Below are 43,939 nucleotides of genomic sequence, written 5' to 3' on the forward strand. Positions count from 1 at the left end.
CGTCGCTCCTCGTCGAATATGCTTTGGCATGTCCTTCCTCGTCGCTCCTAACCGCGGGCCAAATCCGCTCGGACCACAACGGCGAAATGGATGTCAACAGGCCCTAGATCAGGCTCTCGCGGCCGATGAAGCGGTGGCGGATGCGCTCGCAGATCAGGTCGATCGACGCCACGGTCACCAGGATGATGAGAAAGAGCGCGGAGATGTCGGTGTAGTACTGGAAGGAGATGGCGGTGCGGATCTCCTGTCCCAGGCCGCCGGCGCCGACGAAGCCGATGATGGAGGAGGAGCGCACGTTGATCTCGAAGCGCAGCAGGGTGTAGCTCACGTGGTTGGGCAGCACCTGCGGCACCACCGCAAAGCGGACCATCTGCACCCAGGAGCCGCCGGCCGCGCGCAGGCCCTCCAGGGGCTTCATGTCGATGTTCTCGTTGACCTCGGAATAGAGCTTACCCAGCGCGCCCATGGTGTGGACGGCGATGGCCAGCACCCCGGCCATGGGCCCGATGCCGAAACAGAAGACGAAGATCAGTGCGTAGACCAGCTCCGGCACCGTGCGCGCGATCTCCAGGAGGCGCCGGCAGACGAAGAGGACGGGCCGGTTGTTCATCAGGTTGCGCGAGGCCGGAAAGCTCAGCAGGAAGGCGCCGATGACGCCGAAGACCGTCGCCAGAAAGGCGATCAGCATGGTCTCGACCAGAAGCTTCAGCCACAGCTTGTAGGGCAGGAACCATTCGGCGAAGTCGGCGCCCAGGGTCTCCCACCGCAACACCGGCAGGATCTTTACGATGAACTCATGCAGCCGCGGCAGGCCGTTCCAGATCTTCACCGGATCGACCTCGCCGATGACCATGGCCACCGCCAGGCAGGCGGTGAAGATCAGCAGGAAGAGGGCATCGAGGCGCCGCTTGCGCCGCCGTGCCGCCGCATAGGCGTCGTGGAAGCGGGCCACCGCATCGCTGGTGGCGGCGCCGGCGCCCGGAGAGAGGACGAGATCGGCCAAGGTCTTACCGTCCGCGTGTTGCTGGGGCTGGAAGCAAAGAGGGACCGCCGGCACCCCGAAGAGCGCCGGCGGCCAGGCCGCAAATCATTCAGCTACCGCGGTTGCGGCGGATCTTGCGGATCTCCTCACGCATCTCGACGATCCACTGGTAGCGGTCGTGGTTGACGCGGATCCAGCCGATCTGCTTCGGGTTGGCGGTCATCGCGGCGAAGGCTTCCGGGTCCTTCTCGGGAATCTCCATCAGCAGGGTGGCGATGTCTTCCTTCATGGTCTCCGGCAGGTTCTTGCGCGCGGTGAAGGGGCCGGAGGTGATTTCCGGCGACTTCCAGATCGGGCAGATGACGCCGGCTTCGAGCATGCCCTTCTTGACCATGCGCTGGGGAATCCCGGATTCCTCGTTGGTCATGTAGGTGGCGGCGGCGTCGAACTGGCCATTGCTGACGCCCAGCACCCCGGTTTCGTGGGCGCCGGAGAAGGGCGTGGCGCCGAAGTAGGTCTCCGGATCGTAGCCCTGCTTCAGCAGGTTGTAGTAGGGCACGGCATAGCCGGAGGTGGAGTCCGGATCGGCGAAGGCCAGGGTCTTGCCCTTCAGGTCTTCGATCTTCTCATAGCCGCTGTCGCAGCGCACGGTGACGATGGAGTAGTAACCGGTGCTGCCGTCGGCCTGTTTGCGGGAAACCAGAGGGTCGACCCCGCCGTTGGTCTCCGTGTAGGCGGCGGCATAGGAGGAGGAGCCGAAGAAGGCGAACTCGATCTGGTCGGCGGCGATGGCCTGGATCACACCGTCATAGGAGGAGGCGGTGTAGATCTTGACCGGCAGACCGGTCTCTTCTTCCAGATACTTCTTGAACTTTGTGTAGCGCTGGATGCGGTCTTTCTCGTTTTCGCCGGAGAGGATGCCGAAGCGCAGCTCCTTGAAGTCCGACTTCCAATCGCCGGCCAGGGCGGTTTGGCCGGACAGGCCGGCGGCCAGGGTCACGGCAAGGGCGGCGGTGCCCAGAAAGGTCCTACGAAGCATGGATCAGTTCTCCTTCGACTGGTGAATGGGATGCCAGACACTGCGGCGTTCCGGCCGGCAGCGATTGGATGGGACGGGATGCATGGGGTGCTGCCGCGGGCGGTGGCGGCGGCGTCAGGCCGAGAGCACGACCCGGTCGGGTCGGGGCTCCTGTCCAGCCCGCGGCCCGATCTCTGTGCCGTTAAGCTGTCCGCTGACCGGTCTGTCCTCCGCCGCGAAGCCGGGAAGGGCTGTCGAGGTGACGCTCTCGGAGATCGCGTCCTCTTCGCCGGCGGCGCCATAGATGGCGTGGACGGCGGCCTGGGTCAGGGCCTGCGGCGCGCCGTCGAAGACCACGGCGCCCTGGGACATGCCGACGATGCGGTCACAGTAGCTGCGCGCCTTGTCCAGGGTGTGGAGATTGCAGATGACGGTGATGCCGTCTTCGCGGTTGATGGTCCTGAGCGCCTCCATCACGCGGGTGGCGTTGCGCGGATCGAGGGAGGCGATGGGCTCGTCGGCCAGGATCAGCTTGGGCTCCTGCAGCATGGCGCGGGCGATGGCGACCCGCTGCTGCTGGCCGCCGGAGAGCGTATCGGCGCGCTGCAGCGCTTGGTCTGCCAAGTCGAGCCGGTCCAGCGCGGCGATGGCCAGCGCCCGTTCGGCCGCGGTGAAGTGCTTGGCGAGGGACGAGAAGGTGCCGTGGCGGTTGATGCGTCCGATCAGCACGTTGGTCAGCACGTCCAGCCGGTTCACGAGATTGAACTGCTGAAAGATCATGGCGCAGTCGGCCCGCCAGGCGAGCAGTTCGCGGCCCTTCAAGGTGGTGACCTCCGCGCCGGCGAAACGCACGGCCCCGGCGGTCGGTTCGAGAAGCCTGTTGAGCAACCGCAGGAGCGTCGACTTGCCGGCCCCGGAGCGGCCGATGATGCCGATCATCTGACCTTCGGGAATCTGCAAGGAGACGTCGTCGACCGCGGTGGTCCGGCCGAAGCTCTTCGAAAGTTGACGGATTTCCAGCATCTGCTTCCCCTTCATCGTGGGCCTGGTCCCGCTGGCCGCCCGCCGCCCAGGCAATGGGGTCCGGCGCCCGCTTGAGCCTTCGGGTTTACGACAGCTCCGCCCTAACATCCGGTTGTCTAGACAAATTCTCCCGGTTCCAGGTTGTCCAACAAACGGCCCTTGTTTTGAAAGATCTCAGCGGCGCTTTCGGCGCCCTGCCACAGCTCCTTGTGCAGGCGGTGCGGTTTTCTCCGCCGGCCGCCTTATCGCGCAAAGAGGTTCTCTTTGTTCAACGCGCAGGACTCTATCAATTGGGCGATGACACAAATGTGACGCTGCGATCATGCTTCTGGGTCATTCCTGTAGCGCCCCACGCGGGTCTTTCTGTCCCTTGGGCGTGGCGCAGCCTTCGAGCACCAGTGTTTCCCCAAGCCAGACGAAGCGTACCAAGGCGTTGGTCGCGACCTCGTAGGTCGGCATGATCCGCACTTCGACGTGTAGCATCAGCGACATGAAGATCAGCTTGCTGAGGCCGGTCCAGATCCGCTCCGGCGAGAAGTCGTAGACCGTTGGATCGAGGCTTCGATGGACCCAGAATGCGCACAGCGCCTCTGTGAGCCTGACCACTGGTGAGTGGCCATGCTCGTGACATGGAAATTACGGCTTGGATCGAAGGCCGCAAGGATCAAGACCCTACAAAAACCAGAGTTCTCGCACTGGCTCAGCTACGGAAAAGACAGGCACTCCGGTGTACGCAGGGGTTGCTTCACGGGAGCACGGCTCGGAGAAGTCTGTGGCGCAAGTGCAAGCTGGTCCCTTAATTTGGTGAATGCGATAATCGAGCATTTCAGATGGCTGAAACGCGCATGGCGCGCATACTAGTGATCTGATATCATTTATTGATTGCTATTTGCGAGGGCTCTCAGAGGTATCGTGCGACCAGTGATCACCGCCGAACCAATCGGGATTCCAGTGAGATGGTTTAAGAGAGCTTTCGCCGTGCAAGAGCGTAAAGAACTTGAACCCGGCGCCCTGTTGGAGCGAGCAGTTACCTTAGCACGCCAGATCGACAACCCGTTTGAACGTGCTGTCGCCCTGGCCGATGTATCACGCTACCAGGCGGAAATGGGTGATAGGTCAGGCGCGATGAGCACGGTTCAAAATGCGCTTGCGGGTGTGGGTGGGATACGGTCAGACGCTTGGCGTGAGAGGGCGTTGGATTTTATTGCCCGTTCCCAGACTGAGATGGATGATCAAGGGGGAGCGTACGCCACCGCATGCAAAATTCAAAACGCATCGCTACGCGCCGCCGCGTTCGTCAACGTTGCCGAGGCTCAAGCAACAGCCGGTGACGTGGTCGGAGCGCTCGCAACAGCACACAATATTGACGATGCATCGTTGCGCGCCGCCGCGCTCGTTTTTATCGCCGAATCGCAAGCAAACGCCGGTGACGTGGCCAGCGCTCTCGCAACGGCGCATGGTATTGCCGACGCATTCTGGGGCGCTGCGGCGCTCGCTAAGATAGCTTCTGCTCAAGCTGGCTTGGGAGATTGGGAAGGTGCAATATCGACTGCGCGTAAAGCTCTTGCCACCGAGCGTCGAATAGCTCACGCATCCAGGCCAATCGCGGGTCCATCCTGGCGAATCTCTAGTGCGCCCTGGTGCCGAATTGCTGACTCGCCCTGGTCTTGGCAGGCTTACTTGATCACGGGAATCGTCGAGGCGCTGGCAAAAGCAGGTGACGTGGATGGAGCGCTCGCAACCGCACGCGACATCGACAATGCATGGTCGCGTGCCACTGGGCTCGCTACCGTGGCCGCAACCCAAGCCGAAGTGGGCGATCGGCAAGGTGTAGTGTCAACGATGCGCGAAGCGTTCATCGCGATAAACGAGGTCGAAGATGCGGCGATGTGCGCCGGAGTGGTCTGTGTACTGGCAGAGATCCAGTTGAAAGTGGGAGACCTAGCAAAGGCATCGGAAACCGCAGAAACGATTCAGAGCCAAGCCCTGAAGGCGACGGCGTTGGCCGAAATCGCCCGCGCCAGGGCGCAGGCGGGCGACCGGCAAGGCGCGGCCGACACATTCCGAGATGCGCTCGCCCACGCACCCGAGGATCAGCGAGGTGCAATCTTGGGCATCCAAGCAGAAACAGGCGACGTGGCAACGGCGCTGAAAAGTGTAGAGGCGATCAAGAGTCACGCCCTGCGGGCGATGGCCTTGGCCGAGATTGCCGCACGGCTTGCCGCAACACGTTGAGTCCCATCTTGCCTCTATCGGAGAGTAGCGCAAACCGTGGGCTCTCACTATCCATGAACGACTAACGGGCTAAGCCTTCGCGGTGGAGAAGAGATAGCCGGCGCCGCGCACTGTCTTGATCACCTGCGGCTTTGCCGGGTCGCTTTCGATCTTGCGGCGAATGCGCGCGATGCGAATATCGATGGATCGGTCGAAGGGCTCCCAGTCGCGGTTGTGGGCAAGGTTCAGAAGTTGATCGCGGGTCAGCACGCGGTTGGGATGGTCGGCAAAGGCCTTCAGGAGATCGAATTCCATGGAGGTCAGCGGCACCTCGGTGCCGGAGGCCTCGAAGAGTTTGTGAGATTCCAGGTTCAGGGTGTATTCGCCGAAGCGAACCGTGCGCACCGCCGTGCCGCCGTCGCCGGCGGTCTCCTCCTCCGCCTGGGAGGCGCGGCGCAGAACCGCCTTGATGCGCGCCAGAAGCTCACGCAGGTCGACCGGCTTGGCCAGGTAGTCGTCGGCGCCCATTTCCAGGCCGACGATGCGATCCACCACTTCGCCCGCGGCGGTCAGCATGATGATCCCGACATGGGTGTTTTCGCGCAGGAAGCGGGCAAGGGTTAGGCCGTCTTCGCCGGGCATGCGGATGTCCAGCAGAACGAGATCGACGTCCTTGTCGTCGATCACCTCGCGCAGACCGTCGCCACCATCGACGGTGGTGACCTCGAAGTCATGGAGTTCCAGGTATTCCCCGATGGTCTCGCGAATGCCCGGCTCGTCATCGACGACGACAATGTGCTTCTGCCCCTGCATCTCAAAGGCTCCTGAACTCGCTGTCAGCATAAGGTTCATTTGTGCAATCCCGCCGCTCCTCGTTTTTCATCGGTTTTCGGTTGCGGCGGTTTGGTCATCAAGGGGACGGTCGTCCTGCCGTCCGAGAATCTGGTCGACGAGCTCGCGCACCTCCTCCAGGCTGAAGGGCTTCTCCATGTAGGGGCGGTGCACCCTCTGCAGGAAGACCCGGGCCGAGGGGCTCAGCGTGTCGCCGGAAACGAAGGCGGTGCGACTCAGCAATTGCGGATCGCGCCGCTCCAGGGCGGCATAGAGGCTGGGGCCGTCGAGCCGCGGCATGCGGACGTCACTGAGGATCATGTCAAAGCTCTGGCGGTCGAGCAGGGCCAGTGCCTTCTCCCCGGAGTCGGCGGTTTCCACTTCATGGCCTTCCGCTTCCAGGATATCGGCCAGCATCTGGGCCACGTCGGGCTCGTCATCGATGATCAGCACCTTCGCGCTGGTGCCGGACCCGGCCGGCGTCGGCTTCGCGCTCGGGCCAGGCTTTCCTGCAGGTTCGCCGCTGGCCGGGAGGCTGACGGTGAAGACCGCGCCCTTGCCGGGCTCGCCCCCGACGCTGATGCGGCCATCGTGAGCCTCGACGATCCGGTGGGTCACCGCCAGGCCGACGCCGGTGCCCTCGCCGATGTCCTTGGTGGTGAAGAAGGGATCGAAAATGCGGCTGCGGGTCTCCTCGGGAATACCGGGGCCGGAGTCGGCGATTTCCAGGAGGATCTCCTCGCGGTGCGCATCGTAGCGGATGGCGATGGCCAGCCGGCGCTCGCCCTGAACCTCCATCATGGCCTGCTGGGCGTTGACGATGAGGTTGGTGACCACCTGGTTCAACTGGTCGGGGTCGGCATGAATCGACGGCACCGCCGGATCGAAGTCCACCGCCACCTCGATGTTGGCGGTGCGCAGTGAATAGCCGGTGACATCCAGGGTCGCCTGGACGATTTCCTTGAGGTCCACGGCCCGGCGTTCGGGCGGGCGCTGGCGGGCCATGGCAAGGAACGACTTTACGATCCGCGAGCAGCGGTCGGCGGCGTTGCCGATCTTGGTCGCCCGCTCGACAATCCGCGGATCGCCGGCCGTCTCCTTCATCAACTGCGCATGGCCGACCACGACGGAAAGCGGATTGTTGAGCTCGTGAGCGACGCCGGCCAGAAGGGAACCGAGCGCACTCAGTTTTTCGCTCTGGTAGAGCGCTTCGCGCTGGCGTGCCATCTCGGCTTCCACGGCGCGCCGCTCGGTGAGGTCGTAGGCGCTGGCGACGACCATCTCCTCACCCTGATACTCGATCAGGCTGGAGGTGATGGAGACCCAGATGTGGTTGCCGTCGGCCTTGCGAAACTGAACCTCGAAGCCCTCCAGAGTGCCCCGCTCGCGCAGCAGCTTCAGATAGCGCTGGCGGTCGCGCGGATCGACATAGACATCGCGCACGTAGGAGGGCTCGCCGGACTGCTGAAGCTGTCCGAAAAGCACCCGGGAGGCGGGGCTCTCATAGATGATCAGGCCGTCGCTGGCCCGGGTCATGGCAACCGGCACCGGCGAGGCCTCGAGGATGCTGCGGACCAGGTTCTCGCTTTCCCTGAGGGCGCGTTCCATCTCCTTGCGGGCGGTGATGTCGGTGCGGGTGACCACGATCCCGCCCTGGCGTGTGGGCTGGTTGGCGAACTGGAACCAGCGCCCATCGGACTGCTGGAACTCCATGTCGGTGCCGAACTGCATGCGCAGGCGCTTGCGTTCCTCCAGCCATTCGTCGACCCGACCCTCCGCGCCGACGTACTGGCCGCGCTCGGCGCCGGCGCGGATGAAGTCGATCCAACGCACGCCCGGCTTCAGGATATCGGTGCTCAGCTTGTTGAAGTCGCGGTAGCGCTGGTTGCAGGTCACCAGGAGGTCGTCGGCATCGTAGAGCGCGAAGCCCACCGGCAGCGACTCCACCGCGTCCTGAAGGGTTTCCTGGGCCTGGCGGATCTGGGCCTCCTTCTCGCGCTGCTCGGTCAGATCGACGACACCGCCGATGGCGATGGTCTTGCCGTCGATCTTGCCGAGACGCGAGAAGACGGCGCCCCAGAAGACCGAACCGTCGGCCCGCCGCAGCAGCGTTTCGCGACCGTCGAGACGGCCTCGTTCCATGAGCTCCGCGGTGCAGCGCACTCGGTCCTCGGGATCGGCGTAGGAGCGTTCCGACTTGTAGAGCTCGGTGACGGGCCAGTCGTAGCCCAGCAGCGCCGCCGCCTCCGGGCTGTGGTAGAGCACGATGCCGGTCTCGACGTCGGTGAGCCAGAGCGGGAAGGGATTGTTTTCAACCAGCTCGCGGAACTGCTGCTCGCTTTTGCGCAGCGAGATCTCCGCTTCTTTCAGCTTGGTGATGTCGGTGCGCACATAAACCCGTCCGCCGCCGAGGAGGGGGTGGGTCGTGGTTTGTTTCCAGCCGCCGCTCTTCAGCTCGAACTCGATGGGTTCGCTTTCGGACTCGTGGATCTGGCGGCGCCAGACTTCGGTAACTGTGGGCAACTGCCCCTCGGGGTGGCCGCCGAAAGATTTGAACAGGGGCATGGCACGGCAATAGGTCTCGTAGGCCGTGGTGCCGACCATGGTTTCCGGCGTTTCGTCATAGAGGTCTGAGTAGGCGGTGTTGCAGAGAACGAGTCTTTCTTCGGCATCGTAGATGGCAAAGCCGTTGGGCATGCTGTTGACGGCGTCCTGCATCAGCCGCCACAGACGCTCGACCTCCGCTTCCGCGGAGACGCGCTCGCTGACATCGCGCAGTTCCGCGACCAGCGCCGGCTCGTCGCCGAAGTCGATGATCGAGACCAAGGCTTCGACCGGGAGTTCCCGGCCGTCACAGCTCCGCGCCATGAGGTTCAGCGGCGCAGCAACCGCCTGCGCGTTTTCCCCTTGCAGGAGGTCGTCCACGGTCGTCTGAAAGGCGTCCTGGCTTTCCTGCGTAAGGATCGCGGATTTTAGCAGCGTGGTGTCGGTCTCTGCCGTCTCGCCGAGGAACAGGGTGCGGGCGGCGTGGTTGGACTCCAGAATCCGCCCTGCGCGGTCGCACAGAAAGATCGGATGGAGGGCCTGGTCGATGATCGTCTTGCATTGGGCGACGATTTCGTCCCGGGCCAGCGCCGCTTTGCGTTCCTCCGTGATATCGAGGATACAGCCGCTGACCAGCAGCGTGCCGTCGGGCGCGGCGGGTCCGGCCGGCGACACCGACATCTCGTCGCGGAACCAAGCGTAGCGTTTCGCGCCGAAGGCGATGCGGTATTCGGCGGTGGCCGAACCGGTCCTTGCGGCCAGGGCCAGGGCTTGCTGGTAGCCGTCGCGGTCATCGGGGTGCAGCAGGGCGGCGACGGGGTCGTCACGGCCGCAAAGGTCGTCGGGGCGCCGGCCGATGCGCTGTTCGGCAGCGGTGCTGACGAAGTCGAGAACGAGTCGGGAGCTCAAGATCCGGCCGTGGTAGAGCACGATCGGCAGACGCGCCGCCACGAGGTCGAGCAAGTGCTGCTCGGCCCGGTCAGGCAGCTCCACAGAGCGGGGGCTTTCGGGCCTCGCCCGCGCCATCGCCTTGCCTCCTGTTGCGCCTTTTTGTTGCCTGTCCAGGGTGACAGGAGAAGCCGGTCCATGACACTGCGTCAGACCGGCCGTGAGGCAGAGTAGCCGAGGGCTACACCATAGGAAAGAAGCGAAGGATCCGTGCGGACCCGGCGCAAAGGCCGCGCCATTGTCCGCTGTTGCCTGCCATGGTTGTTGTGAGGGACCTGCCACCGTCCTTGCCTACCCCGATGAATGTCTACCCCGTTGACTGGAGCCTTGCCGCGTTCGGCCCGGTCGTCAGGAAACCGGACCAATGCGCCACCCAACGCACCGGCCCGGCTCATCCCGATCTAGCGCCAAAGGCTGTGGGCTCGCCCGCGGTGGCCATGCAATTGCTCCTCGACTTCATATGCGGTGCTGATGATCGACGAGCGGTCCAAGCCGATATCCCGCAGCATGTGGTCCTCGAGGGCGGAGAGCTGCACCACGGTCCTGCGGACCCGCATGCGACGCGCGGTGGGACCGAAGACCTGTTGTGCGATCCCCGCGGCAGTGTTCACCACCTTCTGCACCAGGGAGGGTTTGACGGCTGCGCCGAAAGGACTTGCAGGCCGCACGCCCGGCAAGACCATTGGCGAGCCAAAGACATCAGAATTACTCATCGCTCTGCTCCTTGACTGAAAAGTGAATGCTTGGTTCGCCCATCCGGCCGACTGGACCTCCGCCTCCCGGAGACCGCCGACCGGCGTGGATGCCAGATATAGGAGCGCCCTGTTTCGCCAGGATTTCGCGACAAGCGGCTTTTGGTATCAATTGTTCGCTACCGGAGCGCGGCGCTTTCGCCGCGCGGTGCCGGGGGTTGAAGGCGGAGGAGCGAGAGACGGCCGGCAGGACCGGCGCAGCATCGGCGGACAAGGCCGCTTATTCATGATATTCAACGACTTATAGGAAGTCTTCGAGGCGAAAGGCATGCCGTCGTATTCAAGCATTTGCTGAACCGTCACCCTGAAACACTTGAAACAATTCCTGTCGCCCGTGCCTCAGAATCTCTGAAAAGCGATCGCAAGAGCCTCTGGCGCCGATTGTCTGCTCTACAGAACGCGTCGGCCGCTTGCCGGTCGCCTCGGCAGTTGTAATCCGTTAACCTTTCGTCAGAACCGGTGACCCTAGAGTTGGCACTGCCATTTGCGGCCGTTCGCTGCGACACTGGCGCCGGCGAGGTGACGGGAAGGAAGACGTCTTATGAGGCATGGTCGGCAAGAGAGCAGGACGGGTCTGGCTGGCCGTTTGAGCGGGTGCCTTCTGGGCGCGGGCCTGCTGCTGCTGTCCTTGGGTTCCCCGGCGGCCGCCCATCCCCATGTCTGGATCGATTCCAAGACAACGCTCCTCTTCGACGCAGAGCAGCGCGTGGCGGCCTTGGAGATCGTGTGGCGCTTCGATGAGTTCTACAGCATCTATGCGATCGAGGGGCTGGACAAGAACGACGACGGCGTCCTGGAGCCGGCCGAGCTGCAGCCCCTGGCGAAGCTGAACGTGACCTCTCTGAAGGACTACCGCTACTTCACCTATGTTCGGGCGAATGGCCGGGATACGGCTTATGGCGAGGTCGTCGACTACGGCTCGCGCTTCGAAGACGGCATTCTCAGCCTGCGTTTCGTGCTGCCCCTGAAAGAGCCCGTCGATCCCCGCCTCGCCCAGCTTTCCTTCACCAGCTTCGATCCCAGTTTCTACATCTCGATAGAGCCGCAGCCTGAGGCGCCGGTGGTCCTGTCGGGCGCTGTCCCGGAGGGCTGCAGGGTCCTGCTGGACAGGGGTGACGAGACCGAGTCCCTCAATCTTGCCGAATCCCTCTTCGTCGACGCGACGGCAGCCGACAGCATCGCCGCGGAGTTTGCCTCCCGCGCGGCGCTTGACTGCGCCACCTCCACGGGCATGCGATGACAGCCGCATTCCCGCGGCCCGGCCGGGCTCTGCGGCTTGGGCTTGTCGTTGCGTCGCTGCTGTTGGGGGTCTGCCTGATCGCCGGGCCGGAGGCGCTGGCCCAGACCTCTTTGGTTCCGCCGCCGGACGCGGCAGCCGAGGAGGCGGCGCCGAGCGGTCCCTGGCGCTCTCTGCAGCTCTATGCCGCCCAGGTTCAGGAGGACCTGCGCCGGCGGCTGCCCGGCGCCTTTCGCATGCTCGAGGTCGACGCGGTGGAGGGCGCGGCGCTGCTGGTCTTCCTGAGTTTTCTTTACGGTGTCTTTCATGCGGTCGGCCCCGGCCACGGGAAGATCGTGATCTCCACCTATCTGCTGGCCAACGAGAGCGCCGTGAAGCGCGGCATCCTGCTGGCCTTCCTGGCCGCACTGGTGCAGGGCCTGGTTGCGGTCGTTCTCGTCGGCGGCCTGAAGCTCGTCCTCGACGTGACCAATCGAACCGTCGATGCGGCCGCCGAGATCCTGGAAAGCGCCAGCTATGCCATGATCGCGCTGGTCGGCTGCTGGCTGCTCTGGTCGTTGCTGACCCGGACAGGGGCCCTGCTGGCCGGCAACTCGGCCGCAGCCGGTCCGGAGATCGGCCATGGCCACGCCGATTCGGAGAACCCGGCGTCCTGCGGCCACAACCACACGCTCGACCCCGCCCTGCTGTCCCGCGGCGGGCTCGGCGCGAAGGCTTGGGGCATTGTCGCCGCGGTCGGCCTGCGGCCCTGCCTGGGCGCCATCCTGGTTCTGGTCTACGCTACCTTTCACGGGCTCTTCCTGGTCGGCGTCGCGGCCACGGCGGCGATGTCCCTCGGCACTGCGGTCACGGTGTCGGCGCTGGCCGTGATGACGCTCTACTCGAAGCGCCTGGCGATTGCGGCTCTGGGCGGACGTAGCCGCTGGGTCGACCGCGCCTATCAGGTCCTCGGCTTTGCCGGCGCGCTCCTGCTGATCCTGCTCGGCGGCCTCCTGTTCTTCGGCTCACTGGGCGGCTCAAAACCCTTCTGAACCGACGACGGTTCATTATCCTGTTGTTTTTTCTATCAAAATCTGAAACTCGTCCTTCTGTGGTAATCCTCACAGACCCTTCCCACGACCCGGCGTAGTGTCCTTCTCGACGGACATTGGTCCAAACAGCCATGAAGGCGACCTGCTGGACCGGGGAGACTTTTGTCAAACCGAAGGGGTTGGTGGACAAAAGGGGAAGGGAGAGCACCGTTATGTCAGAAGTAAACACGCTATTGGTGGGACGTAACCGCCTGTTCCTGGAGGGGCTGAAGAGCCTCTTGAAGGGGAGCTCTTTCGAAGTCTGCGGCGAAGTGGACTGCGTGACGGCAATCGAAGACGAGGTTGCCGCTGCCGGGGAGCTCGATCTGATCCTCATCGAACTGCGCGGCGACATCTCGCTGCTGGTGGAGGATCTGCGCCGGTTGCAGGACGAGATGCCGGATACACCGGTTGTCGTGCTGACCGACGAACGGGACCCGCGCACCCTGGCCGCCTGCTTGAATGCCGGCGCCGATGCCTTTCTGCTGAAGGACATCTCGCTGGAGGCGCTGATCCACTCGCTGAAGCTGGCCATGATGGGCCAGAAGGTCATGCCGACCGATCTGGCAGCGGCCTTAATCAACGGCGCGGTGGGCGTTGCCGCCCTCGGCAACAAGCGCATCGAAGAGTACGGCCTGTCGGACCGCGAGCAGGAAATCCTGCGCTGCCTGGTCTATGGCGATGCCAACAAGGTGATCGCCAACCGCCTCGACATCACCGAGGCGACGGTGAAGGTCCACATGAAAAGCCTGTTGCGCAAGATCAAGGCGGGTAACAGGACGCAAGCCGCGATCTGGGCGCTGAACCACGGTTTGGCCCCGGGCTTGCCTCTGGGAGGTGGGGCCGATCCCATGTTTCCCGCTTCCAACGGGGCGCCGGTTCTCTCTCAGCTGACCGGATAAGCGTCAGCTCTTTGCAGGGCGTCAGCCGGCCTTCGGGCCTATGGCCGGCGCCACGACCGGCTCCCTTTCCTCACGCTTCGGCGGTCGGCTGCCTCGGTGGCCGACCGCCTCGCGCTTTCTCTTTTCCCAACAATCAGAGCGTTTCGTGTTTTGACGGCACCGGCCCGCTCCCCCTCCCGGCCACCCATAGGATACTGGCGCTGGGTGGTCGGGAGGGGGAGCGGGCTGGAACCGCTTCGACGCAAGTCGGATCTAACCGCCGACCTGTGCCGTCCAGGCATCGATGGACCCGCCGCTGCCGGGATAGACGATGATCGCCCCCCGGCCGGAACCGGCGGTCACCATGTTGGTCCAGGATGCGATGGTGGCCGCGGTGCGCTGGCTGGTGAGAAAGCTCGGGGTCGAGGATCCGCCACTGCGCGGCGCGAAGAAGGGATTGAAGATCCCCGCACCGTCGACCGGGCTGCGCCGGAAGCTGCTGCCGCGCCCGGCAAAGCCGGGAAGGAAGGGGTTGGCCTGTGCGGTGACGAAGGCGTTGGATCCCGGGCCCTCGAAGACGTCGACCAGGGCACCGCTGGGCCCGCGCAGCAGATTGTCCGGCGTCAGGCCGAAGATTTCCTTTTGCAGGATCGCCTGCCGGCCCGCGAGGCTCATGCCCGCGCCGCCGCTGCCGCTGAAGGAGAAGGGCCGGTTGTTCCACTGGGCCTTGGCCTCCGGCACGGCGGTGGCCATTGCAAAGGCCAGGAGCAGGCCCGCCAGGCCAAGCTGCGCAAAGCGACGGCCCTTCGGGCCGGATTGAGTCCAGGATTGAAAACGGAGCGCCATGTGATGACTCCCAAGGTGAGCGATGGAGCGCACCGTCGGGCGTCCGCGGCTCACCGGTCCAGGAGCGAGCCTGCGGACTTCCGGGATGCGTAATCTATCACTTTTGGGGAATGGCGCCGGGAATCAATGTGCCGGAAGAGGTAATACCCCCATATAGCCTCAGGACCAGCCGCCTGAGCCGTTTCTCGGGGTGCCGTTGGGGGTAGGCGCCGGCGGCTCGTCGTCGTCATCGGCGGCGTCTTGCCCGCGCAGGCTTTCGCGCAGCGGCAGCAGGGCCGTTGCCGCCAGCACGGCGGCCTCGGTGCGGTTGCGGCATTCCAGTTTGACCAGGATCGTGCGCACCAGCGATTTGACCCTTGTCTCGCTTTCGCCGAGCCGCTCGGCGATCCCGCGGTTGCTCTCGCCGACCGCGAGCAGCGGCAGGATTGCCTGTTCGCTCTCGCTCAGGCGGCAGAGCATGTCGAGATGGCAGTAGGCGCCGGAACCGCCCTCACGCGGCGCCGCCATCACCGAGTAGCCCTCGGCCGCGAGGCTGAGGCTTTCCTCGAGGAAATCGAGCCCGGCCTCCAGGAGGATCAATCCGTCGGCACGGGTGGCCAGGTCGCCGAGATAGGCGCATTTCGATTCGGGAACGGCCAGGAGGATGCGGGTGTTCTCTCCCGACCAGCGGTCGATCTGCTGGTCGAGACGGCCGAGCCGGCTGCCGTCCTCGGCCGCCAGGATCAGATAGTCGGCGTCGGGCTCGCCGCGCCCGTTGGCCGGAAAGATGCAGATGTCTCCGATTCGCGTGTTGGGGACGCGGCGCAGGGCCTCCAAAAGGGGCGCCGTATCGATCCCCGATGCCAACAACGCGCAGCGCCGGTCGCCGGGCTCTGCGCTGTGGTTCGGATCTTCAGCGGTGTGATCGAACATCTTGGGACAACCTCCAGTCAGACAAGCATCGGTGCGATCGGCGCCGTTCCCAGGGATTCTGCGGATATTCACGCCTTCATATCGGGAATCCTAGCACGGGAAATCCTCACAATCTTTTGCGCAGGCATAGTAATACTTTGGTATAGGGTATTAATACTCGAGTAGAAAAAGCCGAGATAGTTACCCAGTCTGATAAGTATTAGTGCGTTTTCATTTTTAAATACACGTTCGCTCACTTTATCATTCAAATAGATCCCGTACCATCCCCGAGCATTGATCCGGCATCGCGAAGCAAGCACGCCGGGTCGCCAGAGACAGATCCCAGAGACAGATCGATGCATAGGGGATGGATCATGCGTGCAAGGGCTTGCGCCTTTATGGTCGCGGCCGGGATGGCACTGACGGCTTGCGCCGGCCCGCCGTTTCCGGATTCCGGTGTGCCGCCGGTCTTCAGCTTTCCGGTCACAAGCAACCAGACACCGTACAGCCAGTGCCTGAGCAGCCTGTCGCAGGCGCCGGGCAACAACCTGCCGGTCTTTTCCGTGGGCGAGGTCGCCGACAAGACGGGCCAGGTGAACTACGACGACAACGGCCATGCCCTGACCCAGGGCGTTTCCGAGATGGTCATCTCCGCGCTCTGGAAGACGCGCAAGGCAAGGCTGATCGAACGCCTCGACCTGCGCATTCCCCTGGCGGAAATGAAGCTCTCGGAGCAGGGCCGCCTCGGCCGTGGGCTGACGGAGTATCAGCTTCCGGCCAGCGACTTCATCGTCGTCGGCGCGCTGACGGAGCTGAACTACAACATCACCTCCGGCGGTGCCCGCCTCTTCGTCAACGGCATCGGCGGCGGCGGACGCACGGTGGTGATCAACGTCGCGCTGGACCTTCGTGTGGTCAACGCGCGCAACTTCTCGGTCGCCTATGCGACCTCCCTGCAGAAGCAGATCTACGGCTTCGAGGTCGAGGCCAATGTGTTCCGCTTCTTCGGCAACACCCTCATCGAATTTGACGCCGGCATGATCCGCAACGAGCCGTTGCAGCTCGGCGTCAGATCCGTCGTGGAGATGGGTGTCTACCTCCTCATGACGGACTTCCTAGGTCTTCCCGCTATCCAAGGCTGCGATCTCGTGGAGACCGACCATTTCGCTGGATATCTGAAGGAGACAAACGATGAAAGCGAGTAAGTCCTTGTTGCTTTGCGGGGCCGCAGTCGCTGCGCTCGGCCTCGCGGTGTCGCCTGCTGCGGCCTTCGATGAGGTCGACTGGCACTGGGATCTGGAAATCCTCGAGCATGTCAACAAGACGGTGGATATCAACGTCGATATCGATCCGGAAGGTCTGATCCTGCTTGAGGACCTGCAGATCTTCATCGGCGACGTGACGGCCGAGTCCTACGTGAACGGCGTCTACAACAACCAGCCGATGGAAGACGGCGGCATGGCCAGCGGGACCATCGACTTCACGGTCACGCTCGACGGCATGACCGACGATGAGACCGATCCCAGCACCGTCACCGGTACCGCGGATCTCGGCGGCGACCTCATGGGCTCCACCAACGACGTGTCCGGCACCCTCGACGAGGGTGACGACCAGCTCGACGTAGTGATGGCCTTCGAGGACATCCCGGTGGAGAACATCGAGATCCAGCCCGGCGGGTCCTTCGACGCCGTTACCGAGCTGCCCGAGGTGGTCAGCGCGGCAACTGCGGTGGGCAACAACGTCAGCATCGACAGCGACGTGATGGTGGAGATCCACGAGGGTCAGTTCGTCTTCGGCGGCAGCAACTTCGGCGATGACGACGATCCCTTCCCGACGCCGGTTCCGATCGGTCCGGGCGGCGGGATTGCCCTTGCCTCGCTGGAAGACGGCGAGACCTTCGGCGCCAACAACAACGTCTACCCTGAGGCCGCCGCGCTGCTGACCCTGGCCGCGCTGTTCAACCTCCTCGACCCGGCGGAGATCTCTGCCGTGTCGCAGGTGGACGACATCCTCAACGCCTCGGTCGACTCTGCCGCCACCGCGGTTGCCAACAACAAGTCGCTCAAGGTGGAGGCCAAGGTGCGGGACGACGCCGTGGTGATGGGTGACGTCACCCAGTTCGCCGTCGCCAACGTCTCGGCCCTGTCGCAGGTCGGCACCAACTTCTGTGAGGACGAGTGCTTCGGCGCCCAGCCTTACGGCGTCCAGGTGAACAACTACACCAACCTCGGTCAGCTCGACCGTCCGCTGGTGTCGTCGGTCGCCACTGCCGTGGGCAACAACCTGTCCATCAGCGTCAGCACGCCGAATCCCGGCGGCGCGATCATCACGGACTGATCATCACTCAGCCCACCAACCCCGGGGAGGGAGCAGAACACCTCTGCTCCCTCTTCCCCGCCCCGGCGGGACCCGGTCCGGCCTCGAGGAGGTTGACATGAAACAGACAGTGATGCGCATTGCGGCGGGGGCTTCGAACCTCTTTGTCTATTCGCTCGTGACCATAGCCATGATCGGGCGCCTGGCCGGCGATGCCTCGGCGCAGATGTACGAGCGGCCCTGGGGCTTTGCCGCCCGCAGCGGCGGCAGCATGGCCATCTTCATGAAGCAGGTGGACGAGGGCATGCTCTCCTCCAGCAGCGGCAGCGGCCAGGCGGCAATTGCCGGCACCACGACCTATCTGGTCTGCGGCGGCGAAGGCTCCGCCGGTGCCCGCGGCAACTCTTCCTGCATCATCCTGAACAACTCCGACAGCGCGCTCAGCCTCGGCCAGGACGCCGTCGGCGACCAGACCGCGGAGAGCACGGTAACGCAGACCCAGAACAACGGCGCCGATGAGGTCAGCGAAATCCTCGAAGGCGACTCGACCAACTGAGACGACGGGATGGATCCCGCGATTTCTCGCGCGATACCAACCAAAGGCACAGAGCAGCGGCGGCCCCCGGCCGCCGTTTTGCTTTTTCCGGGAAGGCTTGCGGCGGAGAGGTTGACACCTCCGCTCCATTGAGGGGGCAATTATATACTTAACTGAACAGAATGTGGCACCATCTGAGCATGGACAGGCCCGCGTTTTAGAAGAAATGCCGCTGGGCAATTTTGGTGATCCGCTCCGCGAGCTTGACGAAGTTTTTGAGTGTTTCAACGACAGGCTCACCATCAACGACCTGTCCCTCGCCAAACGCTACCTCAAAAATGAACTGTGGCTCGGGTTTGGGTTGGCCTGGCTCGGGGGTGGGACAGGAAAACAGTACCGCGCCGTCTTGCATCGGGAACTGCCTATCGGCGGGGCGGAGGAAGATTGGGCGTTCCTTGAGAAAGCTACGCATGGCTTCCCAGAGCTTGGTGATCTCCTCGGCCTCCCCCTTCGTTGGGACGTTGGAAGCAAGGTCGGGATTCACGGATCGGTGTGCAGCCCCTACAGGTATGATCGATCGGTGTTTGTCCAGAAGGTCGAGGGAGTGGAGCATCCAGAGGGCTTCGTTCCCTCCTGGGTGTGGTTTGAGTCGCCTCGCGAACTTCATTGCTTTGGGGCTGGCGCCACGCATTCTTTCGTTGACCCTAGCCCCGATGTCCCCTGGGATTTTGGCGAAAGGGAAGTAAGCGGTTTTTGGATTTCCTCCGTTTGCGACAACCAATGCCGTGGCCAGCAAGTCAAGCGAGGAGCGTAAGTTGTGGATGATGTCGCCAATAATCGCGCTCCATCCAGCGGGAACGCATTCGATGATTTTGACCCGGAAGAGAATCTTGCCAGGCTCGCTACTGTTATCTGCGATGATGCGATAGGGTTTGCGCCCGTGAAAGGCTTCGACCTCTACCCTCAAGTTGTTGAGGTGTGTTTGGGCACGTTCGATCTTCATCCATACCCCTTGGAGGGGATCTTGAGTTGGTTGCGACACGATGAGCGCCTCTAACAAAAAGAAAAGGTCTGGTGACGAGAGATTTAAGGAAGTGGTGCGACACTTCCTGAACACCCCGCCGAAGCCGAATACGAAGAACAAATCAGTTGACAGGAAGAGCGGCCAGGACAAGCCTGACCGCTCAACCCGTGCAAATAAGTCGTGCTAGGACCTACTTGCACTTACGGGGCGCACGGCGGGGATGCGAACGCACCCTCACCCTCTTTGGCCCCTTGGGCGGGGTCTTACACCCGCCGCAATTGCGCTTTGCCATTGGAATCTCCTTCCGTTGGCAGGAGAGGTTGAGCCTCTCGCCCTGACGCACTCCATGCACGTCAACGGTAACCGCGATGGAAATGCCAGGCAGCGCAACTGCGTACACTGCCAAAAACGAGTCCGAGTCGGCTAGCCTTTCAACCGACGCTTGCTCCAATTGCGGGCGAGCGGGCGCAGGGTGATTTCCTTGAAGGTGAGCCGCTTGGTGACGTCCTTACCGAGCGTCAATCCGCCGATAGGTGAGGCGCTTACCCTCGATGCTCTGAATGGCTTTGGTGGTGCGCTCCATATCCTCAGTACCGAGGGCTGAGCGTTCGTTGTAGCGGAAGCCAAACTCCGCCAGGTGGCGCTTGAGGTGCTGTTCGCTGACGTGGTGATAGGTGCCGTTGATGCCGCGTTTGAGCAGCGAGAAGTAGCCTTCAATGGTGTTGGTGTGGGCATCGCCGCGAACGTACTCGTCAATGCGGTGGTTGACTGATTCGTGGCGGGCGAACTCAGGGCCAAGAAGGCGGTACTGGCCCGCGTCGTCGCTCATGAGCGTTGAGGCGCGGTCAACCTGAGCAAACAGGATGGGGCGCAGGTTCTTAGCGCTGACGCTCTTAACGTGGTAGGAGCGCACGCGGCCACCGCGCTCGACCAGGGTGAAGGCAGTCTCCTTGCCGGCGCTGCCGATGTTCTTCGGGTTGCGCTCGGGGACATGTTTAACTTCAATGAACTGCCGTCGTCGTCCCTCCCGACATCGTCACCCTCGCGCTTGACGCACGGCTGTCCGGTTTAGCGCGCCAGTGCGCAAGCTGGCGATCATCGCGCGTGTGGCTCACCCCCCTCCCAACCTCCCCCCGTCAAAGGGGGGGGAGATTTTCTAAGCCGCTTCAATAACTTCCCCCTCCCCCTTCGATGGGGGAGGGATGGGGTGGGGGTGACACCCCACCCGCCGCAAGCCGTCCGTTACGCAAGTCCGATCTCGCGTCCTGCGACCCTCTCTTGGCTCCGACGCCTCGCGAATCAACCCTCTCCGCCAAACAGAAAGACGCTAAACCGGACAGCCGTGGGACAAGTCCGAGGGTAACGATTTGGGAAGTGAAAGTGTTGGCGGGCTGTTGAAATCAGATCTTTCGGTGCGAGCCGGCTCCTCGGCACGCCGTGGAAGTCGCCGCTGCGCGGTGACCTCTAGTCCTGCCGGCAGACCATCATCTCGGTGGGCTGGGCGGCGCCGGGCAGGCAGATGCGCTGCAGGCTGCAGCGGCCATGCGGGCCCTTTGCCGGCGTGGACTCCGGGGGCGTATCTGCTGCGGTCTGCGGTGCCATGTCCGCCTTTGCCCGGCGGCACTGCGGCGAGACGCTGTCGTCGGTCTGCGACAGTGCCTGCTGCAGATCGTCGGGTGAATTGGCGCCGAAGGCGCCTGGCTGGTCCGTTGATCCCGAATCTGACGAGCCGCCGCCGGTGACTGCGCTCAGCACCATACCGGCCGCGCCCATGGCGCCGGTCACGCAGCCGCCCAGGCAGAGGGGCGACAGCAGAACGAACGCAGCCAGGGCTGCGCGCCGCAGGGACAAAGCCTCAGGTCCGGCTCCACGCTGGCGCATCCTCGGGGCTCTAGAAGGCGGGCTGCAGCAGGGCGTCGCTCTTGATCGAGGACAGGTAGCTGCGCAGCATGAAGATCTCCTCGGCCGAGAGCACGAAGCGCGGCATCGGCGGATGGTCCGCCGCCAGCCAGGCTTCCAGCCGGATGGTCGACCAGTCGGCGGCCTGGGCGATCTGGCTCAAGGTCGGCGCCGCGGTGGTGCTGTAGGGCGCCTCAGGGGCCGCGTGGCAGCGCTGGCAGTGCTCAGCAACCAGGGCCTGGCCGCCGGCGACGGCATCGCCGCGGGCCTGGCCGATGGTCGGCAGGTGGGCCCAGAACGCCGCCACGGCCAGGCAGAGCCAGGCGGCGATCAGGCCGTCCCTGACGGTCCAGCGGTCCCCCTCGCCCTTCCCGTCGCCCTTTCCGGTGGAGCGGTTGCTATTGGATCTGGCTGAGTGCATGGGTGAAGCCCTTCAGTGAGAAGCGGGCGACCACCGTGCCGTCGTTGACGCGGTAGGCCGCGACGCCCTCCAGGTCGTGGCGAAAGCGCTGCAGCACCTCGTCGGTTGCCTCCAGCTTCACGGCGGCCTGGCAGAACAGATGGTTGCAGGCGCTGGTCATGAGGCTGGTCTTCCAGCCGCTGTCCAACTGCACCGCGATGGGGGCATTGGCCCCGGCCTGGTGGCTGATGCGGAAAATTGCGCGCAGCCGGCGGGTGCCCCGTTCCGGGGCAATCAGGATCTGCAGGCCCGGCGCCTGATAGTCGGCGAGGCAGGCCGTCTCGCCGCAGACCACGGTCCAGCGTTCGGTTGCCGCCTGGGCGGACCCTGCGGGCAGACTGGCCGCTGCGAGCAGGCCCGCGGCCAGGCAAAAGCCCGCAAGGCCGAGGGATGCGGTCCGGCTGAAGCGGCTCTTTGCGTTGACTAAGTTGATCATGGCGCGATCTCCCAGCTCTGCGAAAGGCGCAGCGATAGAGCGGAGTCTGATCCTTCGACGGGAAACGCGCGAGTGAGCAGGGGGAGCAGAGGCTGGCACTTGTGGCTTAGACCCCCCGGGGGAGATCCGCCTAAGCCCTAGGAATGGGGCCTGGCGCGAAATGTGCGGCTTTTGTGCTCCCGGTGTGAGATTCCCCACACGGTCTTCGCCGCACCCTGCCTATATATGAATTGTCGTTGTGGAGGTCCTCCCTCAAGCCACGATGACGGACCTTAGGTGAGCCTCAAAAGCCCCGTCCGCTGCCCATCGGACGGGGCTTCCTCCTTTTGCGCCGGGTATTCCAGCGGCTGTACGGCTTGAGGGGATCTGCGAAGACGTCGAGAGGGCCGCTACGGCCCCGGGGGGATCAGTCCCCGGAGACCTCGTGCACCATCCGCTCCAGTTCGCTGATATCGGCGACGATGAGCGTACGGCCGTCGCGTTTGATCAGCCCGGACTTCATCAGTTCGTTGAGTTCCCGGGTGACGGCTTCGCGATGGGTGGAGATGCGGCTGGCGATATCGGCATGGGTCGGCGCGGGCGCGAGGCGGGCGGTGTTGTCCTCCTCCACGTGGTCGCGCGACAGCCTCAGCAGCTCCGAGTGGATGCGGTTTTTCACGGCAAGGGTGCTGAACTCGAAAATCCGCTCGCTGAGCGAGCGCACCAGCCGCGTCAGATAGGTCAGCATGGCCATGGAGACGGCCGGGTATTCCTGCAGGATCGTGCAGAAGGTCTCGGCCGGGACGGAACCGATCATCACGTCGGTGAGGGCGATCACATTGGCGGACCGCGGTGCCCCGTCGATGGCGGCGAACTCGCCGAAGCAGTCGCCCGCGGAGATATCGCGAAAGGCGACTTCCTTGCCGGCGCTGGAAAACAGGATCACCCGCACCGTCCCCGACACCATGAAATAGACGTCGGTGGAGATCTCCTGATGGCCGATGATCTGCTGGTGAGCCTTGTAGTTGCGCCAGTTCACGCGCTGCGACAGGCGCTCGATCTCGCGCGACTGGAGACCTTTGAAGATCTCGATCCGCTCAAGCGCGTATCCCGTACCTCCAGAAAGCCGCTGGTTGGCTGTCATCGCCCCATCGTTTCGTTTTTGGGTCTCGGCGGCCGCGGCGTACCTCACCGCAAAGGTCGCAAGACCAGATCAAGCGGAAGCGTAACGCTGCCGAATTCGGAACCGCCCCGCTACGGATTGCAAGCGTAGCCACCAGGGGAGCGGAAATTTGCGCAATACTACTCCGCGTCGGGCGGGATGCAACCGGCTGATGATGGTAGTTCGATCGCGATTGCCGCTTATGCGCGTGCACGCCGCTAGCGGGGTATGCTGCCGTGGTCGGCTGCCGGCCCTTGAGTCGCCCGGCGCATCGGGCTAAGAGGCCGACTGCAGCTCAAATCCGCCAAGACCGAGAGAAATCGCGACCCCAAGAATGTCACAGCCGCAGGAATCCTTCCCCTACGGAAGTCTCAATAACTGGTTGATCGATATCGTGCTGCCGTTCTGGGCGACGACGGGGTTCGATTCGCACCACGGCGCCTTCGTCGAGAAGCTGGATCTCTCGGCCGAGCCCAGCGCGGATGATTACACCCGTGTGCGGGTGCAGGCCCGGCAGATCTACGTCTTTGCCCACGCCGCCCACCTCGGGCTCTATCCCCAGGGCCTGGACCTGGCCCGCCGGGCCTGGGGGTTCCTGGATCGCAACGCCTGGGACCGGGCGGAGGGCGGCTGGTTCCACCTTCTGCGCCGGGACGGCGGCGTGCTGGACCGGACCAAGGATTGCTACGATCACGCTTTTGTCCTGCTGGCCCTGGCGTGGCTCTATCGCGCCGGCGGCGATGCGGCCGTCCTGGGGCGGGCCAGGGAGACGGTGGCCTACCTCGATTCCTCCCTGCGCCTCGAACGGAACGGCGGCTTCGACGGTTATGCCGAGCGGGCCCGGGCTGACGGTGAGGAGATCCCGCTGCCACGCCGGCAAAACCCGCACATGCATCTCTTCGAGGCGCTGCTGGCACTCTACGAGGCAACGGAAGAGCCCGAGTGGCTCGAGCGTGCCGACGCCATCCGCGGCCTCTTCGAAGCCCACTTTCACGATGCCGACACCGGACAGCTCATCGAGTTTTTCGATGGCGACTGGAAGGAGGTCAGCGTCGACGGCGCGCTGATCCGCGAGCCCGGCCACCATTTCGAATGGGTCTGGCTGCTGCACCGCTTTGGCCAGCTCTCCGGCAGCGATGCCGTCCTGCCCGCCATGCAAAAGCTCTTTGCCTGGGGCTGGGAAGCTGGATTGGACCGCAGACCGGAGGGGCTGTTCGCCGCCTATGACGCAGCCGATCCGGATGGCCGGATTTTGCAGGGCGGCAGCAAGCGGCTCTGGCCGCAGACCGAAGCCCTGAAAGCCTGCCTCGCTCTTGCCGAGCGCCGGGCCAGCCCTGACGCGGAGGCCGGTATCGACGCGCTGCTGCGTGGGATGTTCGCGGGCTTCGTCAGCTTCGATCACGCGCTCTGGCAGGATCAGTTGGATGGCACAGGCCGGATGATCGCGCCGGCGATTCCCGCCAGCAGCCTCTACCACCTGTTCCTGGCCATGGCCGAAACCCTGCGCGTGATGCCGGCGCGCGCTGTGGCTGCCCCGGGTTCGCCATAGGTCGAAAAGAGGTCAGTCCTCGGCGAAGTGCTTTGCCCAGGCGAGCCACATCGCCGCTGTCCAGGTGAAGCGGTCGCCGCCCAGACCACGTCCGCTGATGGGATCGAAGTATTCCCAGAAGCCGCTCTGGCGCACCAGGTCCGCCGTCGAGCGGGCCAGCCGTGCGGCCCACTCGCCGTGGCCGTTCTCGCTCAGTCCTTCGGCGATCATGTAGTTGACGATCCCCCAGGTCGGCCCGCGCCAGTAGCGCAGGCGGTCGAAGCGGGAATCCCCGGGGTCGAAGCTGGGCAGGGGATAGGCGGTCCGTTCGGTCCAGCGCTGCAGGACTTCGACCAGTCTTGCCGTCCGTTCCGGTCCTGGATTGCCGGCATAGAGCGGCAGGAAGGACGCGCTGGTGGCGCTGTCGCTCATGGCCTCTGCGCTGAGGTCGTAGGAGCGGAAGACGCCGGCCTGCTCGTCCCACAGCCGGTCCAGGGCGGCATCGCCGCGCGCTTCCCAGTCTTGCAGTTCCGCCAGGTCGTCTTTGTGGCCCAGGTCCTCCGCCAGGTGCCGCAGGTCGCGGTCGGCCCGGCGCAGGATCGAGAGGGTGCCAATGTCCACCATCTTGAACGGTGAAGCGTCATAGGCCGCCTTCGGCTCGTAGCCTGCGCCCTTGAGGCTGAGGATCAGGGAGAGATAGCGGTTGTACTGATCGTGGCGCGGTCTCTGGTCCGCATCGATGCGGTCGAGGTCGCGGCGCTCGAATGGCGGCAGGCCGTCTGTCGGCACAGGGTTCAGGGCAGCATCCCAGTCGGGGCTGTTGTCGCGCCCCGATTCCCAGGGATGAAGAATGGCCACCATGCCATCGGACTGCGGATCGCGGGCGGAGTGGAACCAGCGGTGCCAGGCCAGCAGCTTGGGATAGAGGCGTTCGGCGGCGGCCTGGGCCTGGTCCCTGTCGCGGGCGCCGCGCCACAGCTTCAGGGCGATGCTGGCGGCTACCGGCGGATCGGAGATGCCGGAGGTCTGAACCGCGAGGCTGCCGTCCCAAAGCGATTCCGTTCCCCAGACGTCCGGCCCCGGGAAATAGCCGCTGTCCTCCCGGTGGAAGGCAATGTGGGGCACCATGCCGTCGGGCCACTGGGCGTTGAAGAGGCTCTCGATCTCCTGCCAGGCGCGGGCTTCGTCGAAGGTGGCCCAGCCCAGGGCGACGAAGCAGCTGTCCCAGTTCCATTGAAAGGGATAGAGAGCGGGGCTCGGCACCGTGTAGCCGCCGCGGTCGTTGTCCTGCAGAATGCGCCGCGCCTCGCGGCTGCAGTCCTCGGGGTTGCTCAGGTTCCTGCGCTCTTCGGGCGCCGTGGCATCAACCATTTTTCATCGACTACCCAGATCACATCCAATGGTTAGGGGGAGGCTCCAGCGCGGGGGCCCCAGTCAGTGCAGGGCCTGACCGTTCTCGCTGTCAAACCAGCGCAGCCTGCCGGGCGCAAGGGCCAAATGAACCTCCTGGCCGCTGCGGATCGGCGAGTCCGCCGCCGTGGTCACGCGAAAGAGCTGCTGGTCCACCGAAAGCGTCAGCAAATTGTGGGGACCCAGCGGTTCGACCACCGTCACCTGGCCGGTCAGATGCTCGGGCGCGGTCTGGTCCGTGACCACCACATCTTCCGGCCGGATGCCCAGGGTGACGCGCTCGCTTCCCGCCCTCGGCGCCGGCAGGCGGGCACCGGCGACCTTGCAGTGGCCGTTCTCGCGGTTGGTTTCGAGGAAGTTCATCGGCGGGTTGCCGATGAAACCGCCACAGAACTCGTTGGCCGGGTTCTGGTAGACTTCGATGGGACGGTCGTACTGGATGATGTGGCCGCCGTGCATCACCGCGATCCGGTCGGCGAGGCTCATGGCTTCGACCTGATCGTGGGTCACGTAGATCGTCGTGGTGCGGCTCTGCGCCAGCAGGCCCTTCAGCTCCGCGCGCATCTCCAGGCGCAGCAGGGCGTCCAGGTTCGACAGCGGTTCGTCCATCAGCAGCACCTCCGGTTCCATGGCCAGCGCCCGGGCGACGGCGACACGCTGGCGCTGGCCGCCGGAGAGTTGGCCGGAATAGCGCTCCAGCAGGTGCTCGATGTGCATCATGCCGGCCGCCTTCTTCACCCGCGGTTCGATCTCGCTGTTGAGCATCTTTTTCATGCGCAGGCCGAAGGCGATGTTCTCGAAGATCGTGAGATGCGGGAAGACCGCGTAGTTCTGGAACACCATGGCGATGTTGCGGCCCCGCGGCGGCACGCCGTTGACCTGGCGGTCGCCGATCTTGAGGGTGCCGGAGGTCTCCGTCTCCAGACCGGCGATGATGCGCAGCAGGGTCGTCTTGCCGCAGCCGGAGGGGCCGAGGAGAACGGTGAACTCCTCCGGCTGCACATCCAGGGACACGGACTTCAAGGCCTCGAAGTTGCCGAAGACCTTGCGGACCTGCTCAACGTAGATGCCTGACATGGCGGTTGTGCTCCCTTGTTCGGGCGGCCGAGCGCGGCGCCCGGTGATTGCTCAGCGGTTGGCGATGCCCCACATGCTGAAGAGGTACTTGCGCACCGCGAAGATGAAGATCAGCGCCGGCACCACCAGGAAGAAGCCCCCGGCGAAGCGGAAGTAGAGCGGCGATTCCGACAGGGTGGTCAGCAGAAAGGCGGTCAATGTCGGCTGCTGCAGGGTCAGGATCGTCGCCGCGAAGACCTCGTTCCAGGAGATCACGAAGGCAAAGATCGCCGCCGCCGCCAGCCCCGGCGTCGCAATCGGCATGACCACGCGCCAGAAGGCCTGGGCCCGGGTGCAGCCCATAGTCCAGGCTGCCTCCTCCAACTCGAAAGGGATCCCCATGAACAGGCTGGAGCTGATCAGCACGGCAAAGGGCAAGGCCAGAGCCGAGTGGACCAGGGCCACGCCGAAGACCGTGTCGTAGAGCCCGAGCTTGATGAAGGTCACGGTCAGCGGCAGCGCCAGGATGGCGATGGGAAAGGCGCGGGTCATCACGATCATCAGGCGGAAGCTGTCCTTGCCGCGGAAGCGGAAGCGCGCCAGGGCATAGCCCGCCGGGGCACCGAGCCCGATGGAGATGATCATGGTGAGCGCCGCCACCAGGACCGAGTTGAGAAAGGCCGAGAGCACCCCGCGGACCCCGAAGAAGAAAGCGATGGTGTCGGTGGAGATGTCGGTCGGCAGGAAGGCCTTGGGCCAGGCGAAGACGGCATCGCGCGGCGAAAAGGCGCTGAGCACCAGCAGGTAGATGGGCAGCAGCACCCAGAGGCAGAGGATTACGCAGACCGTGACGAAGAGCCACTGCCAGACGTTCCAGCGCGGCAGAATCCGGTCCAGGAAGCTGCGCTCGTCCTTCAGGCTGTCAGGGGTGATGTCGGCCATCACTGAGCCTCCTCTTTGACCCGCAGGACGCGCAGGTAAAGCACGGTGAAGGCGATGGAGATGACCAGGGTCAACACCGCATAGGCCGAGGCGACGCCGTTGTCCCGATAATCGAACTGCCAGAGGAAGGCCTCGCCCATGAGCACCGGCAGGTCGCGTCCGCCCAAGGCGACGACCACGGCGAAGACCTCGAAGGCCAGGAGAGTGCGCAGGATCAGCGCGGTCTGCAGGCTCGGCTTCAGCAGCGGCAGGGTGACCTTGGTGAAGCGCTTCCAGGCGCTGGCACCGAAGATCTCTGCCGCCTCGTTGTATTCCTTGGGAATGAGCTGCACGCCGGCCACCAGGATGACCATGACGATGGCCGTGGCCCGCCAGGTCTCGGCCAGGACCACCGCGATGAACAGCGCGACGGGCGTTTCGTAGCTCAGCCAGAGCGCCGGGCCGTCGAGGATGCCGAGGGAGGAGAGGATCGTGTTGATGTAACCCCGTTCGCTCAGCAGCGCCAGCCAGACCACCCCGGCGGCGAGGTCGGAAATGCCCAGCGGGATGGTCCAGACGTAGAGCACAAGATCGCGGCCGGCGCGGATCTTGGTCAGCATCATCGCCATCGTCAGCGCAATGGCAAGCTGCAGCGGCACGACGATCAGCACCAGCAGCAGGGTGTTCCAGAACGACAGGCCGAAGTTGATGTCCTCGATCATGGTCCGGAAGTTTTCCAGGGTCCACTGCCCCTCGGCGCGAAAGGCGATGAAGAAGGCGTCGGCAAAGGGGTAGGCGAAGAGCAAGAGCAGAAAGATCAGGCTCGGCGCCAACAGCCAGTACGGCAGCGTGCGTTCGGTGATCATGGGTCTTCCTCTTGCCGCCGGCCGAAGGACCGCGGCAGGGGCCTCGGGTCCTTCGGCGACGGCCGGTCAGAGCGGGAAGGCTACTTCACGGGGCAGGCGCCGGAGCTCGGCTCGTCCGGAGCCCAGCAGGGCGCGCCCGTCTCCTCCATCAGCTTGCGCAGGTTCCCGGCCTGGCGGTCGAGGGTCTTGTCGATGTCGGCGCCGCGAATGACGATGAGCTGGAAGGTATCCAGGAAGACCTTGTTGAACTCGCGGCCCTTATCGCCCAGACCCACCGGAAGCAGGCTGGGATTGGCGTCCGCCGAAGCGGCCTGGGCCGAAACCGCGGCCCCGGCAATCTGCACGCCCCGCGGCAGGTCGTCCGGCAGGTCCATCTCCACCGCCGGGAAGAAGCCGATGGCCTTCAGGGTCTCGATCTGGGTTTCCGGCCGGGTCATGTAGTCGATGAGCTTCACTGCGGCGGCCCGGTCGGGGGCGTTGGCCGGGATCGCGAGGCCCGCCACCACGGGCATGAAGCCGCGCCCTTCGGGGCCCGCCGGGGCGGGGAAGGCGATGAAATCATCGGGGCGCCGGTTGAAGGCGTCCATCAGCCGGGCGGTATGGTCGAAGGCGATCCAGACCTCGTCGGCCATCAGCGGTTCCTGCATGAAGTCGTAGGAGGTGGAGCGCGGGTTCACGTGCTTCCACATCTCCTTGAAGCTGGCCCACATGGCCACGGCCTTGTCGCTGCGGTACTCCGTCACCACGGAATCGGTGAAGGAGGGGTAGAGGTAACCCTGGAAGAAGCGGTGCATCAGGCCCTTGCGCCCGGCGGGAAAGCCCAGTTTGCGCTCACCCGTGGCGGCGCTCACATTGGCCGCCCACTGGGCCAACTGGTCGTAGGTCAGCGCCATCACGTCGGCCCCCTCGGGCAGGTACTGCAGCGCCTGGCGGTTGGCGGCCATGACGTAGCTGGCCTGCATCCAGGGCACGTAGTGCTGCTTGCCGGTGCCCAGCTTGCCCAGCTCGACGAAGGTGCCGATCAGCTTGCGGTCGCCGAGGCCGGAGAGCACGTCGTCGATGGGTTCCAGCGCATCGGCGCTGGCGAGGACCGGGAAGTTGCCGTGCAGCGCGCCCAGCAGGCCGACCGAGACCTTGCCCGCCTCGGCCTCGGCGAGGATGCGGTTCAGGAAGGGGCCGTCCTCCTGGGGGATGTAGTCCACCTCGCCGTCGTATTGGCCGAGGACCTCGTTGCGCATCGCCTCGGCTTCCTCGATGGGGCGGGCCTGGGTCGACAGGAAGATGGTTTCGGCCGTCGCCGGAAGGCCGGACAGCAAAAGGGCCGAAACGGCAGCGGCCGACAACCCTGTCTTCACGATTGCGTTCATCATTTCCTCCACTGCTTTTCGTTTTGCTTGGTTACGGTTTGCTTGCTTGCCGGCGGCCGGGATCTCCGCAGGCCGCCGGATCTTTTTCATGCGCCTCCCGGCGCGGGCCCGGTGGACTCGCGCTCGATCAGCGGGGCCTCCAGAAGCTCTTGCAGATCGTTCACCGCCGTTCCGCCGAGGCGCGCGCAGGTCATTTCCGCGAGTCGGGCGCCGGCGCGGCGAATGTCCTGGCGCATGGTGGTCAGGGCCGGCTCGGCCTGCGCGGCCATGGGCAGGTCGTCGAAGCCGACGATGGACAGTTCTTCCGGCACCGTGATGCCCAGACGCCGGGCGATGCGCAGCGCGCCCAAAGCGACGGTGTCGTTGGCGCAGAGCAGGGCGGTGGGCCGCGTCTCCGCCTGCAGCAGGCGCTCGGCCGCGGCCGTACCGCCACGCTCGTTCAGCTTGGTCACGGCGTAGAGGTTTGGGTCGAAGGCGATCCCCGCTTCGCGCAGCGCATCTTCGTAGCCGGCCTTGCGCTCGCCGGCGGTGAAGAGTTCCTCCGGCGCGCCGATCAGGGCGATGCGCCTGTGGCCCAGTTCGATCAGGCGCCGCGTGCTGCGGCGAAAGGCGGTGCGGGCATCGGCGTCGATGAAGGCGATGGGTTCGCGGGTTTCCGCCCGGCCGTGGGTGACGAAGGGGACGCCGCGGTCGATCAGATAGTCGATCCGCTCGTCCTGGCGCCGGGTGCGGGCCACGATGATGGCATCGGCCCGCCGGCCCTCCACCAGGCGCTTGTAGGCATCCAGCTCCGCCGGGCCTTCCGGAACGGCACAGACCACCAGGTCCAGATTGGCGTTGTGCAGCCGTTCGCCGATGCCGACCAGCAGTTCCAGAAAGAAGGGATCTTCGAAATGGCCGAACTGGCTCGGCAGGATGATGCCGACGGCTTCCGCGGTGCCGCGCTGCAGGGCCTGAGCCAAACGATTGGGCACGTAACCCACCCGGCGGGCCGCATCGATGACCTTTTCCCGGGTCGACTCACTCACGTCAGAGTAGCCGTTCAGCGCCCGGGAAACCGTGGTCACCGAGAGGTTCAGGTCCTGCGCAACGCGCTTGAGGGTCATTTCCTGCGTTCCAAAACGTTTTGGAAAGGATAATTCGAAATATTATTGCCGTCAATCGGTAACTTTATTGCGTTGCAATAAGAGGGCCTCAGAGAGGCCTCTGGGAGGGGATAATGGGGTATGCGCGCTAGGGTTGCTTGAGCGCTGGCCGAGGTAGCCCGCGCCAGCAGGAGGCCGGGTGCCTGCGAGAGGGAGTCGTGCCGCGCCGCGCAGGCCTGCGCGCAGCCCGGAGCAGGCTTGGCGTAAGGCGAAAAGAGGTTAGTCTTCGGCGCAGTGCTGCGCCCGGATGCGCGCAGCGCCGCAAGGGCCGGCGGGTCACTGCGAAACCGGAGTCTGCAGCCTATGAAAAAGACGGCAACCAAGACCGCTCTGGCCATCCGTCACGTGGCCTTCGAGGATCTCGGAAGCTTCCGTCCGGCCCTCGAAGAGCTGGGCTACGACATCGCTTACTGCGAGGCTGGGCGCGACGACCTCGGCGACCCGGCGTTCCTGGAGGCGGATCTGCTGCTGGTTCTCGGCGGGCCCATCGGCGCCTACGAGGAGGAGGCCTATCCCTTCCTACGCCAAGAGATCGCCACCGTCGAGAAGCGCCTGGCGCAGGGCCGGCCCACCATCGGTACCTGCCTGGGCGCCCAGATCATGGCACGCGCCCTCGGCGTCCGGGTCTACCCCGGCGGCGTGAAGGAAATCGGCTACGGCCGTCTGGACTATACCGAGGAGGGGCAGCGGGTCTTAGCCCCGGTTGTGGAGGCCGGCGCCGCGGTGCTGCACTGGCACGGCGATACCTTCGATCTGCCCGAGGGCGCGGTGCGACTGGCCTCCAACGAGCACTACCCCAACCAGGCCTTCGCCCTCGGCGACTTTGCGCTGGCCACCCAGTTCCACATCGAGGCGACGGCGGCGGGACTGGAGCGCTGGTTCATCGGCCACGCGCTGGAGATCGCCACCACCCCCGGCATCGACGTCCCTGCCTTGCGCGCCGAGGCCGCCCGCGAAGGCCCGAAGCTGGAAGCCGCCGCCGGCGAGACCCTGCGGCGGTGGCTGCGGGTGACCGAACCGGCGTGACGGCCGCTAAGGACCGTCGCGGCCCATGGCAGAGGCGCGCTATCGCCCCTCGGCCAGCACGTTGGCGCCCATGCGTTTTTCCAGGCGGCGCACCAGCCAGGAGACGACGAGGATCAGCACCAGGTACTCGAAGACCAGCACGGTGTAGATTTCGAGCGGGCGGTAGACGGTGACCGAAAGCTCGTTGGCGCGCCGCGTCAGCTCCGGCAGGCCCAGCACGTAGACCAGCGACGACATCTTCAGCATGTAGACGAACTGGTTGCCCATGGCCGGCAGGATGCGGCGGATCGCCTGGGGCAGCACCACCAGGCGCATCTTCTGATAATAGCTGAGCCCGAGGGAGTCGGCGCCGTCGATCTGGCCACGCTCGATGGACTGGATGCCGGCACGGAAGATCTCCGCCTCGAAGGCGCTGTCGCAGAGCGCCAGGGCGACGACGCCGGCGATGAAGGGCGAGAGCGAGATGCCGAGGAGGATCGGCAGGCCGTAGTAGGTCCAGAGCAGCATCACGAGGATCGGGATGGCGCGGAAGATCTCCACATAGATGCGGTTGAACCAGCGCAGACGTTTGTCGGCGGCGAGTCCCGGCAGCGCGACCAGCAGCCCGATCAGCACCGAGAAGAAGATCGAAACGCCGGAAATGGCGATGGTCAGCCAGAAGCCGCTCAGGAGGAAAAAGAAGTTCTCCCGCCCGCGCGGGGTGGTGGGCAGCACTTCGTACCAGCCCCAGGAGACGTTGCCGCCACCACAGGCGCCGAGCAGCAGCAGGGCCGCGATCAGGGTACCGAGGGTGAGGAAGAAGCGTACGGTCGGACTGGTGGTGGCTGTCAGCTTGGTCATGAAAACAGGAACGGCGCGAGCCTTGTGTCTTTCTTGGTTGACGGCACCGGCCCGCTCCCCCGCCCGGCCACCCATAGGATACTGGCGCTGGGTGGCGGGGCGGGGGAGCGGCCCGGAACCGATTCGACGTAAGTCGAAGACGTCCTAGGGCTCGCTCCGCCTCTCTCTGATTGGGTTAGCGGCGGATGGTCCGGCCGTTCAGTTGGCCGGAATCCACTTGTCCTGAACCTGCTGGAAGAACCCCTTGTTCTTCTTGATCTGGATCCAGTGGTTCAGATAGTTGAGCCAGATCTGGTCGTTCTGGTCGACCAGGAAGGCGATGTCCGCGGGGCTGGCCGGCTTGTCGACCGGCACGATCATGATGCTGTCGTGCGCTTCGATCAGCTTGGAGGCTTCAACGTTGCTGGTGACGGAGACGTCGGCGCGGCCGGCCAGGACCTCCTGGAAGTCACGGGCCGGTGCCTCGATGGTGCGGACGGTCGCATTGGGGAACAGGGTCTTGACCTGCTGTTCCTGGCTGGTGCCCAGGGTTACCGCCACGGTCACGTCGGACTGGTTGATGTCCTCCCAGGACTTGAAACGCTCGGCGTTCTTCTTCTGCGTCAGCGGGACGGTGCCGAGCTGGTAGTAGGACTCGGTGAAGCCCACGCTGCGGATGCGCTGCGCCGTGATCGAAGCGCTGGTTGAGATATCGTACTTGTCCGCGACGATGCCCGGCACCAGGGTCTTCCACTCCGTGGGCACGAACTCGACCTCGACACCCAGGTCCTTGGCCAGTTCGGTCATCACGTCGATATCGAAGCCGGCGTAGCCGCCGCTCGCCGGATCCTTCATCGACATGGGGTTCCAGTCGCCAGTGGTGCCGACCCGCAGCTTGCCGGACTCCAGGACCTTGGTGAGGGTGGAGTCCTGGGCCGCGGCCGGCTCCGCCCAGGCCAGGCCGGCTGCCAGCAACGCCGCCAAGATGAACTTTACCTGTTTCATTGTCTGTCCCCTTCGTTCCCTTCAGCTCCCTGTGAACGCCCGTTCCGGGACGCCGTCACAGCATCAAATCAAGCCCGCCGCCCGGCGGCAAGGCCGCTTCGGCAGCGCATCCCACATTTCGCTTAGTCGACGACCAAGTGGTGGGGCGGGCGCGCGAAGACCCGCTGGACCATCGGCACGAAGAACTCCAGCGGCGCGGTGTCGTAGTTCGGGCAGATGGCGCGCTGGTCGTAGCGGTCGACGAAGGCGGCGGTGCACTCGAAGTAGCGGTGCCCGCGCCAGCGCTCCCGCTCGTCGGGATCGAAAGCGGGGTCATGCACGCCGGCCAGATGGACATGCTGGAAGATGGTGTGGTGGCGCAGCATCCAGTGGGTGCGCTCGGAGACGTAGCTGGCCAGCAGGCAGGCCGCAAATTCGGCATGGCTGTCGGGACAGAGGACCACGCCGACGTCGTGGAGCAGGGCGGCCACCACGATCTCTTCGTCCTCGCCGGCGCGATAGGCCAGGGTCGCCGCCTGCAGGCAGTGACGGTAGTTGTTGATCTGATAGCCGAAGCTGGCGTCACCCTCCGAACACTTCAACAGCCGGAGCACCTGGCGCAGCTGTTCGCGGGCATAGAAGGAGTCCCGCTGCCGGTTGAGCAGGGCCCAGTCCTCGGCGGTCACATCGTCCAGTTCGACGGTATCGATGTAGTGCCAGCCAGCCTCCAGCAGGGGGCTGCGGCTGTCCGGGCCGAAGCGCGCCGGGTCGCCGGGCGCGCGGCTTGCCCCTCGCGGCGGCCCAAGGCCTCCGCCCGGCCCCACTTCGGGGGCCCGCAGTCTGCGGTCTCTCATGCCGTCTCCCCGTCCCCGTGCTTCGCCCGCCCGCGGCAGTTCTTGGGCTGCTGCCGCCTAGAGCCCTTTATGTTTTGTCGGCGCCGGCCCGCACCCCCTCCCGGCCACCCAATGCGATTATCCTGGTGGGTGGCCGGGAGGGGGTGCGGGCTGGAACCGCTTCGACGCAAGTCGAAAACGCCTTTGACTAACAAAAGTGTCGGGGAAGTCGCTGGGCCTGTCAAAGCGCGAATCCGCCGGAAACGTCATTCCAGGCCTTGACATCGAGCCTATCCAAACGTAAATGATAATCATTCTCAATTAGAATTATTCTAAGGAAGAGGGCCGATGCGCCGGGACTTCGCAAAAACCATCTCCTTCGCCGTCCTGCACTTTGCGGTCGGCTTCGGTGTGACCTACGCGCTCACCGGCTCGGCGGTGATCGCCACCGGGGTGGCGCTGATCGAGCCAGCGGTGAATACAGTGGTATTCTTCTTCCACGAGCGCGCCTGGCGCAGAATGGACCGGCGCGACGCCGGTCCGGCCGCCGCTCTGGCAACGGCAGCAAGGGCCGCTTGACCCGGGGCCGGCCCGGCGGCCGGCCGGGCAGTCGCGTGCTGGCTAGCGCAGGCTGGAGAGATTTGCGATCAGCGCCTTGTGAGACTGCTGGATCTGCTCGGCGATCTTGTGGGCCATGTCCTGGTCATGGCTGCAGCAGTTGCGCGCCGCTTCGCCGCTGCGTGCCGCGGTCTCCTTCATCGCATCCGCCATCGCCTGCTCGATGACCTTAGCCAAGGCCGCGCGCTGGTCTTCGGAGAGGTCCGCGCCCAAGGCCTCGCCGGCCTGTTGCACCGCCGCCTCCGATCGGTCTTTCAGATTCATCCCCGACTCCTCGCTCCCGTCCCGCTGAGAGCCCGGTTCGGCTCTCCCTCGGTACGAAACTTGTGCCATATCGCGCCGGGAAAGGCGAACGCTTCATCGGCTCCCATCTCTGGCAGAAGCGCGCTCACATAACCGCGCCGATCTGCCAGGGAATGAACTCGGCGTCGCCGAAGCCCAGGGCCTCGGACTTGGAGGGATGGCCGCTGGCGACGGCGAGGATCTTGTCGAAGATCTCCTGGCCGACCTCGGCGACGGACTTCTCGCCGTCGACGATGCCGCCGCAGTTAATGTCCATATCCTCCGCCATGCGCCGGTACATGGCGCTGTTGGTGGCCAGCTTGATGGAGGGGGAGGGCTTGAAGCCGAAGACCGAGCCGCGGCCCGTGGTGAAGCAGACCACGTTGGCGCCGGCGGCCACCTGGCCGGTGACCGAGCAGGGGTCGTAGCCCGGACTGTCCATGAAGCAGAAGCCCTTGGCCGCCACCTCTTCGGCGTACTTGTAGACTCCCATCAGGTTCGTGGTGCCGCCTTTGGCGGCCGCCCCCAGCGACTTCTCCAGGATGGTGGTCAGCCCACCGGCCTTGTTGCCGGGAGAGGGGTTGTTGTTCATCTCCCCGCCGTTGCGCTTGGTGTAGTCCTCCCACCAGCGGATGCGGTCGATGAGTTTTTCGCCGACTTCGCGGCTGATGGCGCGGCGGGTCAGCAGGTGCTCGGCGCCGTAGATCTCCGGCGTCTCACTGAGGATTGCGGTACCGCCGTTGCGCACCAGCAAGTCCGCCGCGGCGCCCAGCGCCGGGTTGGCGGTGATCCCCGAGTAGCCGTCCGAGCCGCCGCACTGCAGGGCGAGGGTCAGTTCGCTGGCCGGAACGGTCTCGCGGCGGGCGGCATTGGCCGCCGGCAGCATGGCGGTGATGCGCTCGATGGCCGCATCGACGGTGCGGCGGGTGCCGCCGGTCTCCTGAATCGTCAGGGTCTGAAAGCGCTCGCCCGGCTGCAGGCCATAGGCATCGAGCAGGAAGGGGATCTGGTTGACCTCGCAGCCGAGACCGACCATCAGCACGCCGGCGAAGTTCGGATGGCGGGCATAGCCCCAGAGGGTGCGCTGCAGCGCCTCGTAGCCGTCGCCGCTGTCGGCCATGCCACAGCCGGTGGAATGAACAAAGGCCGCGACCCCGTCGACATTGGGGTAGTCGTTCAGGATGCCGGTCTTGTTGAAGGCCTCGGCGATGTAGCGGGCGACCGTGGCCGAGCAGTTCACCGAGGTGAGGATGCCGATGTAGTTGCGCGTACCGGCGCGGCCGCCGGGGCGACGGAAACCCTGGAAGCTCGCCCGCGCGTCCTCGGTAACGAAGTCGGTCGGCTTGGCGCCTTCGCAGTAAGCATAGTCGCGCTCGAAGTCCCCCATGCCGCAGTTGTGGACATGGACGTGATCACCGGCGGCGATGGCCCTGGTGGCAAAGCCGATGACCTGGTCGTACTTCACCACCGGCGCGCCCTGGGCGATGGCGCGGGTCGCCAGCTTGTGGCCGGTGGGGATCACCGTGGTCGTAGTGACCCCCTCCTGCGGCACCGGGGTCGCCTCCAGGATTTCGGCCCGGCTCACCACCACGTTGTCGTTGGGGCTCAGGCGGACGGTCAGGCTGGCCTCGCCGCCGTCGCTACCGGTCGTTCCGCGTTGCTCGAGTTTCGTGGCGGTCATGGTCTGTGTCCTTGCACCTTGCTCCGACCGAGCCTGTGCCGCTCGGCTCTGTTTGTTGACTCATTGTGCCACGGCGCGCTGTCCGCGCCGCCGCTCTTCTTCGTCCACCTCCCCGGCGAACTCCGCTTCGGAGACCCGCAGCAGGTCGTCGGTCGCGCGCCGCAGATGGGCATCCATGGCGCGGCGCGCCAGATCGGGCGCGCGCTGGCGCAGCGCCTCGATGATCTGCAGGTGCTCGTCCAGGGAGGCCGCGCGGACCTGCACCGCGCGCACCCGCTGATGAAGTCTTGCCCACATGGGCGAGGTCTCGCGCAACTCCCAGAGGAGCTCCACCATTTTGATCAGCGCGTTGTTGCGGGTCGCCCGGGCGACGGCGATGTGAAAGCCGCGGTCGCCGTCCTCGCTGACAAATCCCTCATCGTGCTCGCGTGCCATGAGCGCCAGGCTGGCCTCCAGGGCTTCGATATCGCTGTCCTGGATGAGCTGCGCCGCCAGAAAGGCGATTTCACATTCCACAAGGCGCCGCGCCTCCATCAGCTCGAAGGGTCCAAGCCCGAGTTCGTCGCCCTTTGAGCGCATCGGCTGCGGGGCGCGGTCGGCCACCACGAAGATTCCTGCACCGACCCGCACCTCCACGAGGCCGGACAGCTCCAGCGCGATCATCGCCTCGCGCACGGTAGCCCGGCTGACGCCAAGCTGGCGCGCCAGGTCGCGCTCCGCCGGCAGGCGCTGCCCAAGCGGGAACTCGCCCTTGGCGATGAGGTCCGCCAACTGCTCGAAGACCTGCTGGAACAGCCGCTTGGTCTGAATCATCTCGACCGGCATGCGGTCATCGTCCTTTCTCCACCGCACAGAGGGGGTAAGGGAAATCCCGAAAGGTCAAGATATCAGGTGGTCAGGCCAATCTAAAGCGAAATAGGGCGTTCCGGATGAATCCCAAGAACTACCACGAGTTCCGCCTGCCGCAGGGTCCGCCGACCACAATTCCCGATAGCAGATCCGGCCCGGCACCACCGACCGAATTTGACACAGGTGCCGCTACTTCACGTTAACGTCATATGGTTGGCGTAATCTCGGAATTCATTAAGTGTATGACGGTAGAGTTGGCCCACGAGGCGCGGGGCCACGGCCGGTCGAGGGGAAGTCTCAGATACCGGCCGTGCATCCCGTTGCCAAGGTCGGGCGACCGCCGGTTGGGACGGCAATGGGTCGGGCATGCCTTGAACCGCACGTTTTTGCGAAGACAAGAGCAGGGTGATGGGACATGACTTTGGAAAAGGCGCATACAGGCGGCCAGCAGCGTCCTTGGGACAAGAGCTACCCGCCGGGACTTGATTGGGACAGCGAGGTCTTACAGGAACCGCTGTTCCGGGCCTTCGACCGGGCGGTGGCCGGCTATGGCGAGCGCCCCTGCCTGGACTTCCTCGGCAAGCGCTACAGCTATGCCGAGGTCAGCGTCCTGGTGGACCGGGCGGCCCGGGGCTTTCAGGACCTGGGGGTCCGCAAGGGCTCCCGCGTGGCGCTCTTCCTGCCCAATACGCCCTACTATGTGATCAGCTACTTCGCCCTGATGAAGCTGGGCGCCATTGTGGTCAACGTGAACCCCCTCTATGCCGAGGAAGAGGTCATCGGGTTGATCGAGGACTCCGGCGCCGAGGTGGCGGTCACCCTGGACCTCAAGCTGCTGCTGCCGAAGCTGGTGACGGCCTTCGAGCGCACCGCGCTGAAGACGGTGGTGGTCTGCGCCATGGGCGAGATCCTGCGCTTCCCCAGCCGCCAGCTCTTCGCCATCGCCAAGCGCGGCGACCTGGCCAAGGTGCCGAAGGGCGAGGCCTACCTGCGCTTTTCCGAGATGATCGACAACGACGGCAGCTTCACGCCCGCGGAGGTCGGCATCGACGACGTGGCGGTGCTGCAGTACACCGGCGGCACCACCGGCGTGCCCAAGGGCGCCATGCTGACCCACGGCAGCATCTCCGCCAACACCAGCCAGGTCTGGAACTGGTTCATCGGCGCGGAGATGGGTAAGGAACGGATGATGGCCGTGCTGCCGCTGTTCCACGTCTTTGCCATGACGGTGATCATGCACATGAGCATCCGCGGTGCGGCGGAGATCATCCTGCTGCCGCGCTTCGAGATCACGCTGTTGCTGAAGACCATCGCCCGCACCCGGCCGACCTGTTTCCCCGGCGTGCCCACGCTTTACAACGCGGTCCTCCACTACCCGAAGCTGGAGCGCTACGACCTCTCCTGCGTCAAGTACTGCCTGTCCGGCGGCGCCTCCCTGCCGCAGGAGGTGCGCGAGGGCTTCGAGAGCATCACCGGCTGCAAGGTGCTCGAGGGCTACGGCCTCAGCGAGGCCTCGCCGGTGGTCACCTGCAATCCGGTGCTCGGCAACCCGAAGGACGGCTCCACCGGCTTGCCCATGCCGGGCACCACGGTGGAGATCCGCTCCCTCGACGACCCGGACAAGGTCATGCCTCTGGGCGAGAAGGGGGAGATCTGCGTGCGCGGGCCGCAGGTGATGGCCGGCTACTGGCAGCGCCCCAAGGAAACCGCCGAGACGCTGCGCGGCGGCGTGGTCCACACCGGCGATGTCGGATACATGGACGAAGACGGCTTCACCTTCCTCATCGACCGCCTGAAGGAGGTCATCATCTCCGGCGGCTACAACGTCTATCCGCGCCACATCGAAGAGGCGATCTACCGCCATCCGGCGGTCGCCGAGGTCACGGTGATCGGTGTGGCCGACGACTATCGCGGCGAGGTTCCGAAGGCCTTCATCCGCCTGAAGGACGGCGAGAACCTGGAGACCGAAGCCCTGAAGGAGTTCCTGAAGGACAAACTCTCCCCCATGGAGACGCCGCGCCAGGTTGAGTTCCGCGACGAGCTGCCGAAGACCATCATCGGCAAGCTGTCGAAGAAGGAGCTGATCGCCGAGGAAAGGGCCAAGGCGACAGAGGGGGCGCCGCGTAAAGAGGAAACAATGACCAGCGACGCTGCGCCAACATGACCAAGCTTTATTCCGTAACCGAGCTGGCGGCGGAGCTGAAGGTGACGCCGCGCGCGCTGCGCTTCTACGAGGACAAGGGCCTCATCGCCCCGCAGCGCGCCGGCAAGACCCGCGTCTATACGCACCGCGACCGCGGCCGCATGATCCTGATCCTGCGCGGCAAGCGCCTGGGTTTTTCGCTGCGCGAGATCGCCGAGTGGCTGGACCTCTACGATCAGGACCCCGAACAGGTCGAACAGATGCGCCTGACGCTGGCCAGGACACGTCAGCGCATCGAGACCCTTGAGGCGCAGTACAGGGACCTGACGGAAACCCTGCAGGAACTGCGCGAGATCGAATCAGCCGTCGAGGATTTTCTGAAATCGAAGGGGGCCGAAGTCGAAGCGGCCGAGTAGTCGCCGAGAGCCGCGAGAGCACCCCGGATTGAGCCCAATGCCGACCCAAACGCCGACCCAAATGCCGAAAGGTCCGAGTGATGCATAAGAACGTCGTGATCGCGGGTTACGCCCGCTCCCCCTTCCACTTCGCCAACAAGGGCGACCTGGTGAAAGTCCGTCCCGACGAGATGGCCGCCCAGGTGGTGCGCGGCCTTCTCGGCAAGACCGGCGTCGATCCCAACGACATCGAGGACCTGATCGTCGGCTGCGCCTTTCCCGAGGGCGAGCAGGGGCTGAACGTGGCCCGGCTCATCGCTTTCCTGGCGGACCTGCCGATCTCGGTGGCGGGCACCACGGTGAACCGCTTCTGCGGCTCCTCCATGCAGTCGATCCACATGGCCGCGGGCAACATTCAGATGGACGCGGGCGAAGCCTTCATCTGCGCCGGCATCGAGTCCATGAGCCGCATTCCCATGGCCGGTTTCAATCCGCTGCTCCATCCGGGCCTCGCCGAGCGCTTCCCCCAGGCCTACATCTCCATGGGCGAGACGGCGGAGAACGTCGCCCAGAAGCACCAGATCACGCGGGCGCGCCAGGAAGAATTTGCAGTCGACAGTCACCGCAAGGCGGCGGCGGCCCAGGCCGACGGCAAGCTGCAGGCGGAGATCGTGGCGATCCAGGCCGACGGCGCCAGCGTCGAGGCCGACGGCTGCATCCGCGCCGACACCTCGGCCGAGGCCCTGGCCGATCTGAAGCCCGCCTTCGCCCTCGACGGCAGCGTCACCGCCGGCACCTCCTCGCCGCTGACCGACGGGGCCTCTGCGGTGCTGGTCACCTCCGAGGATTATGCCAAGGCCCATGGGCTGGAGCCGCTGGCCAAGGTCAGGTCGATTGCCGTTGCCGGCTGCGATCCGGAGGTCATGGGCATCGGCCCCGTCGCGGCCAGCCGCAAGGCGCTGGAGCGCGCGGGCGTGTCCGTCGGCGATCTCGACATCATCGAACTGAACGAGGCCTTCGCCGCCCAGGCGCTGGCCTGCGCCGACGAACTGGGCCTCGACCTCGACAAGACCAACGTCGACGGCGGCGCCATCGCCCTCGGCCATCCCCTGGGCGCCACCGGCGCGCGCATCACCGGCAAGGCCGCGCAGCTCCTGAAGCGCGACGGCAAGAGCCTGGCGCTCTCGACCCAGTGCATCGGCGGCGGCCAGGGCATCGCCACGGTGCTGGAGGCCGCCTGATGACCATCGCATCCGCTGCCGTCATCGGCGCCGGCGTCATGGGCGCGGGGATCGCCGCCCATCTCGCCAACGCGGGCGTTCCGGTCCTGTTGCTGGACGTCGTGCCCAAGGAGGGCGACAACCGCAACGCCCTGGCCGAAGGCGCCATCACCAAGATGCTGAAGGCCGACCCGGCGCCCTTCATGTCCAAGCGTCTGGCCAGGCTGGTGACCCCCGGCAATGTCGAGGACGATATCGACAAGCTGTCCCAGGTCGACTGGATCGTCGAGGCGGTGATCGAGGACCCGAAGATCAAGCGGGCGCTCTATGAACGCCTGGAAGCGGTGCGCAAGGACGGCTCCATCGTCTCCTCCAACACCTCGACCCTGCCGCTGTCGCTTTTGACCAAGGACATGCCGGCGCGCTTTGCCGGCGACTTCCTGATCACCCACTTCTTCAATCCGCCGCGCTACATGCCCCTGCTGGAGCTGGTGGTGGGGCCGGATACCCGGCCCGAGGTGCCGCAGACGCTGGGCGCCTTCGCCGACCAGCAGCTCGGCAAGGGCGTGGTGATGTGCAACGACACCCCCGGCTTCGTGGCCAACCGCATCGGCACCTTCTGGCTGCAGTGCGCGGTGGTGGAGACCCTCAACCGCGGCCTCACCATCGAAGAGGCCGATGCCATCATGGGCCGACCTCTCGGCATCCCCAAGACCGGCGTCTTCGCCCTGCTGGACCTCGTCGGCCTGGATCTCATGCCCAAGGTCGACGCTTCGCTGGCGGCGACGCTGGCCAAGGACGACGCCTACCAGGGCCTGCGCCGACCCTTCCCGCTACTGGAGCAGATGATCGCGGAGGGCTACACCGGCCGCAAAGGCAAGGGCGGCTTCTACCGCCTGAACAAGGCCAACGGCGCGCGGGTGAAAGAGGCCATCGACCTCAACACCGGCGACTACGCGCCGGCCGCCAAGGCCTCCCTTGCCAGTGTCTCTGCCGCCCGGCGCGGCGGCGCCAAGGCGCTGGTGGCGCACGACGACAAGGGCGGCCTCTTCGCCTGGGCGGTGATGTCCCAGACCCTGGGCTACGCCGCTGCGCTGGTGCCGGAGATCGCCGGCGACATCCTCGCCGTCGATCGCGCCATGCGCATGGGCTACAACTGGAAATTCGGCCCCTTCGAACTGCTCGATAAGCTGGGCGCCGCCGACTTCGCCGAGCGCCTGAAGGCCGAGGGCCGGGAGGTGCCGCCGCTGTTGGAAAAGGCCGCAGGGGCCGAAGGCTTCTACCGCGTACAGGACGGCCGCCTGCAGTATCTGACAGTGGATGGCTCTTATGCAGACGTCGAACGCGGCGAGGGCGTGCTGCTGCTCTCCGACGTGAAGCTGCGCAGCGAGCCCCTGGCGAAGAACGGCTCCGCCTCCCTCTGGGACATCGGCGACGGCGTGGTCTGCCTGGAGATCCACACCAAGCTCAACACCATCGATCCGGAGGTCTTCAAAATCATCGGCAAGGCGCTGCAGATCGTGCCCAAGGACTACAAGGCGCTGGTGGTCTACAACGAGGGCAGCCATTTCTCCGCCGGCGCCAACCTGGGCCTGGCCATGTTCGCTGCCAACGTCGGCGCCTGGCCGATGATCGAGGACATGGTGGCCCAGGGCCAGAAGACCTACACCGCGCTGAAGCGTGCGCCCTTCCCGGTGGTCTCCGCCCCCTCCGGCCTCGCGCTGGGCGGCGGCTGCGAGATCCTGCTG

At 65.1% G+C, this 43,939-nt stretch carries 41 protein-coding genes; 14 read left to right on the plus strand and 27 right to left on the minus strand.

Annotated features, from left to right (window positions below):
* Positions 1-103: 103 nt before the first annotated feature.
* The 4 genes from phnE to Q0996_RS23800 form a co-directional block, all read right to left on the minus strand.
* A complete protein-coding gene (phnE, locus tag Q0996_RS23785; protein WP_299626091.1) occupies positions 104-1,003 on the minus strand; it encodes a phosphonate ABC transporter, permease protein PhnE in 900 nt (299 codons plus the stop codon).
* 88 nt (positions 1,004-1,091) lie between these two features.
* Entirely contained in the window at positions 1,092-2,021 is a 930-nt protein-coding gene (gene phnD / locus Q0996_RS23790; protein WP_299626094.1) for a phosphonate ABC transporter substrate-binding protein, read from the minus strand.
* Between the two features lie 114 nt (positions 2,022-2,135).
* Positions 2,136-3,038: a phosphonate ABC transporter ATP-binding protein gene (gene phnC, locus Q0996_RS23795; protein WP_322096798.1), complete on the minus strand. Its 903-nt coding sequence runs from the start codon at positions 3,036-3,038 to the stop codon at positions 2,136-2,138.
* A gap of 318 nt (positions 3,039-3,356) precedes the next feature.
* Entirely contained in the window at positions 3,357-3,629 is a 273-nt protein-coding gene (locus Q0996_RS23800; RefSeq protein WP_299626097.1) for a hypothetical protein, read from the minus strand.
* Positions 3,630-3,944: 315 nt separating this feature from the next.
* Between Q0996_RS23800 and Q0996_RS23805 the strand changes: the two genes are divergently transcribed.
* Positions 3,945-5,258 carry a lipopolysaccharide assembly protein LapB gene (locus Q0996_RS23805; RefSeq protein WP_299626100.1) on the plus strand — a complete coding sequence of 438 codons (1,314 nt, stop codon included), beginning with the start codon at positions 3,945-3,947 and terminating at the stop codon, positions 5,256-5,258.
* Between the two features lie 69 nt (positions 5,259-5,327).
* Here Q0996_RS23805 and Q0996_RS23810 read toward each other — a convergent pair whose 3' ends face one another.
* The 3 genes from Q0996_RS23810 to Q0996_RS23820 all read right to left on the minus strand — a co-directional run bounded on the left by Q0996_RS23810 (position 5,328) and on the right by Q0996_RS23820 (position 10,273).
* Positions 5,328-6,050, minus strand: coding sequence for a response regulator (locus tag Q0996_RS23810; protein WP_299626103.1), 723 nt, complete (start codon positions 6,048-6,050; stop codon positions 5,328-5,330).
* Positions 6,051-6,116: 66 nt separating this feature from the next.
* Positions 6,117-9,638 (minus strand): PAS domain S-box protein, encoded by a 3,522-nt coding sequence (locus Q0996_RS23815; protein WP_299626106.1) that lies wholly within the window; start codon positions 9,636-9,638, stop codon positions 6,117-6,119.
* A 323-nt stretch (positions 9,639-9,961) separates the two neighbouring features.
* A complete protein-coding gene (locus Q0996_RS23820; RefSeq protein WP_299626110.1) occupies positions 9,962-10,273 on the minus strand; it encodes a DUF1127 domain-containing protein in 312 nt (103 codons plus the stop codon).
* 625 nt (positions 10,274-10,898) lie between these two features.
* Between Q0996_RS23820 and Q0996_RS23825 the strand changes: the two genes are divergently transcribed.
* From Q0996_RS23825 to Q0996_RS23835, 3 genes are all read left to right on the plus strand, one after another.
* A complete protein-coding gene (locus Q0996_RS23825; RefSeq protein WP_299626113.1) occupies positions 10,899-11,552 on the plus strand; it encodes a DUF1007 family protein in 654 nt (217 codons plus the stop codon).
* Positions 11,549-12,580, plus strand: coding sequence for a nickel/cobalt transporter (locus Q0996_RS23830; RefSeq protein WP_299626116.1), 1,032 nt, complete (start codon positions 11,549-11,551; stop codon positions 12,578-12,580). The genes Q0996_RS23825 and Q0996_RS23830 overlap by 4 nt, the downstream gene beginning before the upstream one ends.
* A gap of 212 nt (positions 12,581-12,792) precedes the next feature.
* Complete coding sequence (locus Q0996_RS23835) at positions 12,793-13,521, plus strand: response regulator transcription factor (protein WP_299626119.1); 729 nt, start codon at positions 12,793-12,795, stop codon at positions 13,519-13,521.
* 252 nt (positions 13,522-13,773) lie between these two features.
* Here the strand turns inward: Q0996_RS23835 and Q0996_RS23840 are convergent, their stop codons facing one another.
* Complete coding sequence (locus tag Q0996_RS23840) at positions 13,774-14,346, minus strand: hypothetical protein (RefSeq protein ID WP_299626122.1); 573 nt, start codon at positions 14,344-14,346, stop codon at positions 13,774-13,776.
* A gap of 159 nt (positions 14,347-14,505) precedes the next feature.
* The gene (locus Q0996_RS23845; RefSeq protein WP_299626125.1) at positions 14,506-15,258 is read right to left on the minus strand and encodes a LuxR C-terminal-related transcriptional regulator; all 753 of its coding nucleotides are present in this window, start codon (positions 15,256-15,258) and stop codon (positions 14,506-14,508) included.
* A gap of 353 nt (positions 15,259-15,611) precedes the next feature.
* Between Q0996_RS23845 and Q0996_RS23850 the strand changes: the two genes are divergently transcribed.
* The 3 genes from Q0996_RS23850 to Q0996_RS23860 all read left to right on the plus strand — a co-directional run bounded on the left by Q0996_RS23850 (position 15,612) and on the right by Q0996_RS23860 (position 18,109).
* Positions 15,612-16,442 carry a CsgG/HfaB family protein gene (locus Q0996_RS23850; protein ID WP_299626128.1) on the plus strand — a complete coding sequence of 277 codons (831 nt, stop codon included), beginning with the start codon at positions 15,612-15,614 and terminating at the stop codon, positions 16,440-16,442.
* Positions 16,429-17,574: a hypothetical protein gene (locus Q0996_RS23855; protein ID WP_299626131.1), complete on the plus strand. Its 1,146-nt coding sequence runs from the start codon at positions 16,429-16,431 to the stop codon at positions 17,572-17,574. Before Q0996_RS23850 ends, Q0996_RS23855 begins: the two co-directional genes overlap by 14 nt.
* Before the next feature lie 97 nt (positions 17,575-17,671).
* Positions 17,672-18,109 carry a hypothetical protein gene (locus Q0996_RS23860; RefSeq protein ID WP_299626134.1) on the plus strand — a complete coding sequence of 146 codons (438 nt, stop codon included), beginning with the start codon at positions 17,672-17,674 and terminating at the stop codon, positions 18,107-18,109.
* 196 nt (positions 18,110-18,305) lie between these two features.
* On the opposite strand, the gene Q0996_RS23865 is transcribed toward Q0996_RS23860, so the two are convergent.
* From Q0996_RS23865 to Q0996_RS23890, 6 genes are all read right to left on the minus strand, one after another.
* Entirely contained in the window at positions 18,306-19,262 is a 957-nt protein-coding gene (locus tag Q0996_RS23865) for a hypothetical protein (RefSeq protein ID WP_299626137.1), read from the minus strand.
* A 358-nt stretch (positions 19,263-19,620) separates the two neighbouring features.
* On the minus strand, positions 19,621-20,118 hold the full coding sequence (locus Q0996_RS23870) for an IS1595 family transposase (RefSeq protein ID WP_322096799.1): 498 nt from the start codon (positions 20,116-20,118) through the stop codon (positions 19,621-19,623).
* A 458-nt stretch (positions 20,119-20,576) separates the two neighbouring features.
* Positions 20,577-20,993 (minus strand): hypothetical protein, encoded by a 417-nt coding sequence (locus tag Q0996_RS23875; protein WP_299626140.1) that lies wholly within the window; start codon positions 20,991-20,993, stop codon positions 20,577-20,579.
* Positions 20,994-21,003: 10 nt separating this feature from the next.
* Positions 21,004-21,432, minus strand: a complete 429-nt coding sequence (locus tag Q0996_RS23880; protein WP_299626143.1) for a hypothetical protein — start codon at positions 21,430-21,432, stop codon at positions 21,004-21,006.
* Positions 21,410-21,907 carry an invasion associated locus B family protein gene (locus Q0996_RS23885; protein ID WP_299626146.1) on the minus strand — a complete coding sequence of 166 codons (498 nt, stop codon included), beginning with the start codon at positions 21,905-21,907 and terminating at the stop codon, positions 21,410-21,412. Before Q0996_RS23885 ends, Q0996_RS23880 begins: the two co-directional genes overlap by 23 nt.
* A 406-nt stretch (positions 21,908-22,313) precedes the next feature.
* Positions 22,314-23,030: a Crp/Fnr family transcriptional regulator gene (locus Q0996_RS23890; protein WP_299626149.1), complete on the minus strand. Its 717-nt coding sequence runs from the start codon at positions 23,028-23,030 to the stop codon at positions 22,314-22,316.
* A 352-nt stretch (positions 23,031-23,382) separates the two neighbouring features.
* On the opposite strand from Q0996_RS23890, the gene Q0996_RS23895 reads away from it, so the two are divergent.
* The gene (locus tag Q0996_RS23895) at positions 23,383-24,597 is read left to right on the plus strand and encodes an AGE family epimerase/isomerase (protein WP_299626151.1); all 1,215 of its coding nucleotides are present in this window, start codon (positions 23,383-23,385) and stop codon (positions 24,595-24,597) included.
* Positions 24,598-24,609: 12 nt separating this feature from the next.
* Here Q0996_RS23895 and Q0996_RS23900 read toward each other — a convergent pair whose 3' ends face one another.
* The 6 genes from Q0996_RS23900 to Q0996_RS23925 form a co-directional block, all read right to left on the minus strand.
* Positions 24,610-25,947 (minus strand): trehalase family glycosidase, encoded by a 1,338-nt coding sequence (locus Q0996_RS23900; protein WP_299626154.1) that lies wholly within the window; start codon positions 25,945-25,947, stop codon positions 24,610-24,612.
* 63 nt (positions 25,948-26,010) lie between these two features.
* Entirely contained in the window at positions 26,011-27,063 is a 1,053-nt protein-coding gene (locus tag Q0996_RS23905; protein WP_299626157.1) for an ABC transporter ATP-binding protein, read from the minus strand.
* Between the two features lie 51 nt (positions 27,064-27,114).
* Positions 27,115-27,984 (minus strand): carbohydrate ABC transporter permease, encoded by an 870-nt coding sequence (locus Q0996_RS23910; RefSeq protein ID WP_299626160.1) that lies wholly within the window; start codon positions 27,982-27,984, stop codon positions 27,115-27,117.
* Positions 27,984-28,829: a carbohydrate ABC transporter permease gene (locus Q0996_RS23915; RefSeq protein ID WP_299626163.1), complete on the minus strand. Its 846-nt coding sequence runs from the start codon at positions 28,827-28,829 to the stop codon at positions 27,984-27,986. Before Q0996_RS23915 ends, Q0996_RS23910 begins: the two co-directional genes overlap by 1 nt.
* Positions 28,830-28,909: 80 nt before the next feature.
* Positions 28,910-30,196 (minus strand): ABC transporter substrate-binding protein, encoded by a 1,287-nt coding sequence (locus Q0996_RS23920; protein WP_299626166.1) that lies wholly within the window; start codon positions 30,194-30,196, stop codon positions 28,910-28,912.
* Between the two features lie 86 nt (positions 30,197-30,282).
* The gene (locus Q0996_RS23925; RefSeq protein ID WP_299626169.1) at positions 30,283-31,302 is read right to left on the minus strand and encodes a LacI family DNA-binding transcriptional regulator; all 1,020 of its coding nucleotides are present in this window, start codon (positions 31,300-31,302) and stop codon (positions 30,283-30,285) included.
* Between the two features lie 342 nt (positions 31,303-31,644).
* Between Q0996_RS23925 and Q0996_RS23930 the strand changes: the two genes are divergently transcribed.
* Positions 31,645-32,367 (plus strand): glutamine amidotransferase, encoded by a 723-nt coding sequence (locus tag Q0996_RS23930; protein WP_299626172.1) that lies wholly within the window; start codon positions 31,645-31,647, stop codon positions 32,365-32,367.
* 39 nt (positions 32,368-32,406) lie between these two features.
* Here the strand turns inward: Q0996_RS23930 and Q0996_RS23935 are convergent, their stop codons facing one another.
* From Q0996_RS23935 to Q0996_RS23945, 3 genes are all read right to left on the minus strand, one after another.
* Positions 32,407-33,207, minus strand: coding sequence for an amino acid ABC transporter permease (locus Q0996_RS23935; RefSeq protein WP_299626175.1), 801 nt, complete (start codon positions 33,205-33,207; stop codon positions 32,407-32,409).
* Positions 33,208-33,405: 198 nt separating this feature from the next.
* Positions 33,406-34,191: a transporter substrate-binding domain-containing protein gene (locus tag Q0996_RS23940; RefSeq protein ID WP_299626178.1), complete on the minus strand. Its 786-nt coding sequence runs from the start codon at positions 34,189-34,191 to the stop codon at positions 33,406-33,408.
* 122 nt (positions 34,192-34,313) lie between these two features.
* The gene (locus Q0996_RS23945) at positions 34,314-35,024 is read right to left on the minus strand and encodes an HD domain-containing protein (protein ID WP_299626180.1); all 711 of its coding nucleotides are present in this window, start codon (positions 35,022-35,024) and stop codon (positions 34,314-34,316) included.
* Between the two features lie 327 nt (positions 35,025-35,351).
* Here Q0996_RS23945 and Q0996_RS23950 point away from each other — a divergent pair, with 327 nt between their 5' ends.
* Complete coding sequence (locus Q0996_RS23950) at positions 35,352-35,582, plus strand: DUF2061 domain-containing protein (protein WP_299626182.1); 231 nt, start codon at positions 35,352-35,354, stop codon at positions 35,580-35,582.
* A gap of 42 nt (positions 35,583-35,624) precedes the next feature.
* On the opposite strand, the gene Q0996_RS23955 is transcribed toward Q0996_RS23950, so the two are convergent.
* From Q0996_RS23955 to Q0996_RS23965, 3 genes are all read right to left on the minus strand, one after another.
* The gene (locus Q0996_RS23955) at positions 35,625-35,885 is read right to left on the minus strand and encodes a hypothetical protein (protein WP_299626184.1); all 261 of its coding nucleotides are present in this window, start codon (positions 35,883-35,885) and stop codon (positions 35,625-35,627) included.
* A gap of 124 nt (positions 35,886-36,009) precedes the next feature.
* Complete coding sequence (locus tag Q0996_RS23960) at positions 36,010-37,584, minus strand: UxaA family hydrolase (protein ID WP_299626186.1); 1,575 nt, start codon at positions 37,582-37,584, stop codon at positions 36,010-36,012.
* Between the two features lie 60 nt (positions 37,585-37,644).
* Entirely contained in the window at positions 37,645-38,409 is a 765-nt protein-coding gene (locus tag Q0996_RS23965) for a FadR/GntR family transcriptional regulator (protein ID WP_299626189.1), read from the minus strand.
* Between the two features lie 439 nt (positions 38,410-38,848).
* On the opposite strand from Q0996_RS23965, the gene Q0996_RS23970 reads away from it, so the two are divergent.
* The 4 genes from Q0996_RS23970 to Q0996_RS23985 all read left to right on the plus strand — a co-directional run.
* Positions 38,849-40,597, plus strand: a complete 1,749-nt coding sequence (locus Q0996_RS23970) for a long-chain fatty acid--CoA ligase (protein ID WP_299626192.1) — start codon at positions 38,849-38,851, stop codon at positions 40,595-40,597.
* Complete coding sequence (locus tag Q0996_RS23975; RefSeq protein WP_299626195.1) at positions 40,594-40,992, plus strand: MerR family DNA-binding transcriptional regulator; 399 nt, start codon at positions 40,594-40,596, stop codon at positions 40,990-40,992. Before Q0996_RS23970 ends, Q0996_RS23975 begins: the two co-directional genes overlap by 4 nt.
* 80 nt (positions 40,993-41,072) lie before the next feature.
* Positions 41,073-42,212 (plus strand): thiolase family protein, encoded by a 1,140-nt coding sequence (locus Q0996_RS23980; RefSeq protein ID WP_299626198.1) that lies wholly within the window; start codon positions 41,073-41,075, stop codon positions 42,210-42,212.
* A partial coding sequence (locus tag Q0996_RS23985) for a 3-hydroxyacyl-CoA dehydrogenase/enoyl-CoA hydratase family protein (protein WP_299626201.1) occupies positions 42,212-43,939 on the plus strand: 1,728 nt, incomplete at its 3' end. The genes Q0996_RS23980 and Q0996_RS23985, both read left to right, overlap by 1 nt.

The sequence above is a fragment of the Pelagibius sp. genome, assembly GCF_028289705.1.
GTDB lineage: Bacteria > Pseudomonadota > Alphaproteobacteria > Kiloniellales > Kiloniellaceae > Pelagibius.

Coding starts and splice junctions, on each gene's coding strand:
- phnD (WP_299626094.1), bottom strand. CDS start 2,021: ATGCTTCGTAGGACCTTTCTGGGCACCGCCGCCCTTGCCGTGACCCTG.
- phnC (WP_322096798.1), bottom strand. CDS start 3,038: ATGAAGGGGAAGCAGATGCTGGAAATCCGTCAACTTTCGAAGAGCTTC.
- Q0996_RS23810 (WP_299626103.1), bottom strand. CDS start 6,050: ATGCAGGGGCAGAAGCACATTGTCGTCGTCGATGACGAGCCGGGCATT.
- Q0996_RS23815 (WP_299626106.1), bottom strand. CDS start 9,638: ATGGCGCGGGCGAGGCCCGAAAGCCCCCGCTCTGTGGAGCTGCCTGAC.
- Q0996_RS23820 (WP_299626110.1), bottom strand. CDS start 10,273: ATGAGTAATTCTGATGTCTTTGGCTCGCCAATGGTCTTGCCGGGCGTG.
- Q0996_RS23830 (WP_299626116.1), top strand. CDS start 11,549: ATGACAGCCGCATTCCCGCGGCCCGGCCGGGCTCTGCGGCTTGGGCTT.
- Q0996_RS23835 (WP_299626119.1), top strand. CDS start 12,793: ATGTCAGAAGTAAACACGCTATTGGTGGGACGTAACCGCCTGTTCCTG.
- Q0996_RS23840 (WP_299626122.1), bottom strand. CDS start 14,346: ATGGCGCTCCGTTTTCAATCCTGGACTCAATCCGGCCCGAAGGGCCGT.
- Q0996_RS23845 (WP_299626125.1), bottom strand. CDS start 15,258: ATGTTCGATCACACCGCTGAAGATCCGAACCACAGCGCAGAGCCCGGC.
- Q0996_RS23850 (WP_299626128.1), top strand. CDS start 15,612: ATGCGTGCAAGGGCTTGCGCCTTTATGGTCGCGGCCGGGATGGCACTG.
- Q0996_RS23855 (WP_299626131.1), top strand. CDS start 16,429: ATGAAAGCGAGTAAGTCCTTGTTGCTTTGCGGGGCCGCAGTCGCTGCG.
- Q0996_RS23860 (WP_299626134.1), top strand. CDS start 17,672: ATGAAACAGACAGTGATGCGCATTGCGGCGGGGGCTTCGAACCTCTTT.
- Q0996_RS23875 (WP_299626140.1), bottom strand. CDS start 20,993: ATGCGCCAGCGTGGAGCCGGACCTGAGGCTTTGTCCCTGCGGCGCGCA.
- Q0996_RS23880 (WP_299626143.1), bottom strand. CDS start 21,432: ATGCACTCAGCCAGATCCAATAGCAACCGCTCCACCGGAAAGGGCGAC.
- Q0996_RS23885 (WP_299626146.1), bottom strand. CDS start 21,907: ATGATCAACTTAGTCAACGCAAAGAGCCGCTTCAGCCGGACCGCATCC.
- Q0996_RS23890 (WP_299626149.1), bottom strand. CDS start 23,030: ATGACAGCCAACCAGCGGCTTTCTGGAGGTACGGGATACGCGCTTGAG.
- Q0996_RS23895 (WP_299626151.1), top strand. CDS start 23,383: ATGTCACAGCCGCAGGAATCCTTCCCCTACGGAAGTCTCAATAACTGG.
- Q0996_RS23900 (WP_299626154.1), bottom strand. CDS start 25,947: ATGGTTGATGCCACGGCGCCCGAAGAGCGCAGGAACCTGAGCAACCCC.
- Q0996_RS23905 (WP_299626157.1), bottom strand. CDS start 27,063: ATGTCAGGCATCTACGTTGAGCAGGTCCGCAAGGTCTTCGGCAACTTC.
- Q0996_RS23910 (WP_299626160.1), bottom strand. CDS start 27,984: ATGGCCGACATCACCCCTGACAGCCTGAAGGACGAGCGCAGCTTCCTG.
- Q0996_RS23915 (WP_299626163.1), bottom strand. CDS start 28,829: ATGATCACCGAACGCACGCTGCCGTACTGGCTGTTGGCGCCGAGCCTG.
- Q0996_RS23920 (WP_299626166.1), bottom strand. CDS start 30,196: ATGAACGCAATCGTGAAGACAGGGTTGTCGGCCGCTGCCGTTTCGGCC.
- Q0996_RS23925 (WP_299626169.1), bottom strand. CDS start 31,302: ATGACCCTCAAGCGCGTTGCGCAGGACCTGAACCTCTCGGTGACCACG.
- Q0996_RS23930 (WP_299626172.1), top strand. CDS start 31,645: ATGAAAAAGACGGCAACCAAGACCGCTCTGGCCATCCGTCACGTGGCC.
- Q0996_RS23935 (WP_299626175.1), bottom strand. CDS start 33,207: ATGACCAAGCTGACAGCCACCACCAGTCCGACCGTACGCTTCTTCCTC.
- Q0996_RS23940 (WP_299626178.1), bottom strand. CDS start 34,191: ATGAAACAGGTAAAGTTCATCTTGGCGGCGTTGCTGGCAGCCGGCCTG.
- Q0996_RS23945 (WP_299626180.1), bottom strand. CDS start 35,024: ATGAGAGACCGCAGACTGCGGGCCCCCGAAGTGGGGCCGGGCGGAGGC.
- Q0996_RS23950 (WP_299626182.1), top strand. CDS start 35,352: ATGCGCCGGGACTTCGCAAAAACCATCTCCTTCGCCGTCCTGCACTTT.
- Q0996_RS23955 (WP_299626184.1), bottom strand. CDS start 35,885: ATGAATCTGAAAGACCGATCGGAGGCGGCGGTGCAACAGGCCGGCGAG.
- Q0996_RS23960 (WP_299626186.1), bottom strand. CDS start 37,584: ATGACCGCCACGAAACTCGAGCAACGCGGAACGACCGGTAGCGACGGC.
- Q0996_RS23965 (WP_299626189.1), bottom strand. CDS start 38,409: ATGCCGGTCGAGATGATTCAGACCAAGCGGCTGTTCCAGCAGGTCTTC.
- Q0996_RS23970 (WP_299626192.1), top strand. CDS start 38,849: ATGACTTTGGAAAAGGCGCATACAGGCGGCCAGCAGCGTCCTTGGGAC.
- Q0996_RS23975 (WP_299626195.1), top strand. CDS start 40,594: ATGACCAAGCTTTATTCCGTAACCGAGCTGGCGGCGGAGCTGAAGGTG.
- Q0996_RS23980 (WP_299626198.1), top strand. CDS start 41,073: ATGCATAAGAACGTCGTGATCGCGGGTTACGCCCGCTCCCCCTTCCAC.